The organism is Georgenia thermotolerans, assembly GCF_009193185.1.
GTDB lineage: Bacteria > Actinomycetota > Actinomycetes > Actinomycetales > Actinomycetaceae > Georgenia > Georgenia thermotolerans.
Genome location: NZ_VUKF01000028.1, coordinates 1 through 54,489, shown reverse-complemented (window position 1 = coordinate 54,489; position 54,489 = coordinate 1). Strand labels below are relative to the sequence as shown.

At 73.3% G+C, this 54,489-nt stretch carries 58 protein-coding genes, 1 pseudogene and 1 riboswitch; of the genes and pseudogenes, 19 read left to right on the top strand and 40 right to left on the bottom strand.

Annotation, left to right across the window (positions count from 1 at the left end; genetic code table 11):
• The first annotated feature begins 174 nt into the window (after positions 1–174).
• Both GD970_RS13765 and GD970_RS13760 read left to right on the top strand, forming a co-directional pair.
• Positions 175–1,494: an extracellular solute-binding protein gene (locus tag GD970_RS13765; RefSeq protein WP_170297231.1), complete on the top strand. Its 1,320-nt coding sequence runs from the start codon at positions 175–177 to the stop codon at positions 1,492–1,494.
• 103 nt (positions 1,495–1,597) lie between these two features.
• A complete protein-coding gene (locus GD970_RS13760) occupies positions 1,598–2,758 on the top strand; it encodes a ScyD/ScyE family protein (RefSeq protein WP_152203471.1) in 1,161 nt (386 codons plus the stop codon).
• Positions 2,759–2,863: 105 nt separating this feature from the next.
• Here the strand turns inward: GD970_RS13760 and GD970_RS13755 are convergent, their stop codons facing one another.
• The 4 genes from GD970_RS13755 to GD970_RS13740 all read right to left on the bottom strand — a co-directional run bounded on the left by GD970_RS13755 (position 2,864) and on the right by GD970_RS13740 (position 6,535).
• Complete coding sequence (locus tag GD970_RS13755) at positions 2,864–4,255, bottom strand: NAD(P)(+) transhydrogenase (Re/Si-specific) subunit beta (RefSeq protein ID WP_152203470.1); 1,392 nt, start codon at positions 4,253–4,255, stop codon at positions 2,864–2,866.
• The gene (locus GD970_RS13750; RefSeq protein WP_152203469.1) at positions 4,252–4,569 is read right to left on the bottom strand and encodes an NAD(P) transhydrogenase subunit alpha; all 318 of its coding nucleotides are present in this window, start codon (positions 4,567–4,569) and stop codon (positions 4,252–4,254) included. Before GD970_RS13750 ends, GD970_RS13755 begins: the two co-directional genes overlap by 4 nt.
• Complete coding sequence (locus tag GD970_RS13745) at positions 4,566–5,798, bottom strand: NAD(P) transhydrogenase subunit alpha (protein WP_152203468.1); 1,233 nt, start codon at positions 5,796–5,798, stop codon at positions 4,566–4,568. The genes GD970_RS13750 and GD970_RS13745 overlap by 4 nt, the downstream gene beginning before the upstream one ends.
• Before the next feature lie 92 nt (positions 5,799–5,890).
• Positions 5,891–6,535: a nucleoside/nucleotide kinase family protein gene (locus GD970_RS13740; RefSeq protein WP_152203467.1), complete on the bottom strand. Its 645-nt coding sequence runs from the start codon at positions 6,533–6,535 to the stop codon at positions 5,891–5,893.
• Positions 6,536–6,693: 158 nt separating this feature from the next.
• On the opposite strand from GD970_RS13740, the gene GD970_RS13735 reads away from it, so the two are divergent.
• Positions 6,694–7,269, top strand: coding sequence for a phosphoribosyltransferase (locus GD970_RS13735; RefSeq protein ID WP_152203466.1), 576 nt, complete (start codon positions 6,694–6,696; stop codon positions 7,267–7,269).
• 13 nt (positions 7,270–7,282) lie between these two features.
• Here the strand turns inward: GD970_RS13735 and GD970_RS13730 are convergent, their stop codons facing one another.
• Together GD970_RS13730 and GD970_RS13725 are read right to left on the bottom strand one after the other, a co-directional pair.
• Positions 7,283–7,765, bottom strand: coding sequence for a low molecular weight protein-tyrosine-phosphatase (locus GD970_RS13730; protein WP_226925347.1), 483 nt, complete (start codon positions 7,763–7,765; stop codon positions 7,283–7,285).
• A gap of 450 nt (positions 7,766–8,215) precedes the next feature.
• Positions 8,216–9,289: a winged helix DNA-binding domain-containing protein gene (locus tag GD970_RS13725; protein ID WP_152203465.1), complete on the bottom strand. Its 1,074-nt coding sequence runs from the start codon at positions 9,287–9,289 to the stop codon at positions 8,216–8,218.
• Positions 9,290–9,405: 116 nt separating this feature from the next.
• Between GD970_RS13725 and GD970_RS13720 the strand changes: the two genes are divergently transcribed.
• On the top strand, positions 9,406–9,681 hold the full coding sequence (locus tag GD970_RS13720; protein WP_152203464.1) for a glutaredoxin: 276 nt from the start codon (positions 9,406–9,408) through the stop codon (positions 9,679–9,681).
• Between the two features lie 59 nt (positions 9,682–9,740).
• On the opposite strand, the gene GD970_RS13715 is transcribed toward GD970_RS13720, so the two are convergent.
• A complete protein-coding gene (locus GD970_RS13715; RefSeq protein ID WP_226925346.1) occupies positions 9,741–9,956 on the bottom strand; it encodes an AsnC family protein in 216 nt (71 codons plus the stop codon).
• Between the two features lie 134 nt (positions 9,957–10,090).
• Between GD970_RS13715 and GD970_RS13710 the strand changes: the two genes are divergently transcribed.
• The 3 genes from GD970_RS13710 to GD970_RS13700 all read left to right on the top strand — a co-directional run bounded on the left by GD970_RS13710 (position 10,091) and on the right by GD970_RS13700 (position 12,797).
• Positions 10,091–11,011, top strand: coding sequence for an LLM class F420-dependent oxidoreductase (locus GD970_RS13710; RefSeq protein ID WP_193314940.1), 921 nt, complete (start codon positions 10,091–10,093; stop codon positions 11,009–11,011).
• Positions 11,012–11,143: 132 nt separating this feature from the next.
• The gene (locus GD970_RS13705) at positions 11,144–12,175 is read left to right on the top strand and encodes an LLM class F420-dependent oxidoreductase (protein ID WP_152203480.1); all 1,032 of its coding nucleotides are present in this window, start codon (positions 11,144–11,146) and stop codon (positions 12,173–12,175) included.
• A gap of 142 nt (positions 12,176–12,317) precedes the next feature.
• Complete coding sequence (locus GD970_RS13700) at positions 12,318–12,797, top strand: GyrI-like domain-containing protein (protein ID WP_152203462.1); 480 nt, start codon at positions 12,318–12,320, stop codon at positions 12,795–12,797.
• A 24-nt stretch (positions 12,798–12,821) separates the two neighbouring features.
• Here the strand turns inward: GD970_RS13700 and GD970_RS13695 are convergent, their stop codons facing one another.
• From GD970_RS13695 to GD970_RS13665, 8 genes and pseudogenes are all read right to left on the bottom strand, one after another.
• Positions 12,822–13,190 carry a VOC family protein gene (locus GD970_RS13695; RefSeq protein WP_152203461.1) on the bottom strand — a complete coding sequence of 123 codons (369 nt, stop codon included), beginning with the start codon at positions 13,188–13,190 and terminating at the stop codon, positions 12,822–12,824.
• A 133-nt stretch (positions 13,191–13,323) separates the two neighbouring features.
• Positions 13,324–13,977: a hypothetical protein gene (locus tag GD970_RS13690; protein ID WP_152203460.1), complete on the bottom strand. Its 654-nt coding sequence runs from the start codon at positions 13,975–13,977 to the stop codon at positions 13,324–13,326.
• 68 nt (positions 13,978–14,045) lie between these two features.
• Positions 14,046–14,633 (bottom strand): matrixin family metalloprotease, encoded by a 588-nt coding sequence (locus tag GD970_RS13685; RefSeq protein WP_152203459.1) that lies wholly within the window; start codon positions 14,631–14,633, stop codon positions 14,046–14,048.
• Between the two features lie 95 nt (positions 14,634–14,728).
• Positions 14,729–14,938 (bottom strand): YbhB/YbcL family Raf kinase inhibitor-like protein, encoded by a 210-nt coding sequence (locus GD970_RS22700; RefSeq protein ID WP_211489761.1) that lies wholly within the window; start codon positions 14,936–14,938, stop codon positions 14,729–14,731.
• An 83-nt stretch (positions 14,939–15,021) separates the two neighbouring features.
• Positions 15,022–15,186: pseudogene (locus tag GD970_RS22695) on the bottom strand (YbhB/YbcL family Raf kinase inhibitor-like protein); the annotation flags it as partial.
• An 85-nt stretch (positions 15,187–15,271) separates the two neighbouring features.
• Entirely contained in the window at positions 15,272–16,591 is a 1,320-nt protein-coding gene (locus GD970_RS13675; protein WP_152203458.1) for a cytochrome P450, read from the bottom strand.
• Positions 16,592–16,642: 51 nt separating this feature from the next.
• The gene (locus GD970_RS13670; protein ID WP_152203457.1) at positions 16,643–17,209 is read right to left on the bottom strand and encodes a hypothetical protein; all 567 of its coding nucleotides are present in this window, start codon (positions 17,207–17,209) and stop codon (positions 16,643–16,645) included.
• A 139-nt stretch (positions 17,210–17,348) separates the two neighbouring features.
• Positions 17,349–19,031 (bottom strand): methyl-accepting chemotaxis protein, encoded by a 1,683-nt coding sequence (locus GD970_RS13665; RefSeq protein ID WP_152203456.1) that lies wholly within the window; start codon positions 19,029–19,031, stop codon positions 17,349–17,351.
• A gap of 223 nt (positions 19,032–19,254) precedes the next feature.
• Here GD970_RS13665 and GD970_RS13660 point away from each other — a divergent pair, with 223 nt between their 5' ends.
• The gene (locus GD970_RS13660; RefSeq protein WP_152203455.1) at positions 19,255–20,022 is read left to right on the top strand and encodes a hypothetical protein; all 768 of its coding nucleotides are present in this window, start codon (positions 19,255–19,257) and stop codon (positions 20,020–20,022) included.
• Between the two features lie 130 nt (positions 20,023–20,152).
• On the opposite strand, the gene nrdF is transcribed toward GD970_RS13660, so the two are convergent.
• The 6 genes from nrdF to GD970_RS13630 all read right to left on the bottom strand — a co-directional run bounded on the left by nrdF (position 20,153) and on the right by GD970_RS13630 (position 26,859).
• The gene (gene nrdF, locus GD970_RS13655) at positions 20,153–21,127 is read right to left on the bottom strand and encodes a class 1b ribonucleoside-diphosphate reductase subunit beta (protein ID WP_152203454.1); all 975 of its coding nucleotides are present in this window, start codon (positions 21,125–21,127) and stop codon (positions 20,153–20,155) included.
• 169 nt (positions 21,128–21,296) lie between these two features.
• Positions 21,297–23,453 carry a class 1b ribonucleoside-diphosphate reductase subunit alpha gene (gene nrdE / locus GD970_RS13650; protein WP_152203453.1) on the bottom strand — a complete coding sequence of 719 codons (2,157 nt, stop codon included), beginning with the start codon at positions 23,451–23,453 and terminating at the stop codon, positions 21,297–21,299.
• Positions 23,423–23,839: a class Ib ribonucleoside-diphosphate reductase assembly flavoprotein NrdI gene (gene nrdI / locus GD970_RS13645; RefSeq protein ID WP_152203452.1), complete on the bottom strand. Its 417-nt coding sequence runs from the start codon at positions 23,837–23,839 to the stop codon at positions 23,423–23,425. Before nrdI ends, nrdE begins: the two co-directional genes overlap by 31 nt.
• 111 nt (positions 23,840–23,950) lie before the next feature.
• Entirely contained in the window at positions 23,951–24,199 is a 249-nt protein-coding gene (gene nrdH, locus GD970_RS13640; protein ID WP_152203451.1) for a glutaredoxin-like protein NrdH, read from the bottom strand.
• Between the two features lie 591 nt (positions 24,200–24,790).
• Positions 24,791–25,528, bottom strand: coding sequence for a response regulator (locus GD970_RS13635; protein WP_152203450.1), 738 nt, complete (start codon positions 25,526–25,528; stop codon positions 24,791–24,793).
• Positions 25,507–26,859, bottom strand: a complete 1,353-nt coding sequence (locus GD970_RS13630) for a sensor histidine kinase (RefSeq protein WP_211489760.1) — start codon at positions 26,857–26,859, stop codon at positions 25,507–25,509. Before GD970_RS13630 ends, GD970_RS13635 begins: the two co-directional genes overlap by 22 nt.
• Before the next feature lie 130 nt (positions 26,860–26,989).
• Between GD970_RS13630 and GD970_RS13625 the strand changes: the two genes are divergently transcribed.
• From GD970_RS13625 to GD970_RS13605, 5 genes are all read left to right on the top strand, one after another.
• The gene (locus tag GD970_RS13625; protein WP_152203449.1) at positions 26,990–27,892 is read left to right on the top strand and encodes an ABC transporter ATP-binding protein; all 903 of its coding nucleotides are present in this window, start codon (positions 26,990–26,992) and stop codon (positions 27,890–27,892) included.
• A complete protein-coding gene (locus GD970_RS13620; RefSeq protein ID WP_152203448.1) occupies positions 27,889–28,680 on the top strand; it encodes an ABC transporter permease in 792 nt (263 codons plus the stop codon). Before GD970_RS13625 ends, GD970_RS13620 begins: the two co-directional genes overlap by 4 nt.
• A 132-nt stretch (positions 28,681–28,812) precedes the next feature.
• Positions 28,813–29,838, top strand: a complete 1,026-nt coding sequence (add, locus tag GD970_RS13615) for an adenosine deaminase (protein ID WP_152203447.1) — start codon at positions 28,813–28,815, stop codon at positions 29,836–29,838.
• Between the two features lie 75 nt (positions 29,839–29,913).
• The gene (locus tag GD970_RS13610) at positions 29,914–30,366 is read left to right on the top strand and encodes an S-ribosylhomocysteine lyase (RefSeq protein ID WP_405002579.1); all 453 of its coding nucleotides are present in this window, start codon (positions 29,914–29,916) and stop codon (positions 30,364–30,366) included.
• Entirely contained in the window at positions 30,363–31,100 is a 738-nt protein-coding gene (locus tag GD970_RS13605; protein WP_152203445.1) for a 5'-methylthioadenosine/adenosylhomocysteine nucleosidase, read from the top strand. The genes GD970_RS13610 and GD970_RS13605 overlap by 4 nt, the downstream gene beginning before the upstream one ends.
• Here the strand turns inward: GD970_RS13605 and GD970_RS13600 are convergent.
• The gene (locus GD970_RS13600; protein WP_226925345.1) at positions 31,097–32,215 is read right to left on the bottom strand and encodes a tellurite resistance/C4-dicarboxylate transporter family protein; all 1,119 of its coding nucleotides are present in this window, start codon (positions 32,213–32,215) and stop codon (positions 31,097–31,099) included. The two genes, GD970_RS13605 and GD970_RS13600, sit on opposite strands and share 4 nt — an antisense overlap.
• A 153-nt stretch (positions 32,216–32,368) precedes the next feature.
• Here GD970_RS13600 and GD970_RS13595 point away from each other — a divergent pair, with 153 nt between their 5' ends.
• Both GD970_RS13595 and GD970_RS13590 read left to right on the top strand, forming a co-directional pair.
• The gene (locus GD970_RS13595) at positions 32,369–32,800 is read left to right on the top strand and encodes a hypothetical protein (RefSeq protein ID WP_152203444.1); all 432 of its coding nucleotides are present in this window, start codon (positions 32,369–32,371) and stop codon (positions 32,798–32,800) included.
• Complete coding sequence (locus GD970_RS13590) at positions 32,801–33,301, top strand: metallophosphoesterase family protein (protein WP_152203443.1); 501 nt, start codon at positions 32,801–32,803, stop codon at positions 33,299–33,301.
• A gap of 117 nt (positions 33,302–33,418) precedes the next feature.
• Here GD970_RS13590 and GD970_RS13585 read toward each other — a convergent pair whose 3' ends face one another.
• The 16 genes from GD970_RS13585 to GD970_RS13510 all read right to left on the bottom strand — a co-directional run bounded on the left by GD970_RS13585 (position 33,419) and on the right by GD970_RS13510 (position 48,586).
• Positions 33,419–34,834: an MFS transporter gene (locus tag GD970_RS13585; protein ID WP_226925344.1), complete on the bottom strand. Its 1,416-nt coding sequence runs from the start codon at positions 34,832–34,834 to the stop codon at positions 33,419–33,421.
• Positions 34,835–34,994: 160 nt separating this feature from the next.
• A complete protein-coding gene (locus GD970_RS13580) occupies positions 34,995–35,837 on the bottom strand; it encodes an aldo/keto reductase (RefSeq protein ID WP_152203441.1) in 843 nt (280 codons plus the stop codon).
• A gap of 100 nt (positions 35,838–35,937) precedes the next feature.
• Entirely contained in the window at positions 35,938–36,576 is a 639-nt protein-coding gene (locus GD970_RS13575; RefSeq protein WP_152203440.1) for a TetR/AcrR family transcriptional regulator, read from the bottom strand.
• Positions 36,577–36,688: 112 nt separating this feature from the next.
• Complete coding sequence (locus GD970_RS13570) at positions 36,689–37,015, bottom strand: hypothetical protein (RefSeq protein ID WP_152203439.1); 327 nt, start codon at positions 37,013–37,015, stop codon at positions 36,689–36,691.
• Between the two features lie 20 nt (positions 37,016–37,035).
• A riboswitch (SAM riboswitch) is annotated at positions 37,036–37,148 on the bottom strand.
• Positions 37,149–37,210: 62 nt separating this feature from the next.
• Complete coding sequence (locus tag GD970_RS13565) at positions 37,211–37,600, bottom strand: hypothetical protein (protein ID WP_152203438.1); 390 nt, start codon at positions 37,598–37,600, stop codon at positions 37,211–37,213.
• A 230-nt stretch (positions 37,601–37,830) separates the two neighbouring features.
• The gene (locus tag GD970_RS13560) at positions 37,831–38,337 is read right to left on the bottom strand and encodes an aromatic ring-opening dioxygenase LigA (protein WP_152203437.1); all 507 of its coding nucleotides are present in this window, start codon (positions 38,335–38,337) and stop codon (positions 37,831–37,833) included.
• Positions 38,338–38,487: 150 nt separating this feature from the next.
• On the bottom strand, positions 38,488–39,096 hold the full coding sequence (locus GD970_RS13555; RefSeq protein WP_152203436.1) for a TetR/AcrR family transcriptional regulator: 609 nt from the start codon (positions 39,094–39,096) through the stop codon (positions 38,488–38,490).
• Positions 39,093–39,485, bottom strand: coding sequence for an arginine repressor (locus tag GD970_RS13550; RefSeq protein ID WP_152203435.1), 393 nt, complete (start codon positions 39,483–39,485; stop codon positions 39,093–39,095). Before GD970_RS13550 ends, GD970_RS13555 begins: the two co-directional genes overlap by 4 nt.
• Complete coding sequence (gene argB, locus GD970_RS13545; protein WP_152203434.1) at positions 39,482–40,417, bottom strand: acetylglutamate kinase; 936 nt, start codon at positions 40,415–40,417, stop codon at positions 39,482–39,484. The genes GD970_RS13550 and argB overlap by 4 nt, the downstream gene beginning before the upstream one ends.
• A 3-nt stretch (positions 40,418–40,420) precedes the next feature.
• Positions 40,421–41,872, bottom strand: a complete 1,452-nt coding sequence (locus GD970_RS13540; RefSeq protein WP_211489880.1) for a purine-cytosine permease family protein — start codon at positions 41,870–41,872, stop codon at positions 40,421–40,423.
• Positions 41,873–41,876: 4 nt separating this feature from the next.
• Positions 41,877–42,650, bottom strand: a complete 774-nt coding sequence (locus GD970_RS13535) for a creatininase (protein WP_452179537.1) — start codon at positions 42,648–42,650, stop codon at positions 41,877–41,879.
• Between the two features lie 2 nt (positions 42,651–42,652).
• Complete coding sequence (locus GD970_RS13530; protein WP_346266140.1) at positions 42,653–43,699, bottom strand: DMT family transporter; 1,047 nt, start codon at positions 43,697–43,699, stop codon at positions 42,653–42,655.
• A 223-nt stretch (positions 43,700–43,922) separates the two neighbouring features.
• Positions 43,923–45,050: a serine/threonine protein kinase gene (locus tag GD970_RS13525; RefSeq protein WP_152203432.1), complete on the bottom strand. Its 1,128-nt coding sequence runs from the start codon at positions 45,048–45,050 to the stop codon at positions 43,923–43,925.
• A gap of 240 nt (positions 45,051–45,290) precedes the next feature.
• Positions 45,291–46,271 carry a carbamate kinase gene (arcC, locus tag GD970_RS13520; protein WP_152203431.1) on the bottom strand — a complete coding sequence of 327 codons (981 nt, stop codon included), beginning with the start codon at positions 46,269–46,271 and terminating at the stop codon, positions 45,291–45,293.
• 5 nt (positions 46,272–46,276) lie between these two features.
• Positions 46,277–47,278, bottom strand: coding sequence for an ornithine carbamoyltransferase (gene argF, locus GD970_RS13515; protein WP_152203475.1), 1,002 nt, complete (start codon positions 47,276–47,278; stop codon positions 46,277–46,279).
• 51 nt (positions 47,279–47,329) lie between these two features.
• On the bottom strand, positions 47,330–48,586 hold the full coding sequence (locus tag GD970_RS13510; RefSeq protein ID WP_152203430.1) for an arginine deiminase: 1,257 nt from the start codon (positions 48,584–48,586) through the stop codon (positions 47,330–47,332).
• Positions 48,587–48,917: 331 nt separating this feature from the next.
• On the opposite strand from GD970_RS13510, the gene GD970_RS13505 reads away from it, so the two are divergent.
• Positions 48,918–49,745 carry a fumarylacetoacetate hydrolase family protein gene (locus tag GD970_RS13505; protein ID WP_152203429.1) on the top strand — a complete coding sequence of 276 codons (828 nt, stop codon included), beginning with the start codon at positions 48,918–48,920 and terminating at the stop codon, positions 49,743–49,745.
• 10 nt (positions 49,746–49,755) lie between these two features.
• Here GD970_RS13505 and GD970_RS13500 read toward each other — a convergent pair whose 3' ends face one another.
• Entirely contained in the window at positions 49,756–50,397 is a 642-nt protein-coding gene (locus GD970_RS13500; protein ID WP_152203428.1) for a TetR/AcrR family transcriptional regulator, read from the bottom strand.
• A 726-nt stretch (positions 50,398–51,123) separates the two neighbouring features.
• Positions 51,124–51,858 (bottom strand): hypothetical protein, encoded by a 735-nt coding sequence (locus GD970_RS13495; RefSeq protein ID WP_152203427.1) that lies wholly within the window; start codon positions 51,856–51,858, stop codon positions 51,124–51,126.
• A gap of 86 nt (positions 51,859–51,944) precedes the next feature.
• Here GD970_RS13495 and GD970_RS13490 point away from each other — a divergent pair, with 86 nt between their 5' ends.
• The 3 genes from GD970_RS13490 to GD970_RS13480 all read left to right on the top strand — a co-directional run bounded on the left by GD970_RS13490 (position 51,945) and on the right by GD970_RS13480 (position 54,331).
• Positions 51,945–53,060, top strand: a complete 1,116-nt coding sequence (locus tag GD970_RS13490; RefSeq protein WP_152203426.1) for a ThuA domain-containing protein — start codon at positions 51,945–51,947, stop codon at positions 53,058–53,060.
• 566 nt (positions 53,061–53,626) lie between these two features.
• A complete protein-coding gene (locus tag GD970_RS13485; RefSeq protein ID WP_152203425.1) occupies positions 53,627–53,947 on the top strand; it encodes a hypothetical protein in 321 nt (106 codons plus the stop codon).
• Positions 53,948–54,007: 60 nt separating this feature from the next.
• Complete coding sequence (locus GD970_RS13480; protein ID WP_152203424.1) at positions 54,008–54,331, top strand: hypothetical protein; 324 nt, start codon at positions 54,008–54,010, stop codon at positions 54,329–54,331.
• Positions 54,332–54,489: the final 158 nt, after the last annotated feature.

The following is a 54,489-nucleotide window of genomic DNA, read 5'->3' as shown; positions in this document are numbered from 1 at the left end:
GCTCCGGCACCTCAGGCCGTCGCCCGCACGCCGCCCGCCGGTTCGGCCGCCCACCCTCCGCCGGGTGCCGCTCACCACGTTCTTGGTCAAAACATGACGAAACCCCGACGCGGAGATAACGTGGAGGGGCCCACGCCGCTCGTCCGGCGGACCGATCTGCCCGAGGAGGGCCCCATGCGCACCCCGTCACCGCGGCGTCGCGCGGCGGCGGGGCTCACGGCGGCGGCGCTGCTGCTGGCGGCGTGCTCGGCGCGCACCACCGACCCCGACTCGTCCACCGCCGACGTCTCCACGGCGACCACGGTGACGATGCGGGTGTGGGACCAGTCCGCCGCGACGGCATACGCGGAGTCCTTCGACGCGCTCACCGCCAGCCACCCGGACGTGCGGGTGAAGGTCGAGGTCGTCCCGCGCGGCGACTACGACGCCCGGGCCGCCGAGGACCTGGCGGCGGGCACCATGAGCGACGTGTTCTGGGCGGACCCGGCCCTGACCGCCGAGGACGAGGCCGCCGACCGCCTCGTCGACGTCGGGAAGCTGCTCGGTGACGAGGAGGACGGGTGGGAACCGGCCGTGACGGGCCTGTTCGCCACCGACGGCACCGTCTGGGGCGTGCCGCAGCAGTGGCAGGCGCCGGCCCTGTACTACGACGCCGCGCTGACCGGCCCGGCGGGGGTGGACCCCGCCCGCCTGACCTGGGCGCCCGGCGGCGGGGAGGGCGACGCCCTCGCCGACGCGGCCCGCGCGCTCACGTCCGACGGCGCCGGACGCCATCCCGGGGACCCCGGGTTCGACGCGGGCGCCGCGGCGACCTTCGGCATCAACGCCGGCCCGCACCTCCTCGACGTCGTCGCCCCCTTCCTCGCCGCGAACGGCGCCCGCCTCCTCGCCGACGGCCGGTTCGCCTTCGCCACCCCCGAGGGCGCGGAGGCCGTGCAGTACCTCGTCGACCTGGTCCGCACCGGGGCGGCGCCACCCGTGGGCGGGGCGCCGGCGCTGGACCTGTTTCGCCAGGGCCGCCTGGCGCTGCTGCAGGCCAGCTCGGCGGACCTGCCCGCGCTGACCGAGCGGGCCGCGGACCTGCGCGTCGCGCCGATGATCGCCGGCCCCCAGGGCCGGGCCGGCGTCCTGGACGCCGTGGCCGCGGTGGGCAACGCGGACAGCAAGCACCCGGGCGCCGTCGAGACGGTCCTGGAGTGGCTGGGCACCGCCGAGGGCCAGGCCGCCCTGGCGAGCCGGGGGCTGGGCGTGCCGGCCGCGGTGGCCGCGCAGGACGCCTACGTGAAGCGGTGGGAACGGCGCGGGGTGGACGTCCGGCCCGTGCTGACCGCCGCCCGCGAGCCCGTCCTGGCGCTGCCGGCCGGCCCGCACGCCGGCGCCGCCACCGCCGCGGTCGAGCAGGCCCTGGCCCGGGTGTTCCGCGGCGAACTGCCGGTGGCCGAGGGCCTGCGTGAGGCCCAGGACGCCGGCAATACCGCCCTCGACGGTAAATAACGCCCCAGTAACGCCGGAGTAACGGGATATCCCGCACGCTATGCCCGCTTGAGCCGTCCCGCGCACCGTCGCACGGGGCGGCTTTCCCGACCTAGGAGCTTCGATGCCCTCTTCCAGATTGGTCTGCGCCGCCCTCGCCGGCGGCCTCCTCCTCGCCGGGCTGGCCACCCCCGCCGCCGCTCACTCCGGCAAGCCCTCCCCCAAGCCCAGCAAGCCGCCGGCCAGCGAGAAGCTCACCGACGGCATGTCCCAGCCGCTCTCGGTGGCCATCGACCACGACGGCACCGCCTACATCACCCAGGGCATGTTCGACGAGTCGGGCATGACCGGCATGCTCACCCAGCTCAAGAAGGGCAAGCGCACCGACGTGGTGACCGTGCCCGGCGCGGAGATCGCCGCGGCCTCCGTGCGCAACGGGGTGGTGACCTACGCCGAGAGCCGCACCCCCAGCCCGGAGCCGGGCAGCGAGCCCGACCCGAACGCCCCGCCGCCCAGCGCGCTGATCAAGCAGATCGACCGCAAGGGCAAGACCCGCACCCTGGTGGATCTGTGGGCGTTCGAGGAGAAGCACAACCCCGACGCCGGCGTCACCTACGGGTTCCAGGGCATCTCCGACGCCTGCGCCGCCGAGCTGCCCCCGGAGGTGGGCCCGGCCACCCACCCCGGCATCGTCGAGTCCCACCCCTATGCCAGCACGACGCTGCCCAGCGGCGACGTGCTCGTCGCCGACGCGGCGGCGAACGCCGTCCTGAAGGTCAGCCCCAAGGGCCGGACGAGCGTCGTCGCCGTCCTGCCGCCCGCCGCCGTCACGGTCACGGCCGACATGGCCGGCCAGTTCGGCCTCCCCGACTGCGCGGTGGGGCTCACCTACCTCGCCGAGCCGGTGCCCACGGACGTCGAGATGGGCATGGACGGCATGCTCTACGTCACGAGCCTGCCCGGCGCGCCGGGCGAGATGGGCCCGAACGGCTCGGTCTTCCGCGTCAACCCGTGGAACGGGTCGGTCAAGCGGGTGGCCACCGGCTTCGTGGGCGCCACCGACCTGGCCGTGACGCCGTGGGGCGACATCTACGTCACCGAGCTCTTCGGCGGTCAGGTCTCCGTGCTGCCGCGCGGCTCCTCCCAGGCCCGCACGTTCTTCCAGGCGGACCTGCCCTCCGCCGTCGAGTGGCAGGCCGGCACGCTCTACGTCACCACCGGCGGCCTCATGGGCCCGGACGGCGCGCTGCTGCGCTTCAAGGCGGCGACGCCGGCCCACCGGTAGGCCCGTGCGGGGCCCGGGCCGCCGGTAGCGGTGGCCCGGGCACCAGCACGCGCGGCCCGGGTCCGCCCACACGGGGCGGGTCCGCCCGCACGGGCGGCCCGGGACTCACACCGTCTTGAGGGCGGCGACGACGGCGCTGAGGGAGTCCTTGGCGTCCCCGAAGAGCACCTGGGTCTTCTCGGCGAAGAGCAGCTCGTTCTCGATGCCGGCGAAGCCCGGACGCATGGACCGCTTGAGGAAGATCGTCTGGCGGGCCTGATCGGCGTTGATGATCGGCATGCCGTAGATCGGCGCCGTCCGGTCGGTGCGGGCCGCGGGGTTGACGACGTCGTTGGCGCCGACGACCACCACCACGTCCGTCGACGGCATCGCCGCGTTGACGTCGTCGGCCTCGACGAGCAGCTCGTAGGGCACGTCGGCCTCGGCGAGCAGGACGTTCATGTGCCCGGGCATGCGCCCGGCGACCGGGTGGATGCCGTAGACGGCGTCCACGCCGCGCGCGCGCAGCGCGGTGACCAGCTCGGCGAGGACGTGCTGGGCCTGGGCGACCGCCAGGCCGTAGCCGGGCACCACCACGACCCGGTTGGCGTAGGCGAGGGTGATGGCCACGTCCGCGGCCTGGGCGCGGCGCACCGGCCGGTGCGAGACCTGGGTGGAGCCCGCCGTCGACCCGCCGCGCAGCGCCCCGAAGAGGATGCCGGTGACCGAGCGGCCCATCGCCGTCGCCATGGCCAGGGTGAGGATGGTTCCCGACGCCCCCACCAGGGTGCCCGCGACGAGCAGCAGCGTGTTGGACATCGCCCAGCCGGACGCCGCCACCGTCAGGCCGGTGAAGGCGTTGAGCAGGGAGATGACGATCGGCACGTCGGCGCCGCCCACGGGCAGCACGAGCAGGGCGCCCAGGCCCAGGCCGAGGACGAGCAGGACGACGCCGAGCCACACGTTGCCGGTCACGGCCACGGCCACCCCCACCCCCACGCCCGCCACCAGCGCGAGCACCATGAGTGGCCCGGCCGCCGGGACCACCACCGGCCGGGAGGTCATGGTGCCCTGCAGCTTGAGGAAGGTGAGCAGGGAGCCGAGCAGCGAGGTGGCTCCGACGAGGATGGCGAACGCCGTCGCCGAGGTGGCCGTCGCCGTGGGCGCCGCCCCCGACCACTCCGCCAGCTCGATGATCCCGACCACGGCCGCCGCGCCGCCGCCCACGCCGTTGAAGATGGCCACGAGCTGCGGCATGTCGGTCATCTTCACCCGCCGGGCGGCGGGCACCGCCACCGCGGACCCCACGCCGACGGCGCCGAGGACCACCGCGAGGTTCGCCCCGGCGAAGTCGGTGGAGAGCAGCACGGTGACGACGGCGACGGCGGCGCCCAGGGCGCCGACGAGGTTGCCCCGGCGGGCGCTGCGCGGGGAGGACAGGCCCTTGAGGGCGAGGATGAAGCAGACGGCGGCCGCGAGGTAGAGGACGTCGGCGACGCCGGCGGGCAGCACGTTCATCGGGCGTCGCTCCCCACCGGCTCCTCGGCCGGACGCCGCCGCCCGCCGGAGAACATCTCCAGCATCCGGTCGGTGACCACGAAGCCGCCCACGAGGTTGACCGTGGCGAGCAGCGTGGCCAGCCCGCCGAGGGCGATGAGCACCGGCGAGGTGGCGTGCGCGGTGACCAGGATGGCGCCGACGAGGATGATGCCGTGGATGGCGTTCGCCCCGGACATCAGCGGGGTGTGCAGGGTCGAGGAGACCTTGGAGACCACCTCGACGCCCACGAACGCCGCGAGCACGAACAGGGTCAGGATGGTCAGGCCGCTCATCGGTGCTCCTCCGCGTAGTGGCCGGCGCCGACGCCGCCCTCGGGTCCGGGCCCGCCGGGCTCCGGCGGGTCCTGGGGAACGGCCGGCGCGGCCGGGGCCGGCGCCGCGCCCGCCGCCCGGGTCTCGCCGTCGTGCGTGAGCGCCATGCCGGCGACGATGTCGTCGTCCAGCGGCACCGTCAGCGCGCCGTCCTTGACCAGCAGGCCCAGCACGTTGACGACGTTGGTGGCGTACAGCCGGGAGGCGTCCGTGGGCAGGTCCGACGGCGCCGAGGCGAGCCCGACCACCGTGACGGCGCCGTCGCCGCGGCCGCTCGGCACGCGCACGTCCTCCCCGGGCCGCGAGCCCTCGACGTTGCCGCCGGTCGCGGCGGCGAGGTCGACGACGACCGAGCCCGGGCGCATGGCGGCCACCATCTCGGTGGTGACCAGGCGGGGCGCGGGCCGGCCCGGCACGGCGGCGGTGGTGATGAGCACGTCGGCGTCGGCGATGTGCGGGGCGAGGGCGGCGCGCTGGCGCTCGGCGGCGGAGGTGCCCAGGGCGCGCGCGTAGCCGCCGGCCCCGGTGCCCTCGGCGGCGTCGAGCCCGGTGTCGAGGAAGGTGGCGCCGACCGAGCGGGCCTCCTCGGCGGAGTCCGGGCGGATGTCGTTGGCGGCCACCTTCGCGCCGAGGCGCCTGGCGGTGGCGATCGCCTGCAGCCCGGCGACGCCGATGCCGAGGACGACGACCTTGGCCGGCGGCACCGTGCCCGCGGCGGTCATCGCCAGCGGGAAGAACCGCGGCAGGCGGACCGCGGCCTCGAGCACGCACCGGTAGCCGGCCGCGAGCGCCTGGGAGGACAGCGCGTCCATCGCCTGGGCGCGGGACGTGCGCGGCAGGCGCTCGAAGGCGAGCATCGTCACCCCCCGCGCGTTCGCGGCGGCGAGGCGGTCGGCATCGTCGAGCGGGGACTGCAGGCCGATGGTCACCGCGCCGGGGCGCAGCGCCCCGAGGACGCGCGCGGGCAGCGGCGTGACGTGGGCGAGGACGTCGACCGCGGCAAGGTCGACGCCGCCGACGACCTTGGCCCCGGCGGCGGCGTACTCGGCGTCGGGGTAGCGGGCCCGGGCGCCGGCCCCTCGCTCGACCAGCACCCGGTGGCCGGCCCGGGTCAGGGCGCGCACCGACTCCGGCACGAGGGCGACGCGCGTCTCCGGCGACGGCTCGCACGGCACGGCGATAGTGATCACGGTCACGAGCCTAGGTGCGCCGTACCCCCGGAACTGGGACTTTCTTCCCCAACCGCGACGGCCGTGTCACCCGCCGGTCCCGCCCGGTCAGGTCAGAAGTCGCCCCACCGCAGGACGAGCGGCGCCTCGAAGTCGTGCATCTCGATGACCACGTCCGCCCGGCCGCGCGGCTGGACCATGTCGGCATAGAGCCGGAAGGCGGGCACGTACCGCTCCCGGTAGCGCTCCTCGAGCCCCTCGAGCTCCTCCTGCTCGTTCGTGGAGTCGATGAAGGTGGCGTAGCGGGCGCGGGCCCGCTCGATCGCCAGCGCGGCCGGCACCGTGATGTAGACGGTGACGTCCCACAGGTCGGCGAGCTCGGGGCGCTGCAGCGTCATGCCCTCGATGAGCACCACGGTCCCGGGTGGGGACTGCGCGGGCTCGCCGCGGGCGATCTCCCGGATGCGGGCGACGTCGAGGAAGTTCTCGTACAGCCAGCGCGGGTCCGCCGCCGCGTCCGAGCGCCGCACCTGCATGGGGATCATGTGATCGTCGCCGGAGAAGCGGCGCACCTCGGCGTGGTCGATGAGCATCGGGTGGAGGACGTCGCCGAGCTGGCGGGTGAAGGTCGTCTTGCCGCTGCCGTCGGGGCCGTCGATCGCCACCCTGAGGATCCGTCCGCCGCTCGCCCGTTGCGCCAGCCCGCGGGCCAGCCGGTCGAGGACGACGGACCGTTTCGTACCCCCCTGCGTCTCCATGCCGCGATGCTAGGGGCGCGACGTGACCTGAGCGACACATGTGGCCCTGCTTTCTCCTCATCCGGACGTTTCGCTCCGCTGCTTTCCGCGTGCTGGAACGGCCGGGCGGGATCCCGGCCCCCGGACGCGGGGCGTCGGGTGCGGCTTAGGCTGGCCCGATGAGCGAGACGAGCCGCAGCTCCGAGACCACCTCCACGACCGTCACCTCCGAGGCGGCGCCGGCCACCACCGCCCGCGAGGTGCTCGGCTGGGAGCAGTTCGGCGAGGCCGCCCGCGAGCTGGCCCGCGCGGTGGTGCGCTCGGGCTGGATGCCCGACGTCGTCGTGGCCGTCGCCCGCGGCGGGCTGGTGCCCGCGGGGGCGGTGGCCTACGCCCTGGACGTCAAGGCGATGGGCACCTTGAACGTAGAGTTCTACACCGGCGTGGCCGAGACGCTGCCCGAGCCGGTGGTCCTCCCGCCGCTCATGGACACCTCCGACCTGCCGGGTCGCCGGGTCCTCGTCGTCGACGACGTCGCCGACTCCGGCCGCACCCTGGCCCTCGTGATGGACATGATCCGCGCGCACGGGCTGCCCGCGGACGCCGACGGCGAGGCGCGGCCGGTGGAGGCCCGCTCGGCGGTCATCTACGCCAAGCCACGCTCGGTGATCGAGCCCGACTACGTGTGGCGCCACACCGACCGCTGGATCAACTTCCCGTGGTCCGCGCAGCCGCCGGTCACCACCGAGGTGTGAAACGGCGCGGCGCTCAGACCCGGGCCAGGGCCTCGCGCAGGTAGGTCACGACGCCGTCGGCGCCGGACTCGACCACGGCGAGGGTGTCGTGGAAGTCCTCGATGCCGCCCCACCACGGGTCCGGGACGTCCAGGTCGGTCGCGTCGGCGGCGGTGGGGTCGAACTCGCGCCACAGCCGGATCTCGGCGCTGCTCGCCGAGCCGTCGAGCTCGGCGCGACGACGCAGCGCGCGGGCGTGCTGCTCGGTCATCGCCAGGGCGAGGTCGTAGCGGGCCAGCTCACCGGGCGCCACCTGGTGCGCGCGGTGCGGGGGCACCGGGTAGCCGTTCTCGGCGAGCACGGCCCGGGCCCGCCGGTCGATGGGGTTGCCCTCCTCCTCGTTGCTGGTCCCGGCGGAGGCCACCTCCACCCGCTCCGCCAGGCCGGACTCGCCCAGGCGCTCGCGCAGGACCACCTCGGCCATCGGCGACCGGCAGATGTTGCCGGTGCAGACCACGAGGATGCGGTACGGCCTCTCGGACGGGGAGTCGGGGGTCGGCGTCGTGGGCCCATCATGCCCTTCGCCCGGCACGTCCCCCCACCGCCCCTACCTGCCCGCCGGCAGGACCCCCGGCCGCCCGGACCGCAGGCCCTGGTCCACCCCGAAAGAAATGTGGTGACAGGGACCGGGTGCGGTGCCTACCGTGGGGGTACACGAGAAGGGAGGTGGTCCTGAAGTGATTTCTTATAGGACGCGTGAGGTGGCCACCCGCTAGCCGTCAGTGGACGGACCCCAGGTCCTCCCGCCGGACGGCGGCGAGAACCAGGTGGTCACCGGAGCCCGCGGGGCCGTGATCTCGTCCTTCACGGCACCCGGCCGCACGGCCGGGAACCCGCGGGCTCTTCCATGCCCCGGCGCGCGGACGACGTCGACCCGCCCGCCCGGCGCCGCGCGCATCCGAGGGCGCTAGGACGCCGGCGTCCGGGGCGCCGGGTAGGCGGCGGCCAGCCTCGGAAGGGCGCCGGCCACCCGCGGCGAGAACTCGGTGAACGGCTCCGCGGCGAGCGTCCGGCGGTTCCCCCGCCCGGCCCACCGCCACGTGCCCACGACGTGGCCGCCGGCCACCACCATGGGGCGGAACATCCCGTTGCCCCCGGGCACCACCCGGTCGGCGAACTGCGGAGGCAGGCTCGCCCGGCGGTCCTGGTAGCCCAGCAGCAGCTCGTCGAAGCCGGGCAGCAGGTGCACGGCTCGCGCCGCACGCCGCGCCGCGGCCAGCCGCTCCGGCGTGGCGGGGTCCATGAGGTGCTCGACGCCGTCGACCTCCACGCTCGTCAGGGAGGCGCGGGCGAGGGCCACGCCCGCGGCCGTCTCCTTGGCGGTGAGCTTGGTCCACCACTGGAAGTCCTTGGCGGTGGCCGGGCCGTGGCCGCGGAAGTAGCGCAGCGCCCACTCGCCCAGCGCCTCCTCCCTCTCGAGCCGCCGCGGGCGCCGCACCCACTCGGCGAGCAGCACGACCCGCTGCTGGCCGCCGCCGGTGGGCCCGAGGACCGTGAGCCCCTGCTGGGAGAGCGTCCAGAGCAGGTGGTAGCCGCGCTGGGCGACGCCGAGCAGCCCGGCGCGCCGCCACACGGCCATGAGCTCCTCCCGGCTCAGCGACCGGCCGGTCAGCGCCTCGTGCGCCAGCTCCCCAGCCCGGGCGATCATCGCGTCGTCGATGCCGAGCTGGGCGCGGCGCCGGGCCGCGCCGGCGAGCAGACGGTCCGTGGTCAGGGCGAGCATCCAGCCCAGGTCCTCGGCCCGGACGAGGTGCAGGGTGCCGCGCATCGGCCAGGAGCGCACCACCTCGCCGGCGTCCAGCGCGGCCTCGATGCCGTCGCCGCCGTCGGCGCGCAGGCTGACGGCGGCCAGCGCCCCGGCGTAGTCCTGCGCCTGGACGGCGGTGAGCCAGCGCACCGCCTCACCCGCGCCGGCGACCCCCGGCCCGGCCACGCGCTGGGCGACGAGGCGGAGCAGGGCGACGTCCGTCATGGTCGTCATGACCAGGAGCGTAGGTCCCCCGGCCCACACGGCGGCGCGACCCGGGACCGACGTCCCAGGTCGGGCCGGTGCGGCGGGGCGAGAGTCGGGAGCAGATCAACGACGAGGGAGGACCGATGACGACCCGCATCACCATCGTGACGACGCCGGTGTGCCACTTCCAGGAGGAGGTGCGCCAGACGCTGGAGGCCCTCGCCCGCGACTACCCCCTCGAGGTGCGTGAGGTGCCGGTCGACTCCCCCGAGGGCCACGCCCTGGTCAACGCCCACCGCCCCGCGATGATGCCGCTGGTCCTGGCCGACGACGTCTACCTCAGCGAGGGCCCGCTCGCCCGGCAGTCGCTCGAGGGCCTGCTCCTCGCCCGCCACGAAACGGTGCCGGCGGGCAGGTAGCCGCCGGGCGCTCGGTCCCGGGCGGACTGCCGGTCAGTCGCAGGAGACCCGCCAGACGCTCAGTCCCGGGAGAACCGGCTGCCGCCGTACTTCTTGTGCACCGCCTGGCGGCTGACGCCGAGCATGGCCGCGATCGCCTTCCACGACGACCCGGCCACCCGGGCCCGGCGCACGAGCACCGCCTCGAGTTGGTCGGTCTCGTGGCGCATCTGGCGGACGGCGGCGAGACCGGAGAGCGGATCCTCCCCCTCGGCCTGCCCGAGCAGCGTCCTCATCTCCGGCACCCCCATCGCGGTTCCCTTCCCTCCTGACGTCAACGTACGTTGACACCGCGGGTGTGTCAACCGAAATTGACACGGGCCGGTGTCGTGCTGGCGGGGCCGGTCGCGCCGGTGCGAGGCTGGGGGCCATGGACCTTCGCATCTTCACCGAGCCCCAGCAGGGCGCCTCCTACGACGACCAGCTCGCCATCGCCCAGCGCGCCGAGCGGCTCGGCTTCTCCGCGTTCTTCCGCTCCGACCACTTCCTGCGGATGGGCGGGGGCGACCCGCTGCCCGGCCCCACCGACGCCTGGACCACCCTCGCCGGGCTGGCCCGCGAGACCTCGACCATCCGCCTGGGCACCCTGGTCACCTCCGCGACCTTCCGGCACCCGGGCATCCTTGCGGTGCAGGTCGCGCAGGTGGACGCCATGTCCGGCGGGCGGGTCGAGCTGGGCCTGGGCGCGGGCTGGTTCGCGGAGGAGCACGCGGCCTACGGCGTGCCCTTCCCCGCCAAGCGCTTCGGGCTGCTCGAGGAGCAGCTCGAGCTCATCACCGGCCTGTGGGGCACCCCGGTGGGCGAGACGTACAGCTTCGACGGCAAGCACTACCAGCTCACCGACTCCCCCGCGCTGCCCAAGCCGGTGCAGCAGCCGGTGCCGGTCATCGTCGGCGGCGGCGGCCCGCGGCGCACCCCGCGGCTGGCCGCCCGGTTCGCCACCGAGTACAACCAGTCCTTCCCGGAGAAGAGCGAGGTCGTGCCGCAGATGAACCGGGTGCGGGCGGCGTGCGAGGAGGCCGGCCGCAACCCCGACGACCTGGTCTACTCGGTGGCCTTCGTCGCCTGCGTGGGCAAGGACGAGGCGGAGTTCGCCCGCCGCGCCGCGGCCATCGGCCGCGAGCCGGCGGAGCTGCGCGAGCACGGCCTGGCCGGCACGCCGGCCGAGATGGTCGACGGCCTGGGCGCCCTCGCCGAGCAGGGCATCACCCGCGTGTACCTGCAGTGCCTGGACATCCGCGACCTCGAGCACCTCGACCTCATCGCCGAGGAGGCCATGGCCAGGCTCTGACGGCGGGCGGGCCGCCGCGTGCGGCCGGCGCCGCGTCGTGCAGCGGCCGGCGAGTGCTGCAGCGCGGGGCGGGGTGGCGCCGGACGGGTCCGGTACCGGCATGATCGGCCCATGGACGACGTCGCCACACCGCTGAAGCTGGGCTTCTCCGTCGGGTACTGGCCGGCCGGACCCCCGCCCGGCGCCGCCGAGGCGGTGGCCGCGGCCGACGACCTCGGCCTGGACTCGGTGTGGACGGCCGAGGCGTACGGCTCCGACGTCCTCACGCCGCTGGCCTGGTGGGGCGCGCGGACCCGAAGGGTGCGCCTCGGCACCGCCGTCGCCCAGATGTCCGCGCGCACCCCGGCGGCGACGGCGATGGCGGCCCTGACCCTCGACCACCTCAGCGGCGGCCGGTTCGTCCTCGGGCTCGGGGCCTCCGGCCCGCAGGTCGTCGAGGGCTGGTACGGCCAGCCCTACCCCCGCCCGCTGGCCCGCACCCGCGAGTACGTCGACGTCGTGCGCCAGGTGCTGCGGCGGGAGGCGCCCGTGCGGTACGACGGCGCCTTCTACCAGCTCCCCCTGGCCGGCGGCACCGGGCAGGGCAAGGCGCTGCGCTCCACCGTGCACCCGCTGCGCGAGCACCTGCCCATCCACCTGGCCGCGGAGGGCCCGAAGAACATCGCCCTGGCGGCCGAGATCGCCGACGGGTGGCTGCCCATCTTCTGCTCGCCGCGCCTCGAGGAGGTCTACGCCGCGCGACTCGCCGCGGGCTTCGCCCACCGCTCGCGGGCGCTGCCACCGCCGTCGGAGTTCGAGGTGTGTGCGGGCGTCCCGGTGGCCCTGGGTGCCGACGTCGAGGAGGCGGCCGACCGCCTACGCCCGCACCTGGCGCTGTACATCGGGGGCATGGGGTCGGCGACGACGAACTTCCACCGCGAGGCGATCGAGCGGCTGGGCCACGACGCCGCCTGCGCGGAGGTCGCCCGGCGCTGGGCGGCCGGGGACCGGGCGGGGGCGGCCGCCGCCGTACCGACGGCGCTGGTCCTCGACGTCGCCCTCGCGGGTAACCCGGCCCAGCTGCGCGAGCAGCTGCGCGCCTGGGAGCGCAGCCTCGTCACCACGCTGATCGTCCAGACCGACCCGCGGGCGCTGCCCGCCGTCGTCGCCGCCCTGCGCGGGTGAGCCCCCGGCCCCAGCAGCGCCGCCGGCCCCCGGCCCCCGCCCCCACGTCCGCACGGCCCCCCGCCCGCGGGGCGGCGGGACCACCGCCCCTGGACCGGGCCCGGCAGGGGGTGCACGATCGGCGGCAAGGAAGGGAGGGACGATGAACGACATCCATCTGATCGATCTTCAGGAACAGCCCGTCGCCGGGGTGCGCCAGCGGGTCCGCATGGAGGACCTCAAGAACCTCTTCGACACGGCCTTCGAGAAGGTGCTGGACGGCATCCGGTCGGCCGGCGCCGCCCCCGCCGGCGCCCCCTATGCCAGGTACTTCGGCCGCCCGGAGGAGACGGTCGAGGTCGAGATCGGCTTCCCGGTCCAGGAGCCCTTCACCGCGACCGGCGACCTCGTCGTCAGCACGCTGCCGGCCGCCCGCGCGGCGGAGGTCATCCACGCGGGGTCCTACGACACCCTCCCGGACACCTACCGGGCGATGGAGCGGTGGATCGAGGAGCACCAACTGCAGATGCTCGAGGAGTCGTGGGAGATCTACGAGGCGGGCCCGGAGTCGGACCCCGACCCCGCCACCTGGCGCACCCGCATCCTCTTCCCGGTCAGCGGGCCGCAGGTCAAACCCGCGTAGCCGGCCTCGTACCCGTCGTCGGACCTAGCGAGCGTCGCCGGGCGGCGGCTGGTAGAGCCCGAACGGCGAGCCCTGGTCGTCACGGCAGAGGGTGAAGCGGCCGTAGCGGGCACGGGTCTCGGCGCTGCCGTCGACGTCGAGGCCCTCCACCGTGCCGCCGAGCTCGCGCACCCGCGCCACCGCGGCGGGGAGGTCGTCCACCCGGAAGAACAGGTACGGGGCCGAGCCGGCGTCGCCGCCGTGGATGCCGCCGGGGATGTTCGGCGTCTCGATCATCAGGCCCCGGCCCGACGGGCCGGGGCTGAAGCTCCACCCGAACAGCGCCGCGTAGAACGCCCTGCCCCGTTCCGCGTCGCCGACGCCGAGCTCGAAGAACGCCACCTCACCGGACATCGTCGTCTCCGTTCGCCGCTCGCTGCCCGCACGGTACGAAACCGCGCGCGGGCGCGGCAACACCTCGAGCGGGGGGGTGGGTGGTCCGGGGCACGACGCCGGCCTCGCGCCGGCGGCCGGGCGGAGCGGCCCCTCAGGACGCCACGGGCAGCCGCACGGTCGTCACGGCGGCGACCACGCTCGGCCGGGCCGGGGTGGAGCTGAACCCGAAGCGGGTGGGCGGGTGCACCGGGCGCAGCGCGCCCAGGTCGGCGCCGTCCCACCGCACCCGGGCGGTGACGACGCGACGGACGTCGCGGGCGCCGTACCACTCCAGCCGGCCCCCGCCGGCGGAGCCGATCGTGCGCACGCCCGGCAGCAGGAGTCGGGCGATCGGTCCGGTCACCCGCGCCCAGGTCAGGCTGGTGGCCAGCGGGGCGGGGACGAGGCGCAGCAGGTGCCCGAGGCCGGTGCGCGGGCCCACGACGAGTCGCAGCTCCAGCGGGCCCGCGGCGACCTGCCAGCGGGGCCCGGCGCGGCGCACGTCCACGGGCACGAGGACCACCTCGTCGAACTGGTAGGTCGCCCCGACGAACTCGGCCACCTCGGCGGTGGGGGCGAGCAGCAGGCGGTGCCCGTCGGGACGCTCGACCATGACGTCGGCGAAGGGCCCGAACGGCGAGCGCGGCCAGTGGCCGAGCACCACGCGGGTGCCCTCGGCGGTCCCCAGCCCGGCGATGTGGCCGCGGAAGCGCCACGCCCGGTCGGGCGGGGGCACGGCCGTGTGGTCGTCGGCGGGCGGGTGCATCGGCCTCCCCTCGTGGGCTCCCCCATGATGACCGCCCCGCTCGGCCGGTGCGCGGGGCAGCAGTCGGCTCACCCGTAGAGCGTCGCGAGGTTGGCGAGGTCCACGGCGTCGGGCGCGGGACCGGTGCCCTCGCCGGAGTCGGGGTGCATGACCGAGCGAGGGTCGCGCCGGTGCCGCAGCCCGAGGGCGTGGCCCATCTCGTGGACGACGGTCACCAGCGCCTCGTCGTCGCTCTCGGTGCCGAGGACGTCCGTGTACAGGGTGATCGTGCCCTCCCGGCGATACCGCGGCCCGTCGTGGCTGGTGAACTCCCCGTCGCTGTCCTCCCCGTCGGTGCGCTGCTCGACGACGTGCACGCAGTGGTCCCCGGCGGCGCAGCGCGGCGCGGTCACGGCGTCGACGCAGGGCGACGCCGACCAGAGCTGCGCCCCGCGGTCCACCAGGTGCCGGTAACGGACCGGCAGGCCCGACGTCTCGAACACCACCCGGGCCTCGGCGCCGTCGCGCCGCCACGGCTTCTCCGGCAGGTCGCCGGGGTCGACGTCCTGCAGGGTCGCGCCCGCCCGCGCCACGCACGCCGTCGGCGGGGCGGCGGGCGTGGGCCGGTGGGTGCACGAGGAGGTGAGGGCGCCGGTGACCACGGCGGCGAGCAGCACCGCCGCGCGGGCCCGCCGGCCCGTTCGCGCCCGCCTCGACCTGCGGGGGCGCGGGACCACGCTGGAACCGGTCAGGTCGGCCCCCCCCCGCCCGGTCAGGACCTGCGGAACGTGGCGGTGAGGGCCGCCTGGTCGATCCGGCGCCGCTCGGCGGCACGGATCGCCTCGGCCGGGTCCGCACCGCGGCGGACCGGCAGGTGCGCGTCCGGCAGGGCGTAGACCGTGAAGACGTACCGGTGCGGTGGCCCCGGCGGCGGGCAGGGCCCGCCCCAGCCCGGGGCGTGAAACGAGTTGCGGGCCTCCATACCGCCCCCGCGGGCAGCGGCCCTCCCTGGGGGATGGCGGCGACGTCCGCCGGGATGTCGTAGGCGACCCAGTGCCACCACCCCCGCGGGGCGTCGGGGTCGTAGCAGGCGACGGCGAAGCTGGCGGTGCCCGGCGGGGCACCGGCCCAGGCCAGGTCGGGGCTGACGTTGGCGCCGCCGCAATCGGGCCAGGCGTGCCGCCGGTCGAGGGGCTCGCCGTCGCGGATGGCGGCGCTGCGCAGCTCCATTGCTCGAGCGTAGGCGCCTCGGCGCCTGGGCGGAGCCCGGCGTCCTCCGGGAGCGTGCGGGCGGAGCCCGTCCGTCCTCCTCGAGCTAGACGGCCTCGCGCGGCGCCGGCACGATCCAGACCCCGTCGCGCGGGCGCAGGGTCAGCAGCGGGTCGAGCGTCAGCTCGCGGCCGGGGACCGCGAGCAGCCGCCACCGCGCGAGGATCGTCGCCAGCGTCAGGACGCCCTCGGTCCAGGCGAAGGCCTCGCCGATGCACTGGCGCGTACCGCCACCGAACGGGAAGAACGCGAACCGGGGCCGGTCCGGGGCCGGCGTGAGGAAGCGGCCCGGGTCGAACGTGCCGGGCTCGGGCCACCATCGCGGGTCGCGATGGAGCACCCACTGGGACGCGAGGAGCACGGTGCCGGTGGGGACCTCGACGTCGCCCACCTGTGTCGGGACCTGGGCCTGCCGGCCCATCGCCCAGGACGGCGGATACAGCCGCAGCGCCTCCGCCAGCGTGGCCCGGGTGAGCGGCAGCCGCCCCAGGTCCTCGACCGACGGTCGCCCGCCCGCGCCGCAGACCCCGAGCACCTCCCCGGCGACGCGGTCCTGGACCGCCGGGTGGGTGGCCAGCAGGTGGCCGGCGAAGGCCAGGGCGTTCGCGGTGGTCTCGTGCCCGGCGAGCAGCATCGTGACCACCTGGTCGCGCGCGTGCCGCCGGTCGGTGCTCTCGAGCAGCACGGACAGCAGGTCGTCACCGGTGCCGCGCCCCTCCGCCCGCTCGGCGATGAGCCGCGCGGTCAGGGCGTCGAGCGCGGCGGTGCCGCGGCGGACCCGCCGGCGGGCGGGCGGCAGGCGCAGCAGCACCCTGGCCGCGGGCAGCATGAGGAGCCCGTACACGGACAGCACCTCGCGCAGCGCGGCGGAGACCAGGGCCACGTCGTCGTCCAGGCGGGTCCCGAAGAGCGTGCGGCCGGCGACCGTCAGCGTGGTGCGGACCGTCTCGGCATGCAGGTCGAGGGCACGACCGGGCACCCAGGACGCCGTCCGGTCCGCGGCGACGTCCACCATCTCCTGGGCGTACCGGGTGACGCGCTGCCGGCTGAAGGCGGCCTGCAGCAGGCGCCGGTCGTGGCGGTGCGTCTCGCCCTCGCTGGTGAGCAGTCCGTCGCCGAGCACCGCTCGCGCCCGTTGCAGCACGGGCCCCTTGCTCACCTCGTGCTGCCTCGCCGTGAGCAGCTCCCGCACGGCGTCGGGGTGGGAGAGCAGCACGAGCGCGGCCGGGCCGATGCGGAAGGCGACGGCGTCGCCGTGCTCGCGCGCGCACGTGGTGAGGAAGGCCAGCCGGTCCCGGCGGAACTGCAGCGCGTTGCCGACCAGGGGCGCCGCTGCCGGTCCGGGGAGGTCCTTCACCGTCCGCACGCCGACACGGTAACGCCGGCGACGTCCTGGGGGCCGTCCGGCCTCCCCCGCTCAGGACCGCTGCTTCTGGCGCCCCTCCTCGCTCGCCGCCTCGAGCTCGGCGTCGGAGAGGAGGGGCTCGTCCGGGTCGGCCGTGCCGGTGCCGGCGGAGAAGCGGAGCTGCTCCATGTAGGGGGTCGGCTCGCCGCGGCGGTAGTCCGCGAACTCCTTGGCGTAGTAGGCGCGAGCCTCCTCCGCCGTCCGCTCGCCGCTGACGATGTCGTGCATGAGGTTCAGGGCGAGGTTGTTGGCCTCCTCGTCGTGGCACCGCGCCGACACCTCCCCGCGGGTGCGGTCCACCACGACGCTGCCGTCGAACCGGGCGAGCTCGCTGACCTTCTCGGGCGGCACCCGGTAGTCGAGCACGGACTCCACCGAGTCGTTGTGCGGCGCGGGGAAGCGGTGCTCGTCGAAGGCCCTGGAGGCGACCAGCCGCTTCCACGGGCCCGGTCGGTGCCAGATGAGCAGCGACTCCGTGACCTCCTGCGGCTCACCGTAGGCGTCCAGGACCAGCTGGGCCGCCTCGCGGGACTCCTCGGGCCAGGCCGCGATGATCTCGCCGGCGCGCTGCGCGTTCATGCCCCTCCTGTCGTCGGGTGGTGGGGTCCGATGTGGACCGGTCCCGTCCACCGTAGGTTCGCGGGCGCGACGACGCAGTTCGGGCTTGTTCAGAGCCGGGCGCCGCTTCCGGGGCGGACCGAGCCGTGGCGAGCGCCGCTCAGACGTGGAACTGGTGGACGCGGGCGCGCAGGTCCGCGGACATGCGCGCCAGCTCCTCCACGGCGGTGCCCATGTGCGCGGCGATCTGGTTGTTGGTGGCCGCCGCCTGGGCCATGGTCGAGACGTTGCCCGCGATCTCGCCGGCCCCGGTGGCCGCCTCCGTCACGCCGCGGACCATCGCGCTGGTGGTGGCGGTCTGCTGCTCCACGGCCGAGGCGATGGTCATCTGGAAGTCGTTGATCTGGTTGACGATCGAGGAGATCTCGCCGATGGCGGCGACGGTGCCGTCGGTGTCCGCCTGGATGGCCTCGACGCGGCGGGCGATGCCCTCCATCGCGCGGGCGGTCTGCTGGGCGAGGTCCTTGACCTCCCCCGCCACCACCGCGAACCCCTTGCCGGCCTCGCCGGCCCGGGCTGCCTCGATGCTCGCGTTGAGGGCCAGGAGGTTGGTCTGCTCGGCGACGGCCGTGATGAGGCGGACGACCTCGCCGATCTCGCGGGAGGAGGTTCCCAGCTTCGCCACCCGCTCGCTGGTGCGGGCGGCGACGTCGGTGGCGTGCGCCGCGACCCGCGCCGCCTCCTCGGCGTTGTGGGCGATCTCCCGGATCGAGGCGCCCATCTCCTCGGCGCCCACCGCGACGCCCCGCACGTTCTGCGAGACCTGCTCCGCGGCCGTTGCGGCGACCCCCGCCTGCGCCGACGTCGCCTCCGAGCCCGCGGACATCTGCGCACCGCTCGCGGCGAGCTCGTCCGCCGCGGCGGCCACGACCCGCGCGGCCCCGGCGACCTCGCCGACGAGGACGCGCAAGTTGAGCAGCGCCGCGTCCACCGCGACCGCCATCTGCCCGATCTCGTCCCGGTCGGCGATGGCGGTGGAGACGGTGAGGTCGCCGGACGCCAGTGCCTCGGCGACGCGCCGGACCACGTTGAGGCGCCTGCTCACCCGGCGCGCCACCCACACTCCGACGGCGACGGCCGCCACGGTGCCCGCCACGGCGACGGCGACGACGGCGCCACGCACCATGGCACTGACGGACTCCGCCCGCTCCTTGCTGGCCAGGGAGCCCTGCCGCTGCAGCTCGACGACCTGGTCGATGCTCCCGGTGATCGATTTCTGCAGGTCCTCCAGCTCGCCCTCGCCGAGTGCCGACGCCTGCTCCTGCCGGCCGGCGTCCACGAGCGCGTCGATCCGGGGCAGGAGCTGGCGGTAGGTCGCGACGTCCGCGAGGAGGCGGTGCAGGTGCACGCGCTGCTCGGGGGAGGCGTGGTCGCGGAGGAGCACCTGGGCGTCCGTGATGACGTCGCCCAGGCCGGCGTCGGCGGACTGGCGCATCCGGGCCTTGGCCTCCGGGTCCGGCGCGAGCGTGGCGCTGATGGCGTCGTAGTTCGCGAGGGCGAACTCGGACTTGAGGTCCGCGGCGAGCGCGGTGGCGGCGACGTCGTGCGTGTACAGCTTCTCCACGGTCTCGTCGAGGCGCGTGACACCGGCCGTGCCGACGACCGTCACGGCGCCGGTGACCACGGTGGCGATGGCGACGACGGCGAGGATCTTGGTGGTGACCCGCAGGTCCCTGAGCGTCCGGCGGCGGCGCGGCGCGGCGGGCGTCGCCTCGGCCGGCTCGTCGGCGGGCGGGCGGCCCGACCGCCGGACACGGGCGGGCCGGATCAGGGTCGCGGTCATCGTTGACTCCTTGGACGGTCACGGACGCCGGCCGGCCGCGAGGACCAGCCGCCTTGCTACCCATATGTTCGGCATCACGTGTCCTGGCGTGACCCATCCACCGAGATTCGGACGACCGCGGCCTTCAGTCGCCCGTGTCTCCCTCGATGAAGGGTCCCATTCGCCACCGCGGCTGGTCGGAACCTGGGACCATGGCGGACCCTTTCACCCGGAAGGAGCCGCCGTGGTTTCCGCCGAGCCCCGCTCCTCGACGGGCGGCGCCCGACCCCGCACGCGGGTCGGGGTGGCCGCGCGCATCGTGGCCGTGCTCCTGCTCGTGACCTCGGCCGTGACGGGCCTGCAGGCGGCGTGGTCGCGGTGGGCGGTGTGCTTCGTGGAGACCGTCCCTCCCGTGGACGGACTGCCCGACGACCGGGCCGCGGCCTGTGAGGCGCTCCAGGACGAGCGGTACGACTACTTCATTCCCTCCGACCCCTGGGTGCCCATCGCCGACGCCGCGCAGCGCGAGGGCCTGAGCTACCTCGCCCTCGGCCTCGCGGTCGCGCTCGTCGCGGGCACGGTGGCCGAGCGTCGGCTCGCCCGCGCCCTCTATGCCGCCGTCGGTGCGGCCGCCGGCGCCCTGTGGCTCGGTGCCGGGGTCCCGACGCTGCACAGCGGCCTGACCGCCGAACCGGCCGCGTTCGACGTGCCCGCCGTCGTCGCTCTCCTTGCCTTCCTCATGCCCCTCGTCACGCTCGGTCTGGGCATCGCCGCCGCGGGCCGCGGCACCCGCGAGGGCCGGCTCGAGGGACTGTTCTGGGTGGCGATGACGCTGGCGCAGCCCCTTCCCGAGTTCTTCCTCACCCTGATGCTGTGGTCGTCCTACGACAGCTCGCCGCTCACCGGATTCGCCCGGTGCGTGGCCGTCGGCGGCGCGGCTGTGGCCGTCGCCGCCACGCTCCTCCCGGCGTCCCGGCGGCCCGCGCTGCTCCGCGCCAGTGTGCGCGGATGATGCCTTCTCGGCGCGAGGGTCGCGGGCGCCACCGTCCCGGCGGCCGATTCGGACCTCAGTCCGCAACACGAAAGCTGGCCACCCCGATCACGGGGTGGCCAGCTTCTCGGGCCTTAGGACGACGCGACGGTCAGAAGTCCCAGTCCTCGTCCTGGGTGGCCTCGGCCTTCCCGATGACGTAGCTCGAGCCGGAGCCGGAGAAGAAGTCGTGGTTCTCGTCCGCGTTGGGGCTCAGCGCGGACAGGATCGCCGGGTTGACCTTGGTCGCGTCGGAGGGGAACAGCCCCTCGTAGCCGAGGTTGTTCAGCGCCTTGTTCGCGTTGTACTTCAGGAAGGCCTTGACGTCCTCGGTCAGCCCCATCGGGTCGTAGAGGTCCTCGGTGTACTGCTCCTCGTTCTCGTAGAGCTCGAAGAGCAGCTCGAAGGTGTAGTCCTTGAGCTCCTGCTGCCGCTGCGGCGCCAGCTTCTCCACGGCCTTCTGGTACTTGTAGCCGATGTAGTACCCGTGCACGGCCTCGTCGCGGATGATCAGCCGGATCAGGTCCGCCGTGTTCGTCAGCTTGGCACGGGAGGACCAGTACATCGGGGCGTAGAAGCCGGAGTAGAAGAGGAACGACTCGAGCAGCGTCGAGGCGACCTTGCGCTTCTCCGGGTCGTCGCCGCGGTAGTAGTCCATGATGATCGCGGCCTTGCGCTGGAGGTTCTCGTTCTCCTCGGACCAGCGGAAGGCGTCGTCGATCTCCTGGGAGGAGATGAGCGTGGAGAAGATCGAGGAGTAGCTCTTGGCGTGCACCGACTCCATGAACGCGATGTTCGTGTAGACGGCCTCCTCGTGCGGCGTCACCGCGTCGGGGATCAGCGAGACCGCGCCGACCGTGCCCTGCACCGTGTCGAGCAGCGTCAGTCCCGTGAACACCCGCGTGGTCATGAGCTGCTCGTGCGGCTTGAGGGTGTGCCAGGACTGGATGTCGTTGGACAGCGGCACCTTCTCGGGCAGCCAGAAGTTCCCGGTCAGCCGGTCCCAGACCTCGACGTCCTTCTCGTCCTGGACGCGGTTCCAGTTGATCGCCTGGACGCTGCTGACCAGCTTGAGCTTCTCCGACACGGCGGTGCCTCTCCTTGCGGTTCTGTGGTGCGGTGCTCTCGGGCCCGCGTGGGTGGTGCTTGTGGTGGCGCTGGGCGTCACCGGGTGGACGACGGCGGAAGGGGGCTCCCGCCGTCGTCCGGCCTCGCGGGGTGGGCCGCCGGTTTCCGCCGGCCCGCCCCGCGTGAGGTCACAGCATGCAGGACACGCAGCCCTCGACCTCGGTGCCCTCCAGCGCCAGCTGGCGCAGGCGGATGTAGTACAGCGTCTTGATGCCCTTGCGCCAGGCGTAGATCTGCGCCTTGTTGAGGTCGCGGGTGGTGACCGTGTCCTTGAAGAACAGCGTCAGCGACAGGCCCTGGTCCACGTGCTGGGTGGCCTCGGCGTAGGTGTCGATGATCTTCTCGGGGCCGATCTCGTACGCGTCCTCGTAGTACTCGAGGTTGTCGTTGGTCATGTACGGCGCGGGGTAGTACACCCGGCCGATCTTGCCCTCCTTGCGGATCTCGATCTTGGAGACGATCGGGTGGATCGAGGAGGTGGAGTTGTTGATGTAGGAGATCGACCCGGTGGGCGGCACGGCCTGGAGGTTCTGGTTGTAGATGCCGTGCTCCTTGACGGAGGCGGCGAGCTGGATCCAGTCCTCGCGGGTGGGGATGTGCACGCCGGCGTCGGCGAAGAGCTGGCGCACCCGCTCGGTGCGCGGCTCCCAGGTGCCGTTGATGTACTTCTCGAAGTACTCGCCGGTGGCGTACTTGGACTCCTCGAAGCCCTTGAACGCCCGGCCCTTCTCGATGGCGATCTTGTTCGACTCCGACACGGCGTGGAAGGCCACCGTGTAGAAGTACATGTTCGTGAAGTCCAGGCCCTCCTCGGAGCCGTAGAAGATCCGCTCGCGGGCGAGGTACCCGTGCAGGTTCATCTGGCCCAGGCCGATCGCGTGCGACTCGTTGTTGCCGTGCTCGACCGAGGGCACCGACCAGATGTGCGTCTGGTCCGAGACGGCGGTCAGGGCGCGGATCGCGGTGCCGACGGTCTTGCCGAGGTCGGGCGAGTCCATCGTCTTGGCGATGTTGAGCGAGCCGAGGTTGCAGGAGATGTCCTTGCCGACCGTGTCGTACGACAGGTCGTCGTTGTACGTCGACGGCGTGGAGACCTGCAGGATCTCCGAGCACAGGTTCGACATGGTGATCTTGCCCTTGATCGGGTTGGCTCGGTTCACCGTGTCCTCGAACACGATGTAGGGGTAGCCCGACTCGAACTGCAGCTCGGCGATGGTCTGGAAGAAGCCGCGGGCGCTGATCTTGCGCTTGTGGATCCGCCCGTCGTCGACCATCTCGTGGTACTTCTCCGAGACGTTGATCTCCGAGAAGGGCACGCCGTAGATGCGCTCGACGTCGTAGGGCGAGAACAGGTACATGTCCTCGTTGTTCTTGGCCAGCTCGAACGTGATGTCCGGGACGACCACGCCCAGTGAGAGGGTCTTGATGCGGATCTTCTCGTCCGCGTTCTCCCGCTTGGTGTCGAGGAACTTCATGATGTCGGGGTGGTGCGCGTGCAGGTACACCGCGCCCGCGCCCTGGCGGGCCCCGAGCTGGTTGGCGTAGGAGAAGGAGTCCTCGAGCAGCTTCATCACCGGGATGACGCCGCTCGACTGGTTCTCGATCTTCTTGATCGGCGCGCCGGACTCGCGCACGTTGGTCAGCGACAGGGCGACCCCGCCGCCGCGCTTGGACAGCTGGAGCGCGGAATTGATGCCGCGGGCGATGGACTCCATGTTGTCCTCGATGCGCAGCAGGAAGCAGCTGACGAGCTCGCCGCGCTGCGCCTTGCCGGCGTTGAGGAACGTCGGGGTGGCGGGCTGGAACCGGCCGGTGATGATCTCCTCGACCATGTCGAGGGCGGCCTGCTCCTTGCCGTCGGCCAGCGTCAGCGCGACCATGACGACCCGGTCCTCGAAGCGCTCGAGGTAGCGCTTGCCGTCGAAGGTCTTGAGCGTGTACGAGGTGTAGTACTTGAACGCGCCGAGGAAGGTCTCGAAGCGGAACTTCTTGCCGTAGGCGAAGTCCCAGATCTTGGTGAGGAAGTCGAACGAGTACTTGGCGAGCACCTCGCCCTCGTAGTAGCCCTCCTCGACCAGGTAGTCCAGCTTCTCCTTGAGGTTGTGGAAGAAGACCGTGTTCTGGTTGACGTGCTGGAGGAAGTACTGGCGCGCGGCCTCCCGGTCGGCGTGGAACTGGATCTTCCCGTCCGCGTCGTAGAGGTTGAGCATCGCGTTGAGCGCGTGGTAGTCGAGCTCCGGCGCGCTGGCGACCTCTACGCCGGAATCTGTGAGCGTTGCTGCCAAAACTGCCCCAATCCCTCTCGGACGCGTGTGACGTCCTCGGTGGTTCCTAGAAGTTCGAATCGATACAGGTAAGGCACCTGGCACTTCGCGGAGATGATGTCCCCCGCGAGGCAGAATGCCTTGCCGAAGTTGAGGTTGCCGGCGGCGATGACGCCCCGGATGAGCGAGCGGTTGTGCGCGTCGTTGAGGAACTTGATGACCTGCTTGGGCACGGCGCCCCGCCCGTTGCCGCCCCCGTACGTGGGCACGACGAGGACGTACTCCTGCTCCACCCGCAGCGGCGGCTCGCCGGGGCGCAGCGGGATCCGCTGCGCGGGCAGGCCGAGCTTCTCGACGAAGCGGTGCGTGTTGTTGGTGGCGGAGGAGAAGTAGACGATGTGGCCCATGCCTGCCTCTCTAGCGCGCGCCGGTTCCGTCCGGCCCCGCGGGCGGGGCGGAGGGTTGGTGTTCGGCCGGGCCGCCGGGTCGCGACGGCCCGGCCGAAGTCGGTGGTGGCGTCAGGCCACGACGGCGCCGGCCTTGGCGGCCGCGAGCGCCTTGATCTTGTCCGGGCGGAAGCCCGACCAGTGGTCGCCGTCGGCGAAGACCACCGGCGCCTGCTGGTAGCCGAGCGCCTTGACGCTCTCCAGCGCCTCGGGGTCGACCGTGATGTCGACGACCTCGTACTCCAGGCCCTGCTTGTTCAGCGCACGGTAGGTGGCATCGCACTGAACGCAGGACGGCTTGCTGTAGACGGTGATGCTCATCTGAGCCGATCTCCTTGCCTCGGTGCGTTGTCACAGGCTCCGGGCCCACCCCCGACACGGCTGTAACAACAAGAATGTGGTTTGCCCGGGCATCGGGCCTTCCCTCGGTCTCCGACACTACACCTAGGGGTCTACGACCGCGTGGACCCCAACATGCAGTGTTGGCGTGTCGTGGTGTGAGGTATTTGTCCACAACTCCGTCTCCCTCCGTGTGGACGCCGACGGGCCACCTTGGGGACACCTTGTGGACACCCGGCGACAGGGGCGGCCACGAGGTCCTCCGCGTGGTGCCCACGCTCTCACCGCCCACTGACATCGGCGGCGAGCGCCGGTCCCTGAGGGGCTGTGGACGAGTGTTCACACCTTTGTCCACACCCTGTGCACGAAGCCGGGGACGATGGTGGACAACCTCGGCCCGGCGGTGGACAACCGCGGGGACGAGGCGGGAGGTTCGCCACGAATCTCCCCGCGTGTCGCACCGCTCGGCGTGTCGCAGCACGGCCCCGTGAGAGGCGGACGGACGGCGGCAGGGGCGCGTGTGCTGGCCGGTGGGGTGTGCTGGCCGGTGCGGTGTGCTGGCCGGTGGGGCGGTCAGGCCAGCCCGGCGTCGTGGACGCACAGGGCGATCTGGACCCGGTTGCTCGCGTCGAGCTTGGTGAACAGCCGGCCGATGTGGGTCTTGACCGTGGCCACGCCCAGATAGAGCTCGGCGGCGATCTCGGCGTTGGAGAGCCCGCGGGCCACGGCCAGGGCCACCTCCCGCTCCCGCTCGGTGAGACGGTCCAGGCGCGCCCGCGCCGCGCGCTTCCGGGTGTCGTCCTCGTGCGTGACGGCGGCGATGAGCTGGGCGGTGACCGAGGGCGAGAGGATCGGCTGCCCGGCCGCCACGCGGTGCACGGCCTCGACGAGGCGGGCCGGCGGGGTGTCCTTGAGGAGGAAGCCGGCGGCGCCGTGGCGCAGGGCGGTGAGCACCATCTCGTCGGTGTCGAAGGTCGTCAGGACGATGACCCGCGGGCCGTCCGCCCGGGCGGTGAGCTCGCGGGTGGCGGTCAGCCCGTCCGTGCGCGGCATCCGGATGTCCATGAGGACGACGTCAGGACGGTGGCGGGCCACGAGCGCGGCGGCCTCGGCGCCGTCCCCGGCCTCGCCGACCACCTCCAGGCGCGGGTCGCCGCCGAGGATGAGCCGCAGGCCGGCGCGCACGAGCGCGTCGTCGTCGACGACGGCCACCCGGACGGGAACCCCGGTGTCCGTGGTCCCGGCGGTCCCGGGCGCGATGCCGGCGGCCGGTCCCGGCCCCTGCTCGGTCAGCTCGGCCACGGCAGCCACGCTCTCACGACGAACCGGCCGTCGGGTGTCAGCCCGTGCTCCAGCGCGCCGCCGGCCAGGTCCGCGCGCTCGATCAGCCCGGCGAGCCCCAGGCCGGCCCCCGGGGGAACGGCGGGTTCGGGCGTGCCGCCCGCACCGTTGCTCATCTCGATCGCGAGCCGGCCGCCCGGGCCGCCGGCGAGCCGGAGCCGGACCTCCGCGCCGGGGGCGTGCTTGCGGGCGTTGGTCAGCGCCTCCTGGATGATCCGGAAGGCGGTGCGCGAGGCCGTGTGCGGCAGCCCGCCGAGGACGGCCCGGTCCGCGCCCGGCAGCCCGGCCGTGTCCGCGACCACCGGGGTGCCCGCCTCCTCGGCGTCGGCGAGGAGCGCCGGCAGGTCGGCGAGCGTGGGCTGCGGAGGCTCGGCCGCGCCGGTCTCGCCCGCGCGCAGGACGCCGAGGACCTGCCGGAGCTCGCCGAGCGCCAGGTGCGCGTTGTCCTGGATGACCGCGGCCGCCGCGGCGGTCTCCTCCCGGTCGAGGTCGGTGCGGTAGGTGAGCGCGCCGGCGTGCAGGGCCACGAGGGAGATGCGGTGGGCCAGGACGTCGTGCATCTCCCGGGCGATGCGGGTGCGCTCCTCCGCCCGGGCACGCTCGGCCGCGAGGACGTGCTCGCGCTCGGCGGTCTCCGCCCGCTCCCGACAGAACGCGAGCAGCTCGCGGCGGGCCCCGACGTAGTAGCCGGTCGCCACGCAGATCCCGCAGGCCAGGACGCCGAACGCGGCGGACGCGATCGTCATGACCACGCTGGTGCCCAGGCCGGGGACGTTGTGGCGCACGACGAGCTCGTACAGGGCGGTGGCCCCGGCCCAGACCACGACGACGGCGATGACCCGGCCGCGCCGCCGCCACGTGCTCAGCGAGACGGTGGCGAGGGCCGCCGGGCCGACGGCGAAGGCGGACAGCGCCGTCAAGGCCGCCGTGCTCGCCGCGACCGCCGTGGGGAAACGGCGGCGCAGCGGGAGCAGGCCGAGCGCCAGCAGCCCCAGCAGGCCGTCGACGACGAGCAGGCCGCCGGCGAGCGCCTCCGACCCATGGCCGGCCTCGACCGGCTCGACGAGCTCGACCGAGACGGCCACCCACAGCACGAAGCCGGTGCCCGCGGCGGCCAGGTAGCGCCAGGTGCGCTGCCACCAGCCCAGCGCCGGGGGCCCGGCGCGGTCGACGAGCGACGGCCCGGGGCGGGTCGGGGCCGCCGGCGGAGGCATCGGGCGCACGGCGGCGCCGGCCCACGGGGCCACCGGGCGCGCGGCCTCACCCACCCGCGGGGGCGACGAGGAGGGGGACGGGGTCACGCCGTCAGCGTAGGAGCGGACGGCCACGCCCCGGATCCGCCCTCCGGCCGGGACGGCTCCGACCAAAGGTGGACCGGGCCGAGCCCGCCGCCGGACGCGCGCCGCCCCCGCCGGCCGCGACCGTGGTCTCATGATCACCGCTGAGCACCTCACCAAGCGGTACGCCCGGCGCGGCCGGGCCGTCACCGCCGTCGAGGACGTGTCCTTCACCGCCCGGCCGGGCCGGGTCACCGGCTTCGTCGGGCCCAACGGCGCCGGGAAGTCCACGACGTTGCGCATGCTGTGCGGGCTGACAACCCCGTCGGCCGGCACCGCCACGGTGCTGGGGCGCCCGTTCCCCGCCCTGCCCAACCCCGGCCGGCACGTCGGCGTGCTGCTCGACGCCGCCGCCCAGCACCCCGGCCGCACTGGTCGGGAGGTGCTCGCCGTCTCCGCCCGGCTCATGGACGTGCCCCGCGCCCGGGTGGACACGCTCCTCGACCGGGTCGGCCTCACCCCGCGGGAGGCGGCCGCCCGGGTGCGGACGTACTCCTTGGGCATGCGCCAGCGCCTCGGCCTGGCGCACGCGCTGCTCGGGGACCCCGCGGCGCTGGTCCTCGACGAGCCCGCGAACGGCCTCGACCCGGCCGGCATCCGCTGGATGCGTGAGCTGCTGCGCGGGTTCGCCGACGCCGGCGGCACCGTGCTGCTCTCCTCGCACCTGCTGCGCGAGGTCGAGGCGGTCGCCGACGACCTCGTCATCATCGGCCGCGGGCGGGTGCTGGCGCAGGGCGCCACGGCGGCGCTGCTCGCGGCGCCGGGCAGCCGGGTGCGCAGCCTGGACGACCTTGCCCTGGCCCGCGCGCTCGAGGCCGCCGGGCACGAGGTCCGCCGCGACGGCGCGCTGGTCACCTCCGCGCCCGCCGAGGAGGTGGGCCGGGCGGCCCTTGCCGCCGCGGTCGTCATCACCGACCTCCGCCCCGCCACCGACGGGCTGGAGCAGCTCTTCTTCACGACCACCGCCCGCCACGGGCGCGAGGAGGTTCCCGCATGACCACCGCCACCACCACGGTCCCCGCCCCCACCGGCCCTGGCGGCGGGCCCCGCCCCGTCCCGTTCAGCCGGCTCGTCGCCGTGGAGCTGCGCAAGCAGACCGACACCCGCGCCGGGCGGTGGCTGCTCGCCGTCGTCGTGCTGCTCGGCGCCGGGCTCATCGTGGTGCACCTGCTCGTGGCGGAGCCGGCCGACCTCACCTGGCAGGAGCTGACCATGACCGCCTCCTTCGGGCAGGTCCTGCTGCTCCCCCTCCTCGGCATCATGGCCGCCACCGCCGAGTGGTCCCAGCGCACCGCCCTGACCACCTTCGTCCTCGAGCCGCGCCGCACCCGGGTGCACCTCGCCAAGCTCGCGGCGGCCGGCGCGCTCGCCGTTGTCGTCACGGCGGCGGCCGCGGCGGCGGGGGCGGTGGCGAACGTGGTCGGGATGCTCTGGCGCGACGGCGCCGGCGGCTGGGCCCTGGACGGCGGCGTCGCGGCCGGCAACGCCCTCGCCTTCCTGCTCCTGGTCGCCCAGGGCGTCGCCTTCGGCCTGGCGCTGCTCAGCACCCCGGCGGCGATCGTGGCCTACCTGGCCCTGCCCACCGGCTGGTCCGTGCTCGGGATGCTCGTCCCCCGGCTGAGCGAACCGGCGCAGTGGCTCGACATGAACCGGACCCTGCTGCCGCTCATGACGGGCGAGCTGACGGCGCAGCAGGCGGCGCAGCTGGCCACCTCGGTGGCGGTCTGGGTGGCGGTCCCGCTCGCCGTCGGGCTGTGGCGGACGGCCAGGCGGGAGGTGTCGTGACCGGGACCGGCTGGCGGGCCGGTCGCGCGGGGACCGGGCCGGGCGCGCGCCTGGCCAGGTGGACGGCGGCGCCCGCCCGCCGCGGTCCGCGCTAGCGTCGGGGCACCGCACCCGAGCCCGGAGGAGCCCCTGATGAGCACCGCGCCCGCCGCCGTCGACCCGTTCGTCCTCGGCCTGCCCAAGGCCGAGCTGCACCTGCACATCGAGGGCACCCTCGAGCCGGAGCTGAAGTTCGCCCTGGCCCAGCGCAACGGCATCACGCTCGAGCACGCCACGGCCGAGGAGGTCCGGGCCTCCTACGCCTTCGACTCCCTCGCCTCGTTCCTCACCGTGTACTACGACTCGATGAAGGTGCTGCAGGGCGCCGAGGACTTCTACGACCTGGCGATGGCGTACCTGCGGAAGGCGGCGAGCCAGAACGTCCGCTACGCGGAGATCTTCTTCGACCCCCAGGCGCACACCTCCCGCGGGGTGCCCTTCGCGAACGTCGTCGGCGGGCTGCGCCGGGCCCTGGTCGACGCGCGACGGGAGCTGGGCGTGCACGCCGAGCTCATCATGTGCTTCCTGCGCGACTTCACCGCCGAGCACGCCATGAGCACCCTCATGGAGTCCCTGCCCTACAAGGACTGGATCCTCGGGGTGGGCCTGGACTCGGACGAGCGGGGCAACCCGCCGGCGAAGTTCGCCGCCGTCTTCGCCCGCGCCCGGCAGGAGGGCTACCTCCTGACGATGCACTGCGACATCGACCAGGACAACACCCACGAGCACATCCGCCAGGCGATGGAGGACATCGGCGTCGACCGCGTCGACCACGGCACCAACGCCCTCGAGCGGCCCGAGCTCGTCGCGTCGCTCAAGGACCGCGGCCTGGGCCTGACCTGCTGCCCGATCTCCAACGACTGGGTCACCGGCAGCACGAAGGTGTCCGACATCGCCGCGCTGCTGGACGACGGCGTCAAGGTCACCCTCAACTCCGACGACCCGGCCTACTTCGGCGGGTACGTCGCGGAGAACTACCAGCGCTTCGCGGACGAGTCGGGCCGCGGGCGCGAGGCGCTCGTGCAGCTCGCGCGCAACTCCTTCGAAGTCTCCTGGCTGACCGGCCGGGAGCGCGAGCACTACCTCGCCGAGGTCGACGCCTACGCCGCCGAGGGGTGAGCGGCCGGGGGCCACGCGGCTGACCTGGGGAGAGGCATGATGGGGTCCGGACCGACCCGAGGAGCCGTCATGCCCATGAACGTCGAGAGCTTCAACCTCGACCACCGCACCGTCGCCGCGCCGTACGTGCGCGTGGCCGACACCAAGCGCCTGCCCCACGGCGACGTGCTGACCAAGTACGACGTGCGCTTCTGCCAGCCCAACGTCAACCACCTCGAGATGCCGGTGGTGCACTCCCTCGAGCACACCTTCGCCGAGCACGTGCGCAACCACTCCGACGACGTCATCGACTTCTCCCCCATGGGCTGCCAGACCGGCTTCTACCTCCTGCTCGCCGGCGAGCACCCGCTGGAGGAGGTCCTCGACCTGGTGGCCGCCGGGCTGCAGGACGTCGTGGACGCCACCGAGGTGCCTGCCGCGAACGAGGTCCAGTGCGGCTGGGCCGCCAGTCACACCCTCGGCGGCGCCAAGGAGGCCGCCCGCGTGATGCTCGCCCGCCGCGACGAGTGGGCCCAGGTCACCGCGTGAGCGCCGCGCCCGCCGCGCCGCCGGCGGTGGACGCCGTCGTCATCGGCGCCATGGAGGAGGAGGTCCGTCCCTATCTCGAGCGGGCCGGCGAGGTCGGGGCCGAGAGCGTGGCCGGCCACGCCCGCACCCGGCTGGTCACCGTCGGCGCGGCCCGGCTGCTGCTCGTGCGCGGCGGCATCGGGCTGGTCAACGCCGCGGCCGCCACCGTGCACGCCCTGACGAGCGTCGCCCCCCGCGCGGTGGTCTCCACCGGCTCGGCCGGCGGCCTGGCCGCGAAGGTGGAGGTGGGCGACGTCGTCGTCGGCGAGCGCTACACCTACGCCGGGGCCGACGCCACGGCCTTCGGCTACGAGCGGGGGCAGGTCCCCGGGATGCCGCCGGCCTACGACGCCGACCCGGCGCTGCTGGCCGCCGCCCTCGCCGCGGCGGCGCCCCGGCTGCGCACCGGGCAGATGGTCTCGGGCGACTCCTTCGTCACCGCCGTCAACGTCGCCGAGGTGCGCGCCGCCTTCCCCGCGGCGCTGAGCACCGACATGGAGTCCACGGCCATCGCGCAGGTGTGCCACTCCTACGGCGTGCCGTTCCTGTCGGTGCGGGGCATCTCGGACCTGTGCGGGCCCGCCGCCGACCAGGACTTCCACATGGCGGTGGAGGAGGTCGCCGCCCGGGCCGCCGACGTCGTGCTCGACGTGCTCGGCGCCGGCGGGCCGGCGGGGACCGGGTCCCGCGCCTAGCGGCGGGCGCCTGCGTCGCTGGGCCGGGGCGGACGGCGGCCGCCCGGCTGGCGGGGGGCGCGCCCCACCGTGCGCCACAGGTTGACGGCCATGGCGACCCCGACGACGACCCACGCCGCCAGGGCCACCCACAGCTCGACCGTGCCGACGACGCCCACGACCGGCAGCCTGTCGGCCCGGCCGAGGTAGATGCCGGCGACGGCGTACATCCCGAGGGGGAACACGATGCTCCACAAGCTGGCGTCGTAGCCCAGCGGGACGCCGTGCCGGCGGTGGCGCCACCAGCCGGCCGCCACCAGCGGCGGGATGAGCCAGGTGGCGAAGGCCCAGAAGACCACCGACAGCCCGCCGACCAGGCCCCGGGTGGCCAGGACCATCGGCGCGTCCGCCATCTCGAGGATGCGCGCCCCGGCGAGCACGGTGATCGCGCACGCGCCCATGGCCACCCAGTACGGCGGGTCCAGGTCGACCGGGCGCAGGTCGAAGAGCATCATCCGCAGGGCCACGAACACCCCGGCGGCGGCGTACAGGAAGATGCCCACCGCCCAGGAGACGACGGCGAGCAGGGCCAGGCCGCCGCGCCAGCCCGGCGCGAGCACCGGCTGCACCGTCGCGGTCGCGACCGCCACCGACTGGCTGGCCACCACCCAGATGAACCACGTCCCGTTCGCGGCCGCGACCACCGGCCGGGTGGTGTGGCCGAGCACCGCCGTCCACGGCACGACGTAGCCGAGCACCAGCCAGCAGCCGAAGGCGACGGCGAGCAGGGCCGCCGTCCAGCCGGTGTGGCCGTCCGCCGCCAGCCGGACCCCGAGCACGTTGGTCCCGGCGACGACGGTGAAGAAGCCGAAGGCCCGGCGCGGGTCGGCGAAGTCCTCGCGCACGCGCGCCGGCTCCAGCGCGAGGCGCAGCAGCGTCAGGACGACGAGGACGGCCCAGGCGGCCAGGCACACGGCGGCCAGCGCCGCCGAGAGCAGGGGCACCCGCTCGAGGTCGAGACCCACGGAGATGATGCCGGTGGCCATGACGAAGGCGAAGTAGCCGGGCGCGAGGGTCTCCAGCGCCCGGCGGGCCCGGGCGGTGAGCGTGCCGGTGAGGTCCGGCGCCCTGGTCACGCGGCGAGGGTAGCCCTGGGGCCCGAGTGCCGCGCCCCGGTGGCCGTCCCTGCCTGCTCCGGTGGCCGTCCCCGCCCGCTCCGGTGGCCGCGCCCCGTGGTCAGCGGTTTTATGTCACCCAGAGGCTGGACCGGATCGGAGGAGGACCGTCGCATGGACACCTGGGTGTGGATCGTCCTGGCCATCGTCGTGGTGGCCGTCATCGTGCTCGCCGTCATCGCCGCGAGCCGTCGCCGGCGCGAGCAGGAGCGGATCCGGGAGGAGCAGAACCGGGCGCACGCCGCGGACCTGCGGGCCCACAGCGAGGAGCAGGACCTCGCGGCCCGCAAGCGGGAGGCGGACGCGGCGGCCGCCGAGGCGCGGGCGAAGCAGGCCCGGGTGGAGGCCGACCGGCTGGAGCAGGAGGCGCGCCGGGGCACGGACGAGGCCGCCCGGGTGCGCGAGGAGGCCGAGGCCCACCGGCGGGACGCCGACGCCCTCGACCCTGGCCATGAGCCCGGGTCCCAGGCCGGTCCGGACGGGCACGTCCCGGGCCGGCACGAGGAGCCCGGCGACCTGCGGCCCGAGGACCGGCCCCGCGCCTGAATGCCCACGCGGCTGCTCCTCCTGGCCGACACCCACTGGCCCAAGCGGGCCCGGGCCCTGCCGGAGGAGGTCTGGGCGGCGGTGGCCGACGCCGACGTCGTCGTGCACGCCGGGGACTGGGTGGACGAACGGCTCGTCGACGAGCTCGGCGCCCGCTCGCGTCGGCTGGTGGCGTGCTGGGGCAACAACGACGGCCCGGAGATTCGCCGTCGCCTTCCGGAGGTGGCGCGGGCGAGCCTGGAGGGGCTGCGCCTGGCCGTGGTCCACGAGACCGGCGCCGCGCAGGGGCGCGAGCGGCGGTTGGACGCCCGCTTCCCCGACGTCGACCTCCTGGTCTTCGGGCACAGCCACATCCCCTGGGACTCCACCACCCCGGCCGGGCGGCGGCTGCTCAACCCCGGCTCCCCCACCGACCGGCGGCGCCAGCCGCACCGGACGTTCATGACCGTGGTGCTCGGGGCGACGCCGGGCGGCGTCGACGTCACGCTGCACGAGCTGTGACGCCCCGGCGGCCCCCTTCTCGATGCGGCGGGATCGCGGCGCGCCGCGTTGCCCGGGGAACGGCGCGCGCCCCCGCCGGGAGGGCGGGGGCGCGTCGCTCGGTGACTCGTGCGGTGGTCAGGCGGTGACCCGCTCGGCCTCCGGCGCGTCGCTGAGGGTGTCCAGGTCCAGGTCGCGGGTCTCCTTGGTCGAGAACAGCGACAGCAGGGTCAGCAGCGCCATGGACGCGAGGTAGACGCCCACCCAGGCCACGCCGTAGTTCTGCACGAGCCAGGCGGCGACGAACGGGGCCACCGCCGCGCCGAGGATCGAGGAGAAGTTGTAGGCGATGGCCGACCCGGTGTAGCGCACGTTCGTCGGGAACAGCTCGGGCAGGATCGCGCTCTGCACCCCGAAGGTCAGGCCCATGAGCGTCATCCCGATGATGAGGAAGACGAGCATGAGGCCGAGGTTCGCGCCGTCGCCGGTGCCCATGGTCTCCGGGGCGAGGAAGGCGTTGAACGTGAAGCCGAAGAGCAGGATCAGCGCCGTCACGACGATGAGGAACGGCTTGCGCCCGAACCGGTCGGCCAGGGCCCCGGAGACCGGCGTCATCGCGGCGAAGAACAGGATCGCGATGAGCTGGAGCACGAGGAACTGCCGGTAGCCGATGCCCAGCATCCCGTTCTCGGTCGCGCCGATGGCGTAGCTGAGGATCCACGTGGTGAACAGGTAGAACAGCGTGTAGGTGGCCAGCATGATGAAGGTGCCCTGGATCAGCTGGCGCCAGCTGGTCTGCAGCACCGCCTTCAGCGGGGTCTTCACCTTCTCGCCGCGCGCGACGGCCCGGGCGAACACCGGGGTCTCCTCGAGCTTGACCCGCACGTACACGCCCAGCGCGACGATCACGGCCGAGGCCAGGAACGGGACGCGCCACCCCCAGGTGAGGAAGGTGCCGTCGTGCTGGGGGTCCGTGCTGTCGTGGCCCATCCAGATGGTCAGCAGCAGGAAGAAGCCGTTGGCGAAGAGGAACCCGATCGGCGCGCCGAGCTGGGGCCACATGGCCGCGCGGGCCCGCTTGCCCTTCTCCGCCGTCTCGGTGGCCAGCAGCGCGGCGCCGCTCCACTCCCCGCCCAGGCCCAGGCCCTGGCAGAAGCGCATGATGGCGAGCATCGCCGGCGCCCACAGGCCGATCTGGTGGTAGGTGGGCAGCAGCCCGATGAGGACCGTGGCGATCCCCATGGTCAGCAGCGAGCCGAGCAGGGTGGCCTTGCGGCCGAGCCGGTCGCCGAAGTGACCGAACACGACCGAGCCGACGGGGCGGGCGATGAATGCGACGCCGAAGGTGGCCAGCGAGGCCAGCAGGGCGCCGCTGGCGTCCGCGGCGGGGAAGAACAGCAGCGGGAAGACCGAGATGGCCGCCGTCGCGTAGACGTAGAAGTCGTAGAACTCGATCGAGGTCCCGACGAGGCTGGCGAAGATGATCCGGCTCCTGGGCACGTGTGTGCCCGTCCCGGTCGCGGCCTCGTCCGCCTCGCGCGTGGTCGTACTCACGAGAGATGTCTCCTCGGATCGAAAATGGAACCGAAAGAGACTACCTCTGTCCGCCCACCATGTGGGACCCCGGACTCGCATATTGAGACGAACGCGACGGGCCGGCTCTCGCTCCGCGCGGCCCGTCGCGTTCGTCCTCGGGAGCCGGGCCGTGCGCCGGTCAGCGGGCCTGGCTGAAGGCGAAGACCGCCGGATCCCCGCCGATGCGGTCGGCCGAGTCGAGCCCGTCGATGGCGGCCAGCTCGTCGTCGTCGAGCGTGAAGGACAGGTCGAGGTTGGCGGCGATGCGCTCGGGGGTGACGGACTTGGGGATGACGATGCGTCCGCGCTGCACGTGCCAGCGCAGCACCACCTGGCCGGGCGTGACGTCGTGGGCGGCGGCGATCCGGGTGACCGCCTCGTCCTCGAGGTCGCGGCCCTGCCCGAGCGGGGAGTAGGCCTCGACGGCGGTGCCGGCCTCGCGGGTGGCGTCCTGGGTGGCGCGCTGCTGGAAGGTGGGGTGGACCTCGATCTGGTTGACCGCCGGGACCGTCTCGCTCTCGGCCACGACCCGGCGCAGGTGCTCGGGCAGGAAGTTCGACACGCCGATGGCGCGCACGGCCCCCTCGGCGAGCAGCTTCTCCAGCGCGTGCCAGGTCTCGACGTACAGGTCCTTGGCGGGGACGGGCCAGTGGATGAGGTACAGGTCGACGACATCGACGCCCAGGGCCTTGCGGGAGGTCTCGAACGCGCTCAGCGCCGCGTCGTAGCCCTGGTCGGCGTTGCGCAGCTTGGTGGTCAGGAAGACCTCCTCGCGCGGCAGGCCCGCGGCGCGCAGCGCGGCGCCGACGCCGGCCTCGTTGTAGTAGGCCGCGGCCGTGTCGATGTGGCGGTACCCGGCCTCCAGCGCGGTCTCCACCACCTGCTGGGTGGCGTCCTCGGGGACCTGGAAGACGCCGAACCCCACCTGCGGGATCGCGACGCCGTTGTTCAGACGGATCGTGGGTGTCGTGGGCTCGCTCATGCGTCCTGCATACTCCGGGGCCGCCCGCCCCCGCACGTCGGGCCCGCGCCGTCTCACCGTTGGCCGCCGGGGCGCCCGTCTCGCCCCGCCGGGGGCACGACTACCTGTTCACCCCGCGCAGCACCATGTCGATGAGCTCGTCCACCCACTCCCCGATCCCCTGGCGCACCTCCTCCTTGGAGGTGCCCGCCTCGGTCATGAGGACGTGGAAGAAGATCGCGCCCTCGATCGCGTCGAGCAGGTGGCCGGGCGAGGTCGACGGCGGCAGCTCGCCGTCGGCGACCGCCTGCTGGATCCGCCCCTCCAGCGCCAGCACCCCGCGGCTGACGCTCTCGTCGCGGATCTCCCCGAACGCGTCCGGGTTGGCCACGGCCGCCGAGACGATGTTCGCGATGGCCGCGCCGTGCTCGCCGAGGAGCAGCTCGGCGCGCGCCTTGGCGTGGGCGGCGAGGTAGTCGCGGATGTTCAGCCCCTCGGTCTGCGGGGTGACGTGGTGCGCCTCGAGGTCCCGGATGGCGTCGAGGAGCAGCTCGCGCTTGTCGTGCCAGCGCAGGTAGATCGACGACTTCCCGATCCCCGCCCGCGTGGCGACGGCGTCGAGGCTGACGCCCGACCAGCCCTTCTGCCCGAAGAGCTCCAGGACCGCGCGGTAGGCGCGGGCCTCGGTGTCGGGGTGCCGGGGGCGCCCCGGGCCGCGCCGGACCGGCTGGACGTTCTGGGTGTCTGTTGTCTGCGTCATCGTTGGCCCCCTCACGGTCGGCTTCGACACTACGCGTCAGGTGTCGATCACATGAGGGTTTCGCGGCCGTGTTTGCGTGCATCTGGAGGCCGGTGCGGACGGCGCCGCCGCATCAGTGCCGCTCGTCGTGAGCGAGCACGAGCACGCACGTCAGGGCGCGGCCACAGGCGAGGAGCCGGTAGCGCTCGTGCACCCGGACGGGGCTGCCCTGCGGGGCCCGGGCGGTCAGGTCGCCGTGGTGCCACAGGGTCACCGAGCCGCCGTCGAGGTAGTCCACGACGGCGGTGCCGTCCGGGCGGGCCTGGCACACGATGCCGTCCGCCCAGCCCTCGGTGTCGCGGTGGGCAAGGCGAGCCTGGATGAAGTGCACGCTGTGGCCGGGCCGGTAGCTCTGGCACGGTCCGGGGATGCAGGGGGCGGGGGTGGGATCGGCGCTCACGGGCGCGGCTCCTTCAGGACGGGTCGCTCTTCCCGCGCCGGCGGCGCGGGCGGGTCTTCCTCCGGGGGCACCGTGCGCGCTGCGCGGTTGCCGAACCAGCTCGCCGGAGGGCGTGGCGCTGGTCCTCTTGACCGGGTCCCACCGTAGCGGGCTCCCCCGACAGGCGGGTGTCCCCGCCCGCCCGTCGGCGGCGTGTCAGAAGCGCCCGTCGTCCTCCTCGTCCTCCTCGTCGTCGACCTCCTCGGCGGTGTACGCGACGGCGACGTCGATGTCCTCGTCGGTCTCGAAGCCGTCGTCGAGGCCGCCGGGGGCGTCGTCGCCCTCGAGCACCGCGTGGGCGGCGGGCACGAGCGGCCCCCACAGGTCCTCGCCCCCGCGCACGCGCTTGGTCTCCTCGTCCACGAGCTCGACCTCCTCGGCGTCGGGGTGGTCGAACTCGGTGGGCACGAGCAGCACGATCGTCGCGGGGCCGTCGAAGCCGTCGACGACGACGTCGAGCCCGGTGACCGGGTCGGTGAGGGTCTCGTCGAGGACCGGGTCGAAGGCCTCGTGCATGTCGCTGTCGAGGAAGGTGTGGTCGGACATCTGGTGCTCCTCCCGGGCGGGTACCCGGTCGACGTGGCCGGGGCCACAGCGTGGACCAGCGGTGCCCCTCCGTCCAAGCGCGCAGGTCACGGCGTTGTGTCGGCGTCCTTCTCGGCGGCGCGTCGGCGGGCGCGCCGGGACGGGCCCCCTCGGCGGCCCAGGCCGGGCCCCTCGCACGGCAACGATCAGCCCCCGGAAGGCGGTGGCCTCCGGGGGCTGATCGGCGGGGGTCAGGCGGTGACGAGCTCGCGCTCCGCCGTGGTCGCGGCCACGGCGCCGGCCGGGGCGGCGAGGGTGGTGAAGGCCCAGCCGACCAGGGTCAGGATCACGCCCAGCCCCATCACCAGGGCGGCCACACCGTAGGCGATCACCGAGGTGAACAGCGAGGCCCGCAGGAACGAGGCGTTCATCACCGTGGTCCGCTGCCCCTGCAGCGCCTCCGCCTTCGCGGTGTCCCCGGCCGCCTCGGCGGCCTTGACCTCCGCGCCCAGCTCGGCGTACGTCTTGCCCTCGGTGGCGTGCATCGCGTGCTCGTTGATGATCTGCGCCTCGGCGAACGCCGAGAACGGGCCGTTGACCTCGTCCCCGGGCAGCATCGTCGAGTCCTCCGCGACCACGATCTTCTGCTCGACGAGGTTGGAGGTGATCAACCCCCACGTCACGCCGCCGGCGAGGATGAAGACGATCCCGGCGACGATGGCGACGATCCCGGTGACCTTGGCGGGCTTGGTGTTCATGGCGGGTCCTCCTGGAACCTCGGCGCCGGCCCCGGTGCCTTGTGCCCGGTGTCTGCCAGCACGACCAACGTAGGGCCGACAAATCGGGACAATGCGTGCCTAAAGTCCCAGGAGCCCGGTTCCGTCGGCGGACCGGTCCGGTCCGTACGGCTACAGCACGTGCTGGAGCAGCGCCGCGGCCGTCTCGCGCACGTCCCGCCCCTCGCTCAGGGCCGAGACGGCGGCACCGTCGACGACGGCGATGACGAGCTCGGGCGGGCAGGGGCTGCCCACCCGGCGCAGCACCCGGGCGACCGCCCCGTTGAGCCGGTCCCGGCCGGTGCGGTAGGACCGGGTCACCGGTGCCGCCCCGGCGGCGGCGATGAGCTGGAGGTAGTGGCCGAGGAGCTCGTTGCCCTCGGGGAGACAGGCGCGCAGGATCCACGCCGTCACGGCGTCGCGGCCGGCGGGCACCGGTTCGCCCTCGATCGTCTCGGCGACGGCCTCGGCCCGCGAGGCCCACAGCCCGATGTTGATGCGCCCGGCCTCGCCGAGGAGCTCGTCGAGGCTCTCGAAGTAGTAGGTCGTCAGCGACACCGAGCAGCCCACCCGCCGGGCGACGGTGCGGTGGGAGACACCGGCCGGGCCCTCCTCGCGCAGGATGGCCGCCGCGGCCTCGGCGATCTCGGCCCGCCGTCGCTCGCCCTTGCTGGTGCCCCCCTGCCGGGCGGCCGGCTGGGCCGGGGCGGGAGCCGCCGCCGTCGGACGCCCTGCGCTCATGGTCGATCCTCTCTTGCCACCCGTCCCGTCTCGGCCCGCGGCTCCGGCGGGCGCCGGTCGCGGGCGATCGCCCGGAAGTACCGGGCGATGACACCCCCGGCGATGGCCGACCGGGTGATCGCGAGGACGGTGTCGTTCCCCGCCACGGTCCCCACGATAGGGGCGACCCGGGCCCGGTCGATGGCCTCGGCCAGCATCGACGCGCCGCCGGGCACCGTCCGCAGCACGACGAGGTTCTCCGCCTCCCGCACGCTCACCACGAGCTCCTCCAGCGCCCACGCGAGCGGCTCGGGCGCCCGGGGCGGCGCGCCGTCGCCCGACGCCGCCGGTGGCGCGGCGCCGTCTCCCTCGGCCGGCCCCGCCGGTTCCAGCCTGACCACCGCGCTCACGCGGCACCGTCCGGCAGCACCATGGTGCCCATGTGCCCCGCGGTGAAGATCTCGAGGAGCATGGAGTGCGCGAGCCGCCCGTCGATGACGTGCGCCTGCGGGACGCCGCCGCCCACCGCCCGCAGGCACGCCTCCATCTTGGGCCGCATGCCCGCCTCGAGCCGTGGCAGCAGGGCGGTCAGCTCGGAGACCGACACCTGCCGCAGCAGGGACGACCGGTCGGGCCACCGGGCGTAGAGCCCCTCGACGTCGGTGAGGACGACGAGCTTGCGGGCGCCGAGGGCGACGGCGAGCGCGGCGGCCGCGGTGTCGGCGTTGACATTGAGGACGTGCCCGGGGTCCGCGACGTCCGGGGCCACGGTGGAGATCACCGGGATCCGGTCGGCGGCCAGCAGGTCCTCCACCGCCTGCGGGTTGACCGCGACGACGTCGCCGACCAGGCCCACGTCGACCTCCTCCCCCTCCACGACGGCGCACCGGCGCCGGGCGCGCAGCAGCCCGCCGTCCTCCCCCGAGATCCCCACCGCGTGGGCGACCTGGGCGTTGAGCAGCCCGACGAGCTCGCGCTGGACCTGCCCGGTCAGGACCATCCGGACGACGTCCATGACCTCCGGGGTGGTCACGCGCAGCCCGCCGCGGAACTCGCAGCGCATGCCCAGGCGGCCGAGCATGCGGCTGATCTGCGGGCCGCCGCCGTGGACGACGACGGGCTTGAGGCCGACCCGGTGGAGGAAGAGCACGTCCTGGGCGAAGGCGCGCTGCAGCTCGGGGTAGACCATGGCGTGCCCGCCGTACTTGATGACCACGCGCCCGCCGGCGAAGCGCTCGAGCCAGGGCAGGGCCTGGATGAGCACCTCGGCCTTCTGGTCCGGTCGCAGGTGGTCCACGGCCGGGCGCTCGGCGGCCGCCGGCTCGAGGAGGGTGGTGGCCATGGGTTACCTCGCGATCGTGGGGTCGCGGCGGGCGAGCAGGTAGTACACGGTGCCCGCGCCGGTCCCGGCGGCCAGCCAGGACAGGTCCAGCCCGTGCAGCGCCTCGGACAGCGGGCCCTGCAGCGCCGGGACCATGCCGTGCATGAACAGCCACGAGCAGGTCAGCCCGGTGGCGAAGGCGACCAGCGCGCGCCAGTCGACGTCCCGGAGCCGGCGGGTGCCCACCGGGTCGAAGTAGTGCGAGAAGTCGGTGGACCGGCGGTCCAGCACGTAGTACCGCACCGCCACGATCGCGCCCCAGGTGGAGGTCCACCCCACGCAGGCGGAGAGCCAGGCGTCGAGGGAGTGGGCGATGTTGCTCGAGAACACGAAGAGGGTGACCGCGCCCATCGCCGCCACGCCCACGCCGACGTTGAGGGCGCGCCGGCCCAGGTGGATGTCCAGGCTCTGCACCGTGACGGTGAACGTGTAGATGTTGAGGATGTTGGTCGCGATGGGCCCGTGCAGGACGAGCAGGAGCACCGGGATGGCCATCGAGCCGAAGTTGTCCACCACCAGCTCGCCGGGGTCGACCGAGCCGTTGGTGGTGGCGAGCGTGGCGCCGAGCAGCCCGAGCCACAGCACCGGCAGGATCTGCCCGCCGGCGGAGGCCAGGTAGAGCCGCCGGCGGGGCACGGCCCGGCTGACGAACCGGGAGTAGTCGGAGGCGTAGGTCAGCCAGGTCAGCCCCCAGCCCACCCCGATGGCGGTCATCACCGAGGACATGGCCACGACGCGGTCCCACCCGGTCAGGGCGCCCGACGGCGGGCCGGCGTAGGACCAGTCGATGTCCATGAAGAACCAGGCGGCGACGGACATCGCGACGAGGATCGCGATCGTGGGCGGGACGGTCCACCGCTCGAAGCCGGCGATCGCCCGGTAGCCGAAGAGCGCGATGGTCACCTGCACGCACATGACGGCCGCGGCGACGGCGAACTTCCACCCGTAGTTGGCCAGGTCGGGGTCGACCCAGCCGATCTTCCCGAACAGCGCCATGACCAGGTCGAGGACGATCCAGGTGTTGACGGCGCACCAGCCGATGACCACCACGCCCTGGATCAGCGCGGGCAGGTAGTTCCCGCGCCGGCCGAAGACCCCCCGGCCCAGCAGCATGCCGGTGACGCCGCTGCGCTGGCCGAGCAGGACGAAGAACCCGAACACCACCATGCCGATGACGTTGCCGACCACCAGGACGGCGAAGGTGTCCCACAGGCCCAGGCCCATGCTGATGCCGAGGGCGCCGAGCACCCAGTTGATCGGCGCGATGTTCGCCCCGGCCCAGATCCAGAACTGGCCGCCGACCCGGGTGGTGCGCCGCTCGTCGGGGATCGGCTGGAGCGTCTCCTCCACGTCGCGGCGCACGTCGCCGGCGCCGGTCTCCGGCCGCGTGCCCGCGGCCCGTGCTCGTCGCAGCACGACGTCACATCCCGAACTCGCCACGGATCGCCGCGACCATGCCGGCGGACGCGCGATCGAGCAGGATCTGGCCCTTCTCGGCGGTCGCGGCGGCCCCCGAGGACAGGCACCCGGACGGCGGGGTGATCTCCGGCCGGGCCGGCAGCACGTCGTAGCTGGGCAGCTGCGCCGGCGGGATGTCCGCCACCCGGGTCATGTCCACCAGGTCGGGGTGGAGCAGCAGCATGAGGGAGGTCTCCAGGACCCCGCCGTGCTCGAGGTCCCAGCCGGGGAAGCCGTCGGGGTAGAGCTCGGCGATGGCGGCGTCGTCGACGAAGTCCCAGTAGGACAGCAGCAGGACCTTCATGTCGGTGATGCCGTCGTGGCGCAGCTCGCGGATGGCCAGGTCCGCCCCCTCGTACAGGAACTGGTAGTTCTCGTAGTGGCCGTTGACGAAGGCCACCTGGCGGACGCCGTGCCGGGCGAGCTCGAGGACCTGGGTCCTGGCGATGGCGATCACGGTGGCCGCGTCCAGGCCCGTGGACCCGGTGAGGTGGTTGCCGCCGCCGGAGCGCTGCTGGGACTTGTAGCCGTACACGATCGGCGCCGCGACGAGGCAGCCGGTCGCCTCGGCGACCGTGCCGGCCATCTTCCGCGACAGCAGCACGTCGACGCTCAGGGGCATGTGGGGGCCGTGCTGCTCGATCGAGCCCGCGGGGATCAGGACCGGCGCGCCGCCGGCGACCCGGTCGCGGTAGGTGAAGGCGTCGAGCTCTTCCATGTAGACGCTGCTCGAGATGCTCACTTCAGGTCAGCTCCTGCGCTCGCTCCGACGTCCCGCCGGTCGGCCGCGCCGGGCGCCGCCGTGGGGAGCGTCTTCTTGGGGTTGGGGGTCGTCGCGATGCCCCCTTGGGTGAAGGCCTCCACGGTGGCCGGGGTCTTCCGTGTCGAGATGAACACCTGGCTCACGCCGCCGCCGATGATGAGCAGACCGCCCAGCGCCTGCATGACGGTCAGCGGTTCCGAGAAGAGGAAGACGCCGAGCAGCGTCGCCATGATCGTCTCCTGGTAGGAGATCGTGGCGAGCTCGCCGGCGAAGAGTATCTTCGTGGCCAGCGTCATGAAGTAGAAGGCACCGAAGCCGCTGACGACGGCGGCCACCGCGAGCACGACCCAGCCGCGGGTGGTCATCTCCGACAGGTCCGGGCGGCTGAAGAGCAGGATCACGCCGATGGTGAGGGTCGCGAAGGTGAAGTTGAACCACGACCGGGTGTTGGAGTCGACGTCGGTGCGGTAGCGGCTGAGGAAGAGGTACAGGCCGTAGGCGACGCCGGAGGCGAGCGCGACCAGGTTGCCGGCCATGTACTTCGGGTCGAGGTCCAGGCCGACGGTGAGGCCGTCGCCGGAGCTGTAGCTGACGATCCCGATGATGATGAGCATCCCGAGGATGACCGCGCCGAGCGAGGCCAGCATGCTCTTCTTGAAGGGTTCCTTGAGGAAGATCGACGCCAGGACGGTCGAGTAGACCGGGCCGGTGTAGATGAGGAACGAGGCATTGGCCAGCGTGGTCATCTGCGTCGAGATCACGTAGAGCGCGGACAGCAGGCCGAGGAAGACGCCGGAGAGCAGCACCCCGGGGGTGATGCGGGTGTTCCGCACGTGCACGAACCGCTTGGCGAGCAGGAAGATCAGGGTCATCCCGATGAAGCCCGCGCCGTTGCGGCAGAACGAGATGAACTCGCCCGGGGCCTCGATGTACCGCGCGAACGCGCCGATGCCGCCCATGAGGGACGACGACAAGAACATGAACCCAAAACCTTTGAGCTTGTTCGCTCGAGCCGGATCCACAATGCGCTCCTTTGCTGAGATGTGGTGACGGTGCGGAGGCGTGAGCCGCTGGCCGGGCCGGGCGTCCGCGCCGTCGCGGGGTCGCCCGAGCCTGCTCGCGCCAGCTGACGGCCGGCTCGCGTCGATGATGGGGCCGCCGGACCCGGGAGATCCGGGACCGGCGTCCCGGTGGATGCGGGAGCGCCCTGGGTCTGTGCGCTCAGGGCGCTCCCGCGGTCGGTGGTCAGACCCGCGTGGGGTCCTCGACCTGGTTGGGGAAGTAGTCCTCGCAGGTGCCCTCGCGGTAGACGTCGGCGGTCGCGCAGTGCAGGCCGCCACCGAAGGCGTAGGCGTCGCGGAAGGGCACCGGGATGACGTTCATCCCGAGCTTGTCCATCTGCTCGGCCTGGTAGACCTCCGACTCCTCGACGATGACCGTCTTGTGGTCCAGGACCAGGCAGTTCATCGACAGCCACACCGAGGAGTAGCACAGCGGCGGCGGGGTGTCGTGCGCCGGCTTGGCGGCGGGCACGATCTGCCAGTCGTTCGCCTCGAAGATCTTGCGCTGCTCCTCCGGCAGGGGCCGGTGCGGGTTGTTGATGATCAGGCCCGGCCGCAGCGGCACGAAGGTCGCGTCGATGTGGATCGGGTAGGGGTCACCGGGGAAGTTCACCGCGTGGATCCGCAGGTCCGGGTAGTACCGCTTGAACCACTCCATCGCCTTGCGGTTGGTGGTCAGGCCGTGCTGGATGAACAGGTCCTTGCCCACCCGCATGACGTCGGCCGCGTCCCACATGGGCTCGACCTCGGTGGTGACGAAGTCCTTGTTCGCGGTGCGCACGAGCCGGTCCTCGAGGGAGATCCGCTCGTCGTAGTAGTTGTGCTTGTAGGACTTGTCCGTCAGGCGCGGGCGGGGGGCCTGCGTCCACTTGAACTCCGGGTCGTTCTCGAAGTACTCGTTCATCAGCGGCCAGTACGCCAGGTACTCGAAGTACCGGCAGCGGAACGAGTTCGCCGAGGCGATGATCTCGTTGCCGATGGTGAGCAGGATGTCCCGCGGCGGCATCTGCGTCATGCCGGACTCGGTGCGGAAGTCGGGGGTCTTGATCTCCTGGTTCCACTGCAGCGGCGTGGGCCGGTCGACCTTGACGCCGTGCTTCTCGAGCACCTTGACGTAGTTGTCCAGCTGGGCGTTGGCCTTCTCCACCGTCTCCGTGGGACGCGGCCCCCACATGCCGCGCATCTCGGAGTCGATCGGCACCTTCTCGGAGGTGGCCGGCTCCTCGGGCGGGATGACGCTCATGTCGGCGCGGCCGACGATCGCGTGCTTGAGGGGGTCGAAGTCGTTCCACGAGTTGACGATCTTGGTCATTGAAACTCACTCCTTCACGGGGGGCGCTGCGTCGCGTCCCGCTTGCCGCCCCTGTTGTCCGGGGCGTGGGTCTGGTGGCGCCGGCCGGTGGGCCGGGGGCGCCCGGTGCCCGCCGGGGGCGGGCGGTCCGCCGTCGTCGGCGGGGTGGTGCGGCCGCCGTCGTCGGCGGTCGGGGCTCGCTGCTAGGTCTCGTCCGGTGCCATCACCTCGGCCCCGTCTGCTGGGAGGTGGGCCGGCCGGTCACGCGCGTCGCACCCGCGTCTCCGGCGCCTGCGGGACTGGCGGACGGATGTCGTCCGGACCGCCGTAGTTGCCGCCCGGGGTGACGATCGTCCCGGCCTTGCCGGCGACGATGTCCTGGGCGTCCTGGAGGCGGCCGATGGCCGCCATGTCGCCGGTGAGCTCGACGAAGCGGCAGGCCGCCTCGACCTTGGGGCCCATGGAGCCGGCGGGCAGGCCCAGGTCGCGCAGGGCGCCGGGGGTGGACCGGGTGATCTCGCGCTGCTGGGGCGTGCCGTAGTCGGCCATGACGGCGGGCACGTCGGTGAGGATCATCAGGGCGTCGGCCTCGAGGGCCTCGGCGAGCACGGCGGCGGTGAGGTCCTTGTCGATGACGGCCTCGACCCCCTGGAGCTTGCCGAACTCGTTGCGGATGACGGGGACCCCGCCGCCCCCGGCGCACACGACGACCGCGCCGGCGGCGAGCATCGTGCGGATCAGCCGGGTCTCGATGACGCGCTGCGGTTTCGGCGAGCCGACCACGCGGCGGTAGTAGGGGCCGTCCTCCTTCATCACCCAGCCGCGCTCGGCGGCGAGCCGGTCGGCCTGCTCGCGGTCGTAGACCTGCCCGACGAACTTGGTGGGGTTCTTGAAGGCCGGGTCGCCCGCGAGGACGAGGGTCTGGTTGACCATGGCGGCGACGTGCCGGCCGGGCAGGTTGTTCTGCAGGGCCTGGAGCAGCCAGTAGCCGATCATGCCCTGCGTCTGGGCGCCGAGGGTGTCGAAGGGGTAGGGCGCGGTGAGGTTGGGGTCGTTCGCCGACTGCAGGGCGAGCACCCCCACCTGCGGGCCGTTGCCGTGGGTGAGGACGATCTCGTGCTCCTCGGCCAGGGGGGCGAGGGCCTTGACCGCCGTCTCGACGTTCGCGATCTGGATCTCCGCGTCGGGCTTGTCGCCGCGCTGGAGGAGGGCGTTGCCGCCCAGGGCGATGACGATGCGCATCTGCCTCAGCTCCCCAGGGTGGCGACCATGACGGCCTTGATCGTGTGCATCCGGTTCTCGGCCTGGTCGAAGACGACGGAGGCCGGGGACTCGAACACCTCGTCGGTGACCTCGAGGGCGTCCATGCCGGTCTTCTGGTAGATGTCCTCGCCCACGGCGGTGCCGCGGTCGTGGAAGGCCGGCAGGCAGTGGAGGAACTTCACGTCCGGGTTGCCGGTGGCGGTCATGAGGGCGGCGTTGACCTGGTAGTCCTTGAGCAGCGCGATCCGCTCGTCCCAGACCTCCTTGGGCTCGCCCATGGACACCCACACGTCGGTGTAGACGAAGTCGACGCCCTGGACGCCGGCGGCGACGTCGTCGGTGACGGTGATCCGCGCGCCGGTGGCGGCGGCGATCTCCCGGGCGGTGGCGACGATCTCCGGGGCGTTCTGCAGGGCCGCGGGGGCGACCATGCGTACGTCCATGCCGAGCATGGCGCCGGCGATGAGCAGGGAGTTGCCGACGTTGTTGCGGGCGTCGCCGAGGTAGGCGAAGGCGATCTCGCCGTCGGGCTTGCCGCTGTGCTCGCGCATGGTGAGCTGGTCGGCGAGCATCTGGGTCGGGTGCCAGTCGTCGGTCAGGCCGTTCCAGACCGGCACGCCGGACTGCGCCGCGAGGACCTCCACCGCCGCCTGGCTCTTGCCGCGGTACTCGATGCCGTCGTAGAAGCGGCCGAGCACGCGGGCGGTGTCCGCCACCGACTCCTTGTGGCCCATCTGGGAGCCGCTGGGGTCGAGGTAGGTCACGTGGGCGCCCTGGTCGAAGGCGGCGACCTCGAAGGAGCACCGGGTGCGGGTGGAGGTCTTCTCGAAGATCAGCGCGATGTTCTTGCCCGCCAGGCGGGGGATCTCGGTGCCGGACTTCTTCTCGGCCTTGAGGGCGGCGGAGAGGTCGAGCAGGGAGCGCCACTCGTCGGGGGTGAAGTCGAGCTCCTTGAGGAAGCTGCGGCCGTGGAGGGGGTGGGGCATCGGGGTCGGCGGCGCCGCCGTCGTCCGGTCGGGGTTGGCGAGGGACATGGGTCAGACTTCCTCTCGGATGGTGGGGCAGCTCATGCAGCGTGGACCACCACGTCCACGCCCGAGCTCGGTTCCGGGAACCTCGAGCACCTCGATGCCGTTGGCCCGCAGATAGGTGTTGGTGGTGACGTTGCGCTCGTAGCCGACGACGACGCCGGGCGCGACGGCGAGGGTGTTGCAGGCGTCGTCCCACTGCTCGCGCTCGGCGGCGAGGGCGTCCTGGGGGGTGGTGAGGATCCGGATGCCGGGCAGTCCGAGCGCGTCGGCGATAACCCGGTGCATCTCCTCGGCGGGGTGCCGGGCGACGGACAGCTCCTTGGGGGTGCGCCCCGGGCGGATCGTCAGCGACGGCAGCATGCCCAGGCCGGCGTACTTGGTGAAGGACTCGGGGTCGACCATGGTCATGACCGTGTCCAGGTGCATGAAGGCGCGGGCCTTGGGCATCTCCAGGGCGATGACGAGCTCGGCCGAGCCCTCGGCGAAGAGGCGGGCGGCGAGGCGCTCGACGCCCTGCGGGGAGGTGCGCTCGCTCAGGCCCACGAGGACCGCGCCGTTGCCGATCACCAGGACGTCGCCGCCCTCGACCGTGGCGGCGCCCTCGGCCGAGCCCACCGACCACACGTGGTGGGCGCCGTCGGCGAAGTGCGGGTGCCAGCGGTAGATCGCCTCGTAGTTGACCGTCTCGCGCATGCGCGCCGTCTTGCGCATGGAGTTGATGGCCACGCCGTCGTAGACCCAGCAGGAGGTGTCGCGCGTGAAGAGGTGGTTGGGCAACGGGGCGAGCACGAACTCGTCGAGGCCCATGGTGCCGATGGCGACGGACTCCGGCTCGATGATCTGCTCGAGCAGCTCCGCCTTGGTGATGCCGGCGATCAGCACGCTGGCGAGGGCGGCGCTGTCGAGGTTGTCCGCGTGGTTGCGCAGGGCGTCGATCGCGCCGAGGCCGTAGACGCGCTCGTCCAGGACGCGGTCGAGCACGTACCGGCGGGCGTCGAGGTTGTCCAGCGTCTGCGCCAGCAGCTCCTCGAGGTAGAGCACCTCCACCCCGCGGTCCCGCAGGACCTGGGCGAACCGGTCGTGCTCCCACTGCGCCTGGCTGACCCACAGCACGTCGTCGAAGAGCAGGTCGTCCTTGTTGGACGGGGTCAGCCGCGTCATCTCCCGGCCCGGCCGGTGCAGGATCACCTGCTTCAGGCGGCCGATCTCGGAGTCGACGCGGTAGACCGTCCGATCTACCGTCGCGCTTCCCTGGTACGTCATCGTGACCTCGCTTGCCTCTCGCCATCGAGAACTGATGAGAGAAAGCAAACTCTTTCCTGCACGGTCGTTCAGGGGACCAAGTTCCCAGGATCAACCGCACTTTCGGCGTCAAAACCGACGGATCCGCACCTTCCTGGCGGGGCAGCGGCGGACGAGAGGGCGTTGCCATGCGCGGTGATATCGAACGGTCGTCCAGGTTGGGTGGCGGTGAGGTCCCGCGGCGGCGCCGACGTCGCTACCGGGCAGAACTGCCAGATTCGGGGATGATCGTCACGCCGGGTCCGGCGAGCCGCGACGGCCTGCAGTTCTCCCCACGACCGAGAGGACCTCGATGAAGATCGCTACCCTCCGGCTGCCCGATCGCACCGTGGCCGTGCGCCAGGACGGGGACACCTACACCGAGATCGCCGACCTGCCCGACGTCGGCGCGCTCCTCCGGCTCGACGGCTGGCAGGAGGTGGCCGCCGCGGCCGACGGCGAGAGGCACGCCGTCGACGGCGCCGACCTTGCGCCTGTGGTCCCCACCCCGGGCAAGATCGTGTGCGTCGGAGGGAACTACCGCAGCCACATCGTGGAGATGGGCTCGCCCCTGCCGGAGTACCCCACGATCTTCGCCAAGTACACCGACGCCCTCATCGGGGCCACCGACGACATCCAGCTGCCACCCGAGGACGCGTGGATCGACTGGGAGGCGGAGCTCGCCATCGTCATCGGCACCCCCGGTCGCCGCATCGCGCCGGCGGACGCCCTGGACCACGTCGCCGGCTACAGCGTGCTGAACGACATCTCCATGCGTGGCTACCAGTTCCGCACCAACCAGTGGCTCCAGGGCAAGTCCTGGGAGAAGAGCACTCCTCTCGGCCCCGCCCTCGTCACGCCCGACGAGGTGGACCCCACCGCCCGGATCCGCACGGTCATCGACGGGGAGATCGTGCAGGACTCGACGATCGGCGACCTGCTCTTCGGCCCGCGGGAGATCATCGCCTACCTCTCCACCCTGTTCACCCTCCGCCCGGGCGACGTCATCGCCACCGGGACGCCCGACGGGGTGGGCTTCGCCCGCGAGCCCAAACAGTTCCTGCGGCCCGGCAACCTCGTCGAGACGTCGATCGACGGGCTGGGCGCCCTGCGCAACCGCGCCGTGGCGGAGGCCCGGTAGGCGGCGTCCGTCAGGCCGTCAGGCCCGCGAGGAGCACGTCGACGAGCCGGGTGATGGTGGCGTCGAGGTTCTCGGCGCTCAGCGGCTCGGTGGACGGGTCCTGCCGGTAGATGAACAGGCGGAAGAAGATGGCCCCCTCCAGCGCGGAGAGCAGGTCGGTCGCCGCCAGGCCCGCCGGCAGCTCGCCGTCGTCGACCGCCCGGGCGATGCGGTGCACCGCCTGGAGCACCCCGCGGTTGATGCTCTCGGCGAGCAGGTCCTGGAACTCCGCCGGGTGGACGTAGGAGGCCGAGATGAGGCTGACCATCGCCGCGCCGTACTCGCCGAGGTAGGTCCGTGCGCGGCCGCGCCCGTAGGCGATGAGGTAGTCGCGGATCCCGAGCGCCTCGTCGTCCGGGTAGACGTGGTGGGACTCCATGTTCTTGATCGCCTCGAGCAGCAGCTCGCGCTTGTTCTTCCACCGCAGATAGATCGAGGACTTCCCCACCCCGGCGCTCTGGGCGACGGCGTCCAGGCTCATCCCGTCGAAGCCCTTCTGGCCGAACAGCTCGAGCACCGCCCGGTAGGCGCGCTCCTCGGTGTCGGCGTGCCGCGGGCGGCCCGGCCCGCGCTTGGCGGGCTCGGCGTCGTGCATGAGCGAGGGGTCAGACATGCGGCGAAGCTCTCCGTGGTCGAGGTCCGGCGGCGCGGGTGCGTCGAAGGAAAGCCTTCCACGACAACGGCCCTGCCACGGCCCGTCGCCGGTGATGACACACCGGGAAATGTTCGAAGCCGGACATCCCCGGCGCTCGGGCGCCGCCCCCAGGTGCGCCGGCCCCGCGAGCGGCGCCGTGTGCTCCGCACCTCACCGACTTTCTGGAACACCTGGACACGAAATGCGGTTGGACCAGGCGTAGGAGCTGTACGCCCCCGGACGGCGCGGCGAGGCTCCACGGCACCCGCATCCTGCCCCTTCCTGGGGCCTGCCCTGCCGTTGCCGGACGACGAAGGAGGTAACGCCATCACGACCAAGCGAATCGGTTCGGTCCCCTGCCCCGCCTGCGACGGAGTGGGCCTGACACGCGAGGCCTCGCGCCTGATCGGGGCCGCCATCGGGATCCCGTCGTACCGGCCCTCTGGCGGCGAGTGCTCCGCGTGCCGGGGCACCGGACGCATCCGGCCCGCGCGCAGGTCGCTCTCGATGGGCGATGTCCTGTCCGGGCTGCGGGCGAGGTTCTCGCTCGCGAGCTGAGGCCCCGGGCGGCCAAGAGCTGGGGAAGGGACAGCGCTCCGTCCCCGGGACTCCTGGCTCGTCGGCGAAAAGGAAGCGGCGGCATCGGTCTGGATGCCGCCGCTTGTCGCTGTCCGGGGGCCCTGTCCTTGCTCCGTCGGGCGCTGGCTACCCGGCGGACCCTTCCTGGTGGTCGGCGAACTCGCGGGGGACGGAGCGCGGGTCCCCGTCGGGGGTGAGGAACAGGTGCACGTGGTCACCGCTGCTTCCGATCATGAGGCTGTCGAGCTGGGCGGCGCCGGCCAGCCACAGCTCGACCGCCGCGTCACGGCGGCCCGCGGGGGTGCCGGGACCGTCGGCGGTCGCGGAACTCGCCGTCATGAGGTCCCGCAGCGCGGCGTCGAGCAGATCTACCGCACCCAGGAACGCGGCACGGGTGACGGTGTGCTCGCTCGTTCCTTCCGGGACGGCGACCAGGGTTGCCCGAGCCGCCCCGACCTCCTGGAGCCACCGGTCCGCCGCAGCCGGGTCGGCCGCGTGTCCGGTGCCACCGCCCACGGGCAGCACCTCGGAGACCTCCGCGAGGACGGGCATCAGCCGGTCGTACGCCTCCTTGCCGGCTGCTGACAGGTCGGCCGCGAGCTCGGCGCGCTCAGCGGCCTGGTCCGCGGCGAGCTCCGCAGCGATCGCCTCGACCGAGCCCGGCTCCGGTGCCTGCGTCCCGCCCGTGGTCGGGGTAGCCCCCTTGGCCGCCGTGCCGGCGACGGCCGCCGACGTCGGCGCGTCGCTCGTCCGGCCGACGGCGTAGCCGGCGGCACCGGCGCCTACGGCGAGGACGGCGAGGACGGCGAGGACGGCCACCGTGCGGAGGGGCCCCAGCTGTCGGCGTGCAGGTGACCTCACGACGTTCCTCTCCATTGACGATATGTGAGGTTCACCATAGTTTGTTCTGGCGTCGTACTAATTCGGCTTTCCAACGAAGGAGCGCAATGAAGCGACACCACAGACCTGCCCTCGTAGGCGCCCTGGGCGCCACCGCGGCCCTTGCCATGGTCGTCACCATGGCGCCGGCTCAGGCGGCCACCGAGGACTACGACGTGCTGGTGGTCGGGAAGACCACAGGCTTCCGGCACAGCAGCATCGACGAGGCGACGACGGCGATCATGACGCTCGGCGAGGCGAACGGCTTCACCGTGGACGTCTGGGACCCGCCCTCGGCCCGATCGTCCGGCCAGCCTGAGCGGACCCTGGAGACCACCCCGTTCACCAGCGCCGAGAACCTGGCGAAGTACGAGACGATCGTCTTCGTCTCCACCGTCGACGGGACGAACAGCCTCAACCCGGCCCTGCCGACCTTGCTCGACGCCTCCGAGCTCGCGGCGTTCCAGGGCTACATCCGCGCCGGCGGCGGGTACGCCGGCGTCCACGCGGCCACGGACACGATGCACACCGTCCCCTGGTACGGGCAGCTGACGGGTGGCGGAGCCCGCTTCATCAGCCACCCGGCGCAGCAGACGGCGGTGCAGACGGTCGAGGACAGCACGCACCCCTCGACCGCGCACCTCGACGAGACGTGGACCCGCTTCGACGAGTGGTACAACTTCACGCAGAGCCCCCGGCCGGTCGTGCGCGTCCTGACCAACCTCGAGGAGAGCACCTACAACCCGGGGCGTAACGCCATGGGCGAGGACCACCCGCTGTCCTGGTGCCACAACTTCGAGGGCGCCCGCTCCTGGTACACGGCCGGCGGCCACACCGAGGCGTCGTACACGGACCCGGCCTTCCTCGAGCACCTGCTGGGCGGCATCGCCTGGTCCGCCGGGGCCGTCAGTGGCGGCGGCGACTGCGTGACCTGGTACGAGGTGAACTCCCTGGTGACCGACCTGCGCGACGAGGGGGCCATCTCGGAGAAGGCGGCCACCCAGATCAGCAAGCAGCTGGAGAAGGCACAGGCCCTGGCCGACGCCGGTGAGTCGAGCGAGGCGGCCGACAAGCTGAACGCGGCCGCGGCTCAGGTGCGTGCGCACGTCTCGGACAAGGACGCCCGGGAGGCACTCTCCGGCAAGGTGGCGGACCTGCGGACCTGGCAGCGGGAGATCGGCTGACGGTCCCCCTTTCCAGTAGCACGGCGTCGAGTTGTTCGGCGCCATGACGCGGCGCGACGGTCGGAGCAGGTCTCCGGCCGTCGCGCTCGTCGTGGTGGCGATTGCCGCCTGACGCGCGGTGCAACGAGAAAGCGGCGGCACCCTCAGGTCCCGACCTGCACCAGCCACGGGACGCACCGTGCGCGAGCCCCGGCTCGCAGGGCGGCCCTGCGGGAGCTTCACACTGCGCGAGCGGCGTGAGCGGGGACGTCGAATCCGCAACCAGTGACCCGAGCCCTCGTCGCCACGAGGCCCACCAGGCGGCCACGCGTCCCACCACCACCTCGACAGACCACCCATCTGCTCGCAGGGCAGCCCTCGCCGGGAAGCTTCCCCAGGGACACCGCCCCACGCGCGGACGCGGCCCGGGGACTCCCACCGCCCGGACCGCGCACCACCCACCCTGCTCTCAGCCCACCGGGTCAGGACAGACCCCACCGCGACCGGCCCCACCACTCCACCGCGCGCCCGACGGCGGACCGCTACCGTCCAGATCACCATCCACCGCTCGACGGGAGACGCCGACAATGCGCCACCCCACCGCCACGCTCGCCGCCACCGCGCTACTGCTGCTGGCCGCCACCACCGGGTGCGCGTGGGACGCCCCAGACGAGCCCACCGTCGACCAGGCCACCGCCGACTGCCTCGACGCCGTCGCCCACGAGACCGGCTACCACCCCGTCGTCCAAGCCGTCACCCCACACGCAGACCACGCGTGGACCATCGAGGGCCTCGCCGGCCCCCGGGCCTTCACCTGCCAGGTGGCCTACACCTACAGCGTCGAAGGGGTGGGATCCGAGCTTCGCTACGAGATCGACCCACCCACCGACGTCCCCACTACCAGCTGACCGGCAGCGCGGCCCGCCCGGCCGCCGCCCAGACCACCCCGCCGTCGACGGAGACGCCCGATGCGCCACCCCACCCCGGCCGTGCTGCTCGCCGCCGCCCTCCTGGCCACCACCGCGGCCTGTACGCGGGACGCCACCCCGACCGAGCCCACCCTCGACAACGCCACCGCCACCTGCGTCGACCACCTCCACCGAGCCACCGGCCACGACGTCACCGTCGCGGCCACCACCGTCGACGGGGAGCACGCCTGGACCATCACCGGGCACGCCGGCGACACCGCCTTCACCTGCCGCGTGAGCTACACCCTCGACCCCGGCGGCGGAATGGGCTCACAGATCTACTACGAGACCTACCCGCCCCTCGACGACGAATCACCCACCTGACCAGCGCCAGCCATAGCCGCCGGCGCCGGAGTGAACCGTCCTGGGTTCCCTGGAGGGTGCTGATCTAGCAAGGGAGACTGAGTCTCGTGTCAGCACCGAGGAAGTACGACCAGGAGTTCCGGGATCGGGCGGTGCGGATGTACCGCGAACGGCTCGCG

Bases quoted from the DNA above. Each gene is read 5' to 3' on its own strand.
- GD970_RS13740 (WP_152203467.1), bottom strand. From the start codon at position 6,535: ATGGAGACGCAGGGGGGTACGAAACGGTCCGTCGTCCTCGACCGGCTG.
- GD970_RS13710 (WP_193314940.1), top strand. From the start codon at position 10,091: ATGGACCTTCGCATCTTCACCGAGCCCCAGCAGGGCGCCTCCTACGAC.
- GD970_RS13590 (WP_152203443.1), top strand. From the start codon at position 32,801: ATGCCCACGCGGCTGCTCCTCCTGGCCGACACCCACTGGCCCAAGCGG.
- GD970_RS13505 (WP_152203429.1), top strand. From the start codon at position 48,918: ATGAAGATCGCTACCCTCCGGCTGCCCGATCGCACCGTGGCCGTGCGC.
- GD970_RS13485 (WP_152203425.1), top strand. From the start codon at position 53,627: ATGCGCCACCCCACCGCCACGCTCGCCGCCACCGCGCTACTGCTGCTG.
- GD970_RS13765 (WP_170297231.1), top strand. From the start codon at position 175: ATGCGCACCCCGTCACCGCGGCGTCGCGCGGCGGCGGGGCTCACGGCG.
- GD970_RS13575 (WP_152203440.1), bottom strand. From the start codon at position 36,576: ATGACGCAGACAACAGACACCCAGAACGTCCAGCCGGTCCGGCGCGGC.
- GD970_RS13665 (WP_152203456.1), bottom strand. From the start codon at position 19,031: ATGACCGCGACCCTGATCCGGCCCGCCCGTGTCCGGCGGTCGGGCCGC.
- GD970_RS13760 (WP_152203471.1), top strand. From the start codon at position 1,598: ATGCCCTCTTCCAGATTGGTCTGCGCCGCCCTCGCCGGCGGCCTCCTC.
- nrdH (WP_152203451.1), bottom strand. From the start codon at position 24,199: ATGAGCATCACCGTCTACAGCAAGCCGTCCTGCGTTCAGTGCGATGCC.
- GD970_RS13670 (WP_152203457.1), bottom strand. From the start codon at position 17,209: ATGAACGCGCAGCGCGCCGGCGAGATCATCGCGGCCTGGCCCGAGGAG.
- argB (WP_152203434.1), bottom strand. From the start codon at position 40,417: ATGGCCACCACCCTCCTCGAGCCGGCGGCCGCCGAGCGCCCGGCCGTG.
- arcC (WP_152203431.1), bottom strand. From the start codon at position 46,271: ATGCGCATCGTCATCGCCCTGGGCGGCAACGCCCTCCTCCAGCGCGGC.
- GD970_RS13720 (WP_152203464.1), top strand. From the start codon at position 9,406: ATGACGACCCGCATCACCATCGTGACGACGCCGGTGTGCCACTTCCAG.
- GD970_RS22700 (WP_211489761.1), bottom strand. From the start codon at position 14,938: ATGGAGGCCCGCAACTCGTTTCACGCCCCGGGCTGGGGCGGGCCCTGC.
- GD970_RS13625 (WP_152203449.1), top strand. From the start codon at position 26,990: ATGATCACCGCTGAGCACCTCACCAAGCGGTACGCCCGGCGCGGCCGG.
- GD970_RS13525 (WP_152203432.1), bottom strand. From the start codon at position 45,050: ATGACCAAGATCGTCAACTCGTGGAACGACTTCGACCCCCTCAAGCAC.
- GD970_RS13480 (WP_152203424.1), top strand. From the start codon at position 54,008: ATGCGCCACCCCACCCCGGCCGTGCTGCTCGCCGCCGCCCTCCTGGCC.
- GD970_RS13555 (WP_152203436.1), bottom strand. From the start codon at position 39,096: ATGAGCGCAGGGCGTCCGACGGCGGCGGCTCCCGCCCCGGCCCAGCCG.
- GD970_RS13500 (WP_152203428.1), bottom strand. From the start codon at position 50,397: ATGTCTGACCCCTCGCTCATGCACGACGCCGAGCCCGCCAAGCGCGGG.
- GD970_RS13620 (WP_152203448.1), top strand. From the start codon at position 27,889: ATGACCACCGCCACCACCACGGTCCCCGCCCCCACCGGCCCTGGCGGC.
- GD970_RS13715 (WP_226925346.1), bottom strand. From the start codon at position 9,956: ATGAGGACGCTGCTCGGGCAGGCCGAGGGGGAGGATCCGCTCTCCGGT.
- GD970_RS13700 (WP_152203462.1), top strand. From the start codon at position 12,318: ATGAACGACATCCATCTGATCGATCTTCAGGAACAGCCCGTCGCCGGG.
- GD970_RS13490 (WP_152203426.1), top strand. From the start codon at position 51,945: ATGAAGCGACACCACAGACCTGCCCTCGTAGGCGCCCTGGGCGCCACC.
- GD970_RS13755 (WP_152203470.1), bottom strand. From the start codon at position 4,255: ATGAACGTGCTGCCCGCCGGCGTCGCCGACGTCCTCTACCTCGCGGCC.
- GD970_RS13565 (WP_152203438.1), bottom strand. From the start codon at position 37,600: ATGTCCGACCACACCTTCCTCGACAGCGACATGCACGAGGCCTTCGAC.
- GD970_RS13750 (WP_152203469.1), bottom strand. From the start codon at position 4,569: ATGAGCGGCCTGACCATCCTGACCCTGTTCGTGCTCGCGGCGTTCGTG.
- nrdI (WP_152203452.1), bottom strand. From the start codon at position 23,839: ATGGGCCACATCGTCTACTTCTCCTCCGCCACCAACAACACGCACCGC.
- GD970_RS13725 (WP_152203465.1), bottom strand. From the start codon at position 9,289: ATGACGACCATGACGGACGTCGCCCTGCTCCGCCTCGTCGCCCAGCGC.
- GD970_RS13695 (WP_152203461.1), bottom strand. From the start codon at position 13,190: ATGTCCGGTGAGGTGGCGTTCTTCGAGCTCGGCGTCGGCGACGCGGAA.
- GD970_RS13735 (WP_152203466.1), top strand. From the start codon at position 6,694: ATGAGCGAGACGAGCCGCAGCTCCGAGACCACCTCCACGACCGTCACC.
- GD970_RS13560 (WP_152203437.1), bottom strand. From the start codon at position 38,337: ATGAACACCAAGCCCGCCAAGGTCACCGGGATCGTCGCCATCGTCGCC.
- GD970_RS13690 (WP_152203460.1), bottom strand. From the start codon at position 13,977: ATGCACCCGCCCGCCGACGACCACACGGCCGTGCCCCCGCCCGACCGG.
- GD970_RS13510 (WP_152203430.1), bottom strand. From the start codon at position 48,586: ATGACGTACCAGGGAAGCGCGACGGTAGATCGGACGGTCTACCGCGTC.
- GD970_RS13595 (WP_152203444.1), top strand. From the start codon at position 32,369: ATGGACACCTGGGTGTGGATCGTCCTGGCCATCGTCGTGGTGGCCGTC.
- argF (WP_152203475.1), bottom strand. From the start codon at position 47,278: ATGCCCCACCCCCTCCACGGCCGCAGCTTCCTCAAGGAGCTCGACTTC.
- add (WP_152203447.1), top strand. From the start codon at position 28,813: ATGAGCACCGCGCCCGCCGCCGTCGACCCGTTCGTCCTCGGCCTGCCC.
- GD970_RS13580 (WP_152203441.1), bottom strand. From the start codon at position 35,837: ATGAGCGAGCCCACGACACCCACGATCCGTCTGAACAACGGCGTCGCG.
- GD970_RS13610 (WP_405002579.1), top strand. From the start codon at position 29,914: ATGAACGTCGAGAGCTTCAACCTCGACCACCGCACCGTCGCCGCGCCG.